The organism is Synechococcus sp. W55.1, from assembly GCF_047461655.1.
In the GTDB taxonomy this organism is placed as follows: Bacteria; Cyanobacteriota; Cyanobacteriia; order Thermostichales; family Thermostichaceae; genus Thermostichus.
Window position 1 is genome coordinate 1 of record NZ_JANSHN010000001.1, and the last position, 57,671, is coordinate 57,671.

The window sequence follows — 57,671 nt, forward strand, 5'->3', positions numbered from 1 at the left end:
ACAAGGGGAAATTGCAGCCGAAAACGAGACCCTGTCGATCTAGGCCCCTGGATCCCGCTCTGGGTAAGGGTTATAATGGGGGGTCGCTTCCCTTCGGGGAAGTGGAATTAATGGAAACATGATGTGATTGGGACTGTCGATAAAACGTCCAGGCAGTCGCTTCCCTTCGGGGAAGTGGAATTAATGGAAACCTCAGGTACCTTACAGACTACAGCCCCAGCGACAAGCGTCGCTTCCCTTCGGGGAAGTGGAATTAATGGAAACAAACGAGCATTTTGATATTGTCTGCGTCTATGGGCATGTCGCTTCCCTTCGGGGAAGTGGAATTAATGGAAACGTCCAGTCCCAGCCCTAGACAGGCTTCCTGCAGGGAGTCGCTTCCCTTCGGGGAAGTGGAATTAATGGAAACGAGGGATCCACGTCCACCGCCGCGCCCGCGTACAACGTCGCTTCCCTTCGGGGAAGTGGAATTAATGGAAACAAGGGGATCCACGGCTGGGTATGGCGGTGGCGATAGAAGTCGCTTCCCTTCGGGGAAGTGGAATTAATGGAAACAGATAAGTGGTCTAGGCGGAAGCGTAAGGATAATGGGTCGCTTCCCTTCGGGGAAGTGGAATTAATGGAAACAAGGAATCCCCCCCGCCGGTGCCACCTATAGAGGGAGTCGCTTCCCTTCGGGGAAGTGGAATTAATGGAAACATCCATTAAACTCACCTTTTCAATGCAATTCAACTAAGTCGCTTCCCTTCGGGGAAGTGGAATTAATGGAAACGACGATTACATGGCTCTACCAAAGGAGGATGCAAGGGTCGCTTCCCTTCGGGGAAGTGGAATTAATGGAAACCCCAAAGCTCTTCCCTTCCAGGGATTCTTGACCCGTAGTCGCTTCCCTTCGGGGAAGTGGAATTAATGGAAACGCTATCAAAAGGCTAGCGAAACAGAGGCGCTGTGAAATAGTCGCTTCCCTTCGGGGAAGTGGAATTAATGGAAACTCTCTATTGCCCTTATTTTGGCCTTTAAGGCCTTAGTCGCTTCCCTTCGGGGAAGTGGAATTAATGGAAACGTAAGTAATCCCCCTTATCTATTCTTGAGCTTCAAGTCGCTTCCCTTCGGGGAAGTGGAATTAATGGAAACTAGATGGGTTAGTTGACGTCCAGGTGGGAATTTGCTAGTCGCTTCCCTTCGGGGAAGTGGAATTAATGGAAACCTGCACTACCTACTGCACTAGAGAGAGAGAGTATCTACTGGTCGCTTCCCTTCGGGGAAGTGGAATTAATGGAAACGTGGCAGAATTGGAGACAGTCATGAACAGCTACCAGTCGCTTCCCTTCGGGGAAGTGGAATTAATGGAAACCTCGTCATTCTTGTTGACCCACCCCGTCATCCCTGAGTCGCTTCCCTTCGGGGAAGTGGAATTAATGGAAACTCCCTGCTATTTTGTACTTTGAGCTAGGGCCTACGTGCTTGGTCGCTTCCCTTCGGGGAAGTGGAATTAATGGAAACTGAGAAATGATTAAGTAGTTAGTTCTCATCTATTTATGTCGCTTCCCTTCGGGGAAGTGGAATTAATGGAAACTGGTTGTGACCGTCCCATTCGACTCCCAAAAAGTTGTCGCTTCCCTTCGGGGAAGTGGAATTAATGGAAACCACCCTGGGGCATACCAGTCCAGTAGCCTCGCTACGTAGTCGCTTCCCTTCGGGGAAGTGGAATTAATGGAAACCCGCACGATTGTAAATCATTTGTTCTTTTGTCAGCAGTCGCTTCCCTTCGGGGAAGTGGAATTAATGGAAACGGCGAGTCGGAGACCCGGGCGTACAACTGCTGTAAGTCGCTTCCCTTCGGGGAAGTGGAATTAATGGAAACTGATAACTGAGCAACTGAACCCCGCCCGATCCTCGTAGTCGCTTCCCTTCGGGGAAGTGGAATTAATGGAAACGATTAATAACTCGGTCAACCAATTTCAGGGTGTCGTGAGTCGCTTCCCTTCGGGGAAGTGGAATTAATGGAAACAGGATTGCTTTCTCCTGTTCCTTGTCCATGTCTTGGTCGCTTCCCTTCGGGGAAGTGGAATTAATGGAAACTGGAGATCTAGGGCCTCCACGACCCCGGAAACCTGGGTCGCTTCCCTTCGGGGAAGTGGAATTAATGGAAACTATCTAAGGTAGCCAGGGAAACTGGCGAAAGTTGGGGGGGCGCTTTTCCAAAAAGGCGCGTTTGCCCTCAGCAGCTTCCTCGGTCATGTAGAACAGCAACGTCGCATCTCCGGCCAGCTCCTGCAGCCCCATCTGCCCATCGCAATCGGCATTGAAGGCGGCTTTGAGGCAGCGGATGGCCAAGGGGCTGTGCTGGAGAATCTCTTGCGCCCAGCGGATCCCTTCAGCTTCCAGCTCTTCCACCGGCACCACCGCATTCACCAGACCCATCTCCAGGGCTTGGGCTGCGGTGTATTGGCGGCAGAGGAACCAAATCTCGCGGGCTTTTTTTTGCCCCACCACCCGCGCTAGGTAGGCGGCCCCAAAGCCTCCGTCGAAGCTGCCTACTCTGGGGCCGGTTTGCCCAAAGATGGCGTTGTCGGCGGCAATGGTCAGGTCGCAGATGAGGTGCAAAACATGGCCACCCCCGATGGCGTAGCCTGCCACCAGGGCAATCACCACCTTGGGCAAGGAGCGAATGATGCGCTGCAAATCCAACACGTTTAAGCGAGGGATCCCGGCCTCATCCAGATAGCCAGCCTCGCCCCGCACGCTTTGATCCCCACCGGCACAAAAGGCATACTTGCCGTCGCTGTGGGGCCCTGCCCCGGTCAACAACACCACCCCGATACGGGGATCCTCTCGCACATCGGCAAACGCATCGATCAGCTCGGCAACAGTTTTGGGGCGAAAGGCGTTGCGCTTGTGGGGACGGTTGATGGTGATCTTGGCAATGCCATCCGTTTTTTCGTAAAGGATGTCTTCGTAGAGCTTGGCCGTCTGCCACATGGTGTCTGGGTGTATCTGCTTGGGATGCCCGGCTGGCTGACGCGGGCGGCATGGGCGGGTTCATTATAGAGGAGCCCTTGGGTGCTGTGAACTGCTACCGCGAACGGCCTGAAAAGGCTGGGTGAAACGGTTGGTCGCTTGGATGAGGGCTTCCACCAATCCTTCCAGAGTATACTCCTGCGCTTCGATATCCACCCGACCGAATGCGGCTTTGCAGGTTTCGGCGGTTTTGGGGCCGATGGCGGCAATCTGCACCGGTGGATCCCACACCTCTGGGCCCAGCCCTGCCTGCCGGATCAAGTGGGCAAAATGCTGCACCGTCTTGGAGCTGGCAAAGGTGAGGATGTCCACCTGACGGGCCTTCAGAGCCTCCACCACCTGGGGATCCGCTGTCGCCGGACAGGCAGACTGATAGGCGGCCACCTCCACCACCTCTGCCCCTCGCTGCCGCAAACCCTGTACCACCTCCTCCCGGCCTCCCGACTCCACTCTGGGAAAGAGAATCCGCTGCCCTGAGATCGGCTCCGGCCAAACTTGAAGCAGGGCCTCGGCCACAAACTCTTGGGGCATGAGATCGGGATGGATGCCGTACTGGGCGAGCACGGAAGCGGTCTTGGATCCCACCACCGCCACTTGCAGGGAGTGGAGTGCTCGGCTATCTCGCCCCTGCCGCTGCAGCCGCTCAAAGAAAGCCTGCACTCCATTGGCAGAGGTCAGCAGCAGCCAGTCGAATTGTTCCAGGTTGGCAATGGCTGTATCCAAGGGATCCCAGCTCGTGGGCGGCTGGATCACCAGGGTCGGCATCTCCAGCACCCGCGCTCCCTGGGCCTGTAGCAGCTCCCGAAAAGCTGGTGATTGCCCCTCGGAACGGGTGACGAGAACCGTCTTGCCTGCCAGGGGAGCCGGCGGAGGCAAAGGAGGGATCCCCGGCAAAAAGTCCTGCCGCAACCGGATCACCTCCCCGACCACCAGCAGACCCGGCAACTTCGCCTGACCCGCCTCCTGCTGCAGCTCCGCCAAGGTGCCTACCCACACCTGTTGCTCTGCCTGCCCCGCTCCCCAGATCACAGCCACCGGTCGGTCTGCCGGGATCCCAGACTCCATCAGCCGTGCGCCAATGTGCTGTCGCTGCCGGGATCCCATCAAAATCACCAAAGTATCCAACTGGGCCAGGGCGCTCCAGGGCAAGGCCTCTAGATCGTGGGCAGTCAGCACGGCAAAAACGCGGCTTAAGTGCTTATCGGTCAGGGGGATCCCTGCCCAGAGGGGGCCAGCCAGGGCCGACGACAACCCCGGCCAAATCTCAAAGGGACAGCCCGCCTCCCTGAGGGCTTGGATCTCTTCGCGGGCGCGGCCAAAAATCAGCGGATCCCCCGACTTAAGGTGAACCACCTGTTTGCCTTCCCGACAGCGCTGAATTAACCAGAGGATGCCCTGCTGTAAGCTCGCTTCTCCTGAGCGCCGCCACACCTGCGCCTGAGAGGGTAACTCCGCCAGCAAACGCTCATCCACCAGCTCGTCGATCCAAACAGCCTCGGCCCGCTGCAGAATCTCGAGCGCCCCTTGCGTCAGGCCCGCCCGCCCGCCCAGCCCTGCCCCCACTAGATACACCTTGCCCATGCCCTACCCCTTGGAATGTCGATCTTGCCCCTTGTAAGAAGGGGATCCCGCTTGCTTTGCAAATATAAATCGAAGACGCCTCCCAACGGCTCCTCTTCCAAGGGGTGGCCAGCCTGAGGAAAAACTGGTCTACTTGCGAGATACTGAAAGCGTGGCCGCCTGAGGATCCCTGCCTATGTCCGGTGTAACTCCAGAGCCTTGGCCGCGGCGGCGTTTTTTGGCCAGTGGAGCTGCTCTGCTAGCAGTAGGAGCGGGCTCCCGCCCCTCTTCGGCCAGATCCCGGCCCCTGCGGTTGGTGACCAACTGGTACGCCCAGGCCGAACATGGCGGATTCTACCAAGCCTTAGCCACCGGTATTTACGCCGACTACGGTCTGCAAGTGGAAATCCGCATGGGGGGAACGGCGGTCAATGTGTTGCAACTGCTGGCGGGGGGGGCGGCAGATTTTGTTCTCGGCTCCAGCCCGGATGCCCTTTCTGCCCTGCAAGCCGGGATCCCGGTGGTAACAGTGGCCGCCTTTTTCCAGAAGGATCCCCAATGTTTGTTGGCCCATCCGGGGGTAGGCATCGAGCGGCTAGAGGATCTGCGGGGTAAACCCATCTGGGTGTCACCGGGAGCCAACCTCACCTACTGGCCTTTTCTGCGGGCCAAGTTTGGCTTCGGCGACGAGCAAAAACGCCCCTACAACCTTAGCCTCACGCCCTTCTTGCTGGACAAGTCTTCTGCCCAGCAGGGCTATGTGACCTCCGAGCCCTTCCGCGTGCGCCAGGAGGGGGGCTTTGATCCCGTCGTTTTTCTGCTGGCCGACTACGGCTATTCCCCCTACGCCACCACCCTGGAGACCACCCGCCCCTTTGCCGAACAGCACCCGGAGCAGGTGCGAAAATTTGTAGCTGCCTCCATCCAGGGCTGGCAGAGCTACCTAGAGGATCCCCGCCCCGGCAATCGCCTCATCCGCCAAGACAACCCCAACATGAGCGAGGCCCTCCTGGCCTACGCCCACCAAGCCCTAAAAGACTACGGCCTTCTCACCAGTGGAGATGCCGCCACGCTGGGAATCGGCGCCATGACCCACCAGCGCTGGCAAACCTACTTCCGGGAGATGGTTGCCCTGGGAACGGTGGAAGCCAACTTGGATGTGGGCCAAGCCTACACCCTCGACTTTCTCCCCAGCAGGAGCGCCTAAGGGATCCCCGACTCACATCACCGCCAGGCTGTGCAAAAGTGGGGATCCCTGTATCCCCAGCCCGTGGCGCCGGTTCATCCGATCCGTCAATAAGTAGGCCAAGGGGGGGTGGCCGCTTAGCCGTTGACGGGGTTGCGGCAGATGGTCGTTGCCGAAATGGTGGCGGTATTCCTCAGAGTCGATAAAGGCATTGACCATGGCCTGAAAGCCGTGATGCACCAGAATATCGTGGTAGGTGGCCACCTCAGCTTTGCTGGCCGGGGCCCGCCCCAAAAAGTGCTTGAAACCCTGCTCCACACAGCGGGTGTTGCAGCCGGCACTGAAAAACAGCCGCTGATAAAGACGGGATCCCCCGATTTGACGAACCAAACGTTTGATCCCAATCCGCCCGCGGAGAAAGTCCTGCTCGATTTTCTCCAGTTCTCCCGCTTTCTCGTGCTGGTAGGGCTGGCGTTCCAAAAGCTGCTGATAGGCGGCCCGCAACAGGTTTTGCAACGTTTGCGGATCCTGCCGGCGCTGGCGCGATTCCATAACCCTAGCTCCCAATCGACGAAGCCAACAAAAACAGAAAAGATCGATTTACAGACAAAATGGGGGACTACTTTAAAGAAATTATGAAGGGAATAGCAAATGGCTCGATACGCTTTTACGGCGGACTTCAGCACATCCCTCTGCAACAAAACTGCCAACAAAAGACTATGAAGAGCCTACTTGAGATTTACCTTGACGATAGAACAACCGACGTAGATCCGCGATAAATATTTACAAAAGGATTGTCGTTGGCTCTGATTTACGTGATTTCACTTTGTGGCTTTCTGGGCGATAAAAAGATTCCGTGTTTATCCGTAGTTAAGGATTATGACATTTTCATCCAAGATGACCTCATCCAAATCCAAAATAAAGTAAAGAATATAGCCTTCCCCAGAGTTGCTTGTGCGGGACTCATCATCTGAGGTGACCTACATTTAACTTTAATCGACTGGGAAATCAGGTGTTGCCGTAGACCTGCAGAAGGACTGCAGGGAAGGGAGTTAATTGTTGTGATTTGTTTGCGTTGCTTTTGCAGTAGATCTTGCCCGCCGGGGTTTCTTGCCTGCCCTTAGCGTTTGGATCCCATCTATGGTTAAACAAATCCGGCTAGAGCCTTTATCTCGCGTCTCAGAGGTCGATACCTACAGCAATCTTCTGTCGGCTATTTTGTCGGAGGAGCTGCATGTCTCGCGGGAATGTAGTGGTCGCGGCATCTGTGCCACCTGTCATGTTTACGTGAAAGAGGGGATGGATAGTCTCACCCCCATCACCCCCCGCGAAGCAAAAACTCTGGAAGTGATCACCAGCGCCCGCAGCAATTCTCGTCTGGCCTGCCAGGCCAGGGTGGTTTCCGATGGCGTGGTGGTGGAGCTGCCGCCGGGAATGTACGTGAACTCTCTGAAAGATATCGAAGTGCTCATCGGTCGGCGGGCTGAACAAGACCTGTTGCACCCGCGGACGGGGAGGGTTTTGGTGGAGCAGGGCAAGATCATCACTCGCTCTACCGTTAAGCAGCTAGAAAATGAAGATTTCCGCATCATCGGCAGTACACTTGCCCAAACTCGGGAAGTTTGATGGATTGTCGATGTTCAGGGATCCCTTGAGCTCGGCAGGTGTTGTTTTATAAACAATCAAACAAGAGTTGAACAATGTTGGATCCCTCGAATAGCCGACTAAGTTTATCAAATGTTTAGCTATTCATTTCATTGGCTCATTGGCCCATTTGCATCGTCTGACTCGATTATCGATCCCTTAAATCCCACCGAATCCTGTTGCATCGCGATCTAGACTCATCTGTTTTTTGTCAGGAGAGCACCATGGTCACCACTCCATCTCGACCGGATCCCCGTCCTGCAGTCACCCTGCCTGTGGGCCGTGACAAGCATGCTCACTACAGTTACCGCGATTTCTTCCGCTTCAACCGAGATCAGGGCACGATCATCGACTGGAACAACACGCAAAATCTCCTGCTCAGCGAAGACTTTATTGTGGGCTTGCAAACAGGCCTGGAACGGGAAGTGGGAGATGCTTCGGCGGCGGTGATGTACACGATTGGAATGGATTGGGGCATCCGCGATGCCAAGCACTTCTCCGAGTGGTACGAGCGGGAGTATGGGATTGGCGTAAAACAGTCCAACCTTTTGTTTTTGCTGGAGACTTGGTGGTGGCCTTTTACGGCTCAGGGCTGGGGCAAGTGGGAGGTGGAAACCGAATCCAAACAAAAAGGCTTCCTGTTTATCAACTTGTTTGACTCGATGGTGGCTCGCACCCTTGGGGATGTGGGCAAGCCGGTTTGTCATCTCTATGCCGGGCTATTTGCCGGGTTTTTCACCGCTATGACTTCCCGCGAGCTGGCCTGCATCGAGATCCAGTGCTACGCCATGGGGGAAACCTACTGCAAGTTCCTGTTGGGCGGGCAAGAACGCATTGATGCCGCCAATTTTTGGATCACCGAAGGGGCCAGCGCCCGCGAGATCGAGCAGCGTTTGCACCAGTTGTGAGGCTTGCTTGTGGCTTTTGAAGGCTCTCTGGGATCCCTCGACACTTTGGAGAAACGCCCATGGTCACCTTCAACTTAGACACCGATCTGGACTTAACCCAGCCGCTGGCGGTCTTTTTGCAGGGGTTGAACTGGGATAACCGACCCCCGGCCAAGGCTCCCTTTGCTCAAGAGCCGCCGCCGCAGTCCCCCATGCTCTTTGCCCAATCGGTGGGACAGTTTTTTGCCGGCTTCAATTGGTCGGGCATCTGCCCACACTCAGAGCCGCTGCCGGAATTGCCGGCAGAGGATCCCTTTACCCTTGAGGATTTTGCCGCCTTGTTTGGCGGAGCTTTGCTCTAGCTCTGGTTTGTTCAGGGCTCTCAGTTGTGCTCTCTCGATCCGTGCTCTAAGGAGACTTCACCCATGGATGACCTTCACTCTTGGCCAGAACGCATTGCCGAGCGAGAAGGGGATTACTTAACACCCGACGATCTGCAAGACCTGATTCGCTACTCTCTCTCTTTTCAAGAACGGCTGGAGCTTTACCAGGTCTTACAACAGCAGGAGCTGACCTGGATCCAAAGGGTCTTGCAACAGCAGGGGCACAGCGGTGGAACAGAGTCCCCTCTGACACCATCTCAGCGCCTCTTGGCTCGTCAATTGGCCTTTTGCTTGCGCTCCCTGGGCCTGAGCCTGTTGATAGGGGATCCCACCCCTGTGCAGCAGGTAACTCTTGGTGCGATGGAACAGTACCTAGGGTTGCCGCAAGCGCTCGCTCAGCTACGGGCAGTGGTTCAGGGATCCCTGCCAGCGGATCAGCAGGGTTTGCTTGCCCCCTACTGGCAAGAGCTACAAGCTGTCTGCGCCACTTCTCAGGCCCAGTTCCCTTCCTCCTCTTCTTCTAGGTCTGAGGCCGAGGTTGACCTGCCCACAGTTCCGCCGGAGAGGGCTCTCACCTTGGCGGAAATGTTTGTGTGAAGCCCACTGAAGGAGGCTCTATCTATGAATTCAAGGGTTGCCGAGCTGATGCAACAAAGCGAAGGCCGCTATCTGCGCCCGGACGAGTTGAAAACTCTACACGCCTACGTGGAAGGGATCCCGAAGCGGGTCCGCCTTTACCAGGTTCTGCAGGCCAAAGAACAAGAGCTGCTGGATCGGGTGATGGAGAAGTTTCAGCCGATGATGCCGAATTTAATCCGCCAGCATGGTCACCTGGCCTGGGAGCGCTGCCGCCGGGATCTGAGCATGGTGTGGCGCTACTGCTGCATGGCCATGCTGCTCAACGACGAAGACTACCTGAGGGATAAATTGCTCTACTGGCTGGAGACGATCCTGAAATCGTTCAAGATGCGCGACCAATGCCAGCCTGCCTACAAGTTAATGCTCGACTCCCTGACCTACATCTTTGGGGCAGAAGAGAGCGAGATGATCCGTCCTTATCTGCTTTTGGCCAAATCCATGCTGGTTAACTAGGTCCATTCGCCCTCAATCTATTCACCAAAGTTCCCTGCGCCCTCCGATAGCGACCTCCTTCTCCCGATTTACTGTATACAGCTTATACAGCTCACTCCTTAATCATTCATTCCCTCACGCCAAAAATTCCAGCCGCTCCCCAATCTATCCATCCCCGCCCTCTTGTCCACCTGACTGCGAGAATAGCCATGATCTCCCTGCAAGAGATTCTGCAAGACCAGATCTTGCCTGGGCACTGCTTTAGCCCTGCCTACTACATCCGCCCTGACATCCACACCGGACTGCTCTACAGCCGCGGAGGATACCGCTTGGCGGCCTTTCCCATGCCCCTGCTGGAAGCTCTCTACTCCGGCCTGCGCTACGAAACCGGCCAAGCCACCCGCGTCATTCTCTACAACTGTGGCCGCGATTGGGGAGAGGCGTTTTTCCGCCGTATTGAAGACGAGCTTTCCGGCTACTACCAGCAGCCGCTGCAGGAATTGCCGATGGGGATCTTCCTGGATGCCCTCAGCGACCTCTGGGCCACCCACGGTTGGGGACGCCTGGAGCTGGACTTTTCCGCTGCTGACCACGGCTTGGTTCAAGCCGGGATCCGCCATTCCGGGTTTGCCCTTGCCGCTCGCGCCAGCTTCAACCCGGAGGAACCTTCTGCACGGCGAGAGCCTGCCGGATATTTGGAGGCGGGAATGCTGGCCAGCCTCTTCTCCTTACTTTCGGGGCGGGATCTCATCTGCGTACAGACCACCTGCGAATCCCTGGGGGCCGATCTCAACCGCTTCCTCATCGGCACGGCTCAGCGGCTGCACCACTGCGAGGAATGGGTGCGCAAGGGCCTCTCCCACGACGAGATTTTGGATCGGCTCACGGCCAGTCCCTAGAAAGGGATCCCTGGCCAGAGCTGTTTTCAGAAGCTCGCTAGGGCAGGTAGGGCTGAAAATCTTGGGTGACCGTCAGAGTCAAGTTGGCATTGGCGTCGATCACCGCCACTTCCGGCGCCGTTACATTGCCGATGACAGCCCCTGCCGCCGCTCCACCCAGCACTTTCTCCGTCGAGATCACGCGGTCGCCGAACAAGCCTCCCAAGATGGCCCCCGCAGCTGCCCCGATCAAGGCATCTTGCACAATCGCTTCCCCGGAAGTGTGGCGGGGATCCTTACGCAGCGGGATAACCTGGCTCTGAGCGTAGAGGGGGTAGGATTGGCCGTTGAAAATCAAAGCCCGCGAGACAAACTGGGTGCCGCCGCTCACCGGCTGAAATTGGCCTTCCAAAACAGCCCCCGCCGGGACGACCGTGTTGCCGTAGATGTCCCGCAGAGGGGTATCCAAGCTAAGGCTGACGGCGCGGGTTTCCCCAGGGGCAATCAAGAGGGTTTCTGGGGAGCGATGCACCGCCTGGATCAGATCCCCAGAGCGCAATAGCAACGTGGTTTGCAGTTGAAAGGGCTGGCCAGGTTGCAGGGGTTGAGGGCCAGGGGGAAGGGGGCGAGGATTCACAGGACGCCATCCCTCACCGGCAGGCGGTGGTGGCAAGGGCCCCATTTGGGCCAAAACTGGGGCGGCCATCTGCGCTGAGAGCAATCCGCCAAGCAGAGGAGCCAACAGGCGGCTGGCTGGGTTGGTCATGGTCTTACCCCCATTCATCATTCCTACGCTAGCTGCAAACCGGACAAAACCGGGAGCCTTTCGGGCCTTACCTATCTTTTACCTATCTTGATCAAAGCCAACTGAATGGAAATGGGCTACCTCAGGTGAGCAGATTCCGCTGCTCTTCGCTCCAGATAGAAGTACGGAAAAACGCTAGGGTTGCCCACTCTGGGATCCCTGCTGTCCATGTTAGATTAGGCCCTAGGTTTCTCCCCCTGCGTGGGGCCGAAGTCTTGCAGCATCCCAACCCTCTTCTTGTAGCTATGAAGCGCAGAACATCCATGCCGGGCCAGCCCTCTCCCGGGTCAGAAGCTTCCGCCCAACCTGCTCAATCCTCTTTCCAGCCTTTTGCCATCTCCACTTGGAAGTCTCTTCTCTCGTCAGTGCTGCTGGTGCTGCTGGGCATTGGGCTGGGAGCGGCTCTGGTGGGGGGCAAGGGGGTATCTGCCCAGACGACGGCAACCCCGCCCCAACTGAACCTGAATTTCATCGCCGATGTGGCGCAAAAGGTGGGGCCGGCGGTGGTTCGCATCGATGCTGAGCGGACGGTGCGCGCCCCTGCCCCTTTTCCGGAGGAGTTTTTCAGCGATCCCTTTTTCCGGGATTTCTTTGGCCAAGCGATCCCTTCCATCCCTCGGCAGCGGCGACAGCAGGGAACCGGCTCTGGGTTCATCATCAGCCCAGACGGCCAGATCATCACCAATGCCCATGTGGTCGAGGGATCCGACAAGGTAACGGTGACGCTCAAGGATACCCGCAGCTTTGATGGGCAGGTAATCGGTTCGGATCCGGTTACGGACATCGCCGTGGTGAAGATCAACGCCCAGAACCTGCCGACCGTGAAGCTGGGGCGCTCGGAAACCCTGGAGCCGGGCCAGTGGGCCATTGCCATCGGCAACCCCCTGGGTTTGGATAACACCGTTACGGCTGGGATCATCAGCGCTTTGGGCCGTTCCAGCGGGGAGATTCGGGTGCCTGACAAGCGGGTATCTTTTATCCAAACGGATGCGGCCATTAACCCCGGCAACTCCGGCGGCCCGCTGCTCAACGCTCAAGGGGAGGTGATCGGGGTGAACACCGCCATCATCCAGGGAGCGCAAGGGTTGGGCTTCGCCATCCCCATTGAGACGGCCCAGCGGGTGGCCAATCAGTTGATCACTCGCGGCAAGGTGGATCACCCCTACCTGGGCATCCGCATGCTCACGCTGACTCCAGAGCTGAAGGAGCGCCTCAACCAGGATCCCAATAGCCGCATTTTGATAACGGTGGATCAGGGTGTACTGATTGGCGAAGTCATCCAGGGATCCCCAGCGGAACGGGCAGGGCTGCGGTCTGGGGATGTCATTCTCTCCATCAATGGTCGTGCCGTAACCACAGCCGATCAGGTGCAACAGGAGGTGGAGCGCACTGAGGTGGGCAGCACCTTGGAGCTGGAGATCGAGCGGGCCGGGCGACGACAGAAGATCCGGGCGGTAACGGGCTCTTTCCCGGTTCCGAGCGGAGGCTGATTGGGCATGGTTGACCGCCCCTCAAGTATCAACCAGACCCCAGCGACACAGCAGGGTTGTTGTCAATGGGGGTAAACCTCTCAACCTAGGTTGCGAACTCCCCTTTTCCCCTGGGAGAGGGGCTGGGGCGGTGCTGAACACTTGGGCTGTTTCAAACCAATTTGCAGTGACCAAGAAAACTGGGTTGCAAGCCCCGCCCTCAAGGGCGGCTTTTGCTTTATCGCTACGCGACGCTTTCGCGAACGCCTGCGGCGGTGCGGAGCGCTTTGGCATCTCCCATTGGGTTGCGGTACCAACCTCACGCCCGATGTAGCTCAGTCAGTGGGGGTTGTTCTGCTGGCTGAGAAAGAATCCCCCGGCTACTGCTTCGCAGAAGCAAGCTATAGCTGTGGGGAGAATGTCAATTGGGTTCGCTGTTGTCCCAAACCGGAAGCACCTTCAAAGCTGAGCAGGGCCGGTTCCCAGCCCCAGACCATACGGTTACAATCAGAAAGGTTAGCACCTAAATATTTCGGGCTGAGGGATCCGGCGAAGGTGGGCTTATCCTAGGGCGCGGTTCTGGGAGAACGCTTTGAGTTCCATTTTGCATAAGGAGTTGGCGTGAGGGTATTCGGGCAGCTGCAGCCGGCACAGCGGCGCAACTTGGGCATTTTGTTTGTGGCTGGGCTGCTCTTTTGGGCCAGTTTATCCTCGCTGCTGCCCACGTTACCGCTCTACGTCAGGGATGCCGGTGGCACCAGCCAGCAGGTGGGCTTGGTGATGGGGGCCTTCTCGATCGGGTTGCTGGCCTTTCGCCCTTGGTTGGGGCGCCTGGCGGATGGCCACAGCCGGCAGATCGTGCTGCTCATCGGCATGGGGGTGGTGGGAATCGCCCCCATAGGATACTGGCTCTCCGATGGGATCCTGTGGGTAGCGCTGGTGCGAGCCTTTCACGGGATCAGCATCGCCGCTTTTGCCACCGCCTACGTGACTTTAGTGGTGGATTTTGCCCCAGAAGAAAAACGGGGCGAGATCCTGGGCTACATGAGCTTGGTCAATCCGATTGGTGCGGCTATTGGCCCTGCTTTGGGCGGCCTTTTGCAGGAGTTTGCCGGCTATGGCCCTTCGTTTTTCTTCTCCGCTCTGCTGGGGTTGGTGGGCTTTCTCTGCACCCAATCGGTTCGAGAACAACGACGTGGGCATTGGGGATCCCTGCCGATGGACGGAGCCTTTTGGAGCCTTCTGGGCAGCCCGAAGGTGCGCTCCCTCACTTGGGTGATGTTTTTGGTGGGGTTGGCCTTCGGCACCCAGACCACCTTTGTGGCCCTGCTGATCCAAGAAGCCGGAGTTCCCCTGAATCCGGGTCTTTTCTATACGTCAGTGGCCTTTGCCAGCTTTGGGGTGCGCCTGCTCACCGGTCGCGCTTCCGATCGCTATGGGCGGGGGCCGTTTATCTCCCTCAGCTTGGTCACCTATGCCCTGGCGATGGGGATCCTGATTGTTGCCAATAGCAGCGGCGCTTTTCTGGCTGCTGGGGTCGCGGTAGGCTGCGGTTTTGGGACTTTGATCCCTCTCATTTCTGCCCTCGTGGCCGATCGCTCGGAGCCGGCGGAGCGGGGTCGCCTGTTTAGCTTGGTGATGTGTGGGTTCGATTTGGGCATCGGCCTGGCGGGGCCCCTCTTGGGCACCTTGGCGGCGGGAACCGGCTATCGGGCCATGTTTGGCTATGCGGCTCTTCTTTCCCTGGCTTCCTTAGGTTCTTTTCTCTTCTTCTCCAATGGACGACCGGGGGACTCGCTGCGCTTTGCCTTGGGCCTGGGGCCGGATAGCTCTTCGGTCCATCTAGAGGGCGGCCGCAATCGGCTTGGGTCGCAAGAACCCGACCCTCTGGAGCCGCCGGATCGGCCCGCTCCGCTGGAAACGGGATCCCGTTCATAGATAGTTCCATACTCAGATCCCCCACACCCCGTCAAGAACTGAGGCTCAAGCCCTCTGCAGTTGCTGCCAACCAACCGGCCCATTTCTGGAAACTTGCCTTATCCTAAGCTGGAGTTGGTGTACAAAAGGCAACTCTGGATACGGATTATGGAAGCGCGGCATTGGCTGGCCCTGCTGGGATCCCTGGTGGTCAGTGCCTTCTGGGGATGGGTGGAAGCCGTCTGGGGGGTGACGGTGCGAGTGCAATTGGCCCATACTACTGCCCCTCTGGTGGTGGGAGTTTCTCTCCCTGCCCACCTGATCAACGGTCGGGGAGAGGTGCTGGCGGAGTTGCCCCCTATGCAGGGGTTTTTGGCTCAGCCCGGCCCTCGAGGGGTGCATCTGCATGGAGTGGTTGACCCGGCGTTGTTCATCGAACCTCAGGAGGGTGGCCTGGTAGCGGTGAATGGCCGCTGGTATTCCGGCAAGGTGCTCTTGACCGGGTACAACCTGGTGATGGCCATCAACTACGTGGATCTGGAAGACTATGTGGCCAGTGTGGTGGATGCAGAAATGGGATCCCGTTTTCTCCCAGAGGCCCTAAAGGCCCAGGCGGTGGCGGCCCGCAGCTACGTTCTCTACCATCGCAACTCCCGCGGTTGGTTTGATGTGTTTAGCGATACTCGCTCCCAGGTGTATCGAGGGCTTTCCCAGCGGTCGGCAGCCGCCCTGGAAGCAACGCAAGCCACCCGTGGCGTGGTCATGGTGTATGGGGGACAGTTTGTCAATGCCATGTACAGCGCCAGCAGCGGCGGCCAAACCGTCGGGGTGAGTGGGATCCCTTATTTGATGAGCTTGCCGGATGTCAGCCTCTACCCCAAGTTTGGGCATGGCATTGGCATGAGCCAGTGGGGCGCTCAAGAATTGGCCCGCCGAGGCTGGACTTACCGCCAAATTTTGGCCTACTACTACCGAGGGGTCAGCTTTGCTCGTCTGCCGGAGTGAGACCTTCAGTGTCCTGGGTGTCTCATCCCATTCGCTCTGTCTTGTCTGCGTCGAGTTCCCTCTGGGCCGCCTCTTGCTGGTTGCTTCTGTATCGCTGCAACTGTTCCTCGGCCAGTTTGGCGTGCTGCTCAGCCAATTCTGGGGGAGTCAGGATCTGAACGTTGCCCATGAACCGGTTGACCCAGCGCATGAATTCCCCATGAGAACGGGGGGGAAGCCGGACTTGGTAGTCCAAGTACTGACCCTGTCTAGAGGGGGTCAAGATCTTCTGGCTGGGGTGACGGTAGCCTCCCTCGCGGATGAACGGAATGGTGTCGCCGTAGAAGCGGACGGTAATCTCCGTGAAGGGAAGTTGACCAGATAGCTCCTGGCGTTGTTCTTCTGGTTCGCCCAGGAAAAGACCCCAGCCCTGATTCAGGAGCTCATGGACTTGTTTAAGTCGTTTCAGTTGTTGAGAGCGGCTGCGGGGCGGGTGAGAGAGAACCTGGCACTGATCATCGAAGCGATCCAAGCGGCCGATCACCAAATGCTGGGTATCAGATTGCTCGTAGGCTAGATACCAGGCAATGTCGTAGTGAATCAATTGCAGAGGCCAGATGGATTTGGATCCCTGTTGACCCTGCTGGTAAGGATCTGAGGAACGGCAAATCTGAATCGCCTGCCCCTGGAGAATGGCAGCTTCTAGGGTGTCGAGGGCGCTGTAGAGGGTGCGGACAGCCGATCCCTTGCGGCTGACTCGGGTGGGATCTGTGGGGATGATGGAGCGGTTGAGCTGGGCTCTGACCGGGTAAAAACTCTCTGAACTGTGGCTTTTGCCCCAGCGGCGGCGGACAATAGCCTGAAAGGCCTCTTGGGCTTTGGGATCCCGTTGGTAGGTGGCCTGGGAGTGGAGGGCGCTAAGGGCGGTGTTGAACTCCAGTTCGGTCATGGCGCTGGAGCCGAGATAGTAGCCCCAACGATACGTCTGATCTCCGAGAATGCCGTAGTATCTCAGGGTTTGCAGATCTTTGTGCAGAGTGTGGGGAGAACAAGGAGGAAGAGCGATCTGTTGCTGGGCAGCGACAGCGTGCAGGTACGAGAGAAGTTCTTGCAGGCGGGGGGGAGCCTGCTCATCGCGACCTGGAAGATTTGACGCGTTGAGATGGCCGACGCCGGGATATTGAGCCAGGGTGGCGATCAGGCAGAGCAGACGATCAAAGCTTTGGGGATGGGCGTAGGCTTGCGAGGGGTGGAAAGTCATGGGGAGGGATCCTTTCGTCAGGAGCACACCGTCACGAACGGATCCCGTACCAGAAGCCTTGCTCTGCTTTTTCGCCATTCGCATCTTTCCTTACAGCATTCTTGGGCCTGACTTTTAACTTGAAGAAGGCTCCATCCTGCTTCCACTTCAGCTTCAATTTTAGGCTTCTGGGAGTGGCCTTATGGGCAGAACACTTTATGTGTCCCAACAAGATTGCTACCTCAGCCTCGACCAGGAACGACTGGTTGTCAAACGAGCTGGAGTTGTTCTTCAACAGGCTCAATTGCCCCACCTGGATCAGATCTTGATCTTCGGCCACGCCCAAGTCACAACCCAACTGATCCAGAGTTGCCTAGAGCGCAACATCCCCATCGCCTACCTTTCCCAGATGGGGTACTGTTATGGTCGCCTGCAGCCCGTTCAGCGGGGGAGTCGTTTTCTTCAGGAAAAACAGATTCTGCTGACCCCTTTTCAAAAATTGGAGGCCGCCAGACAGATCCTCAAAGCCAAGCTGCACAACTGCCGCGTACTTCTTCTGCGGCAACGCCGCCGCAAATCTCAGGTCAGCAGCGAGAAAATTGCTCAGCTCCAGCAACTCATTCAGGCTATGGATGAAGCTACAACTCCAGAGCAGCTCATGGGCCTTGAAGGAGCTGCCGCTGCCGTCTACTACCCAGCGCTGGGGGAGTGCCTCACCTCTCCTGGCTTTGAACTGGTGACGCGCACTCGTCGTCCCCCCCGGGATCCTGTCAATGCCATGCTCAGCTTTGGCTACCAGCTCTTGTGGAACCACATTCTGCTCCTGATTGAGCTGCAGGGCTTGGATCCCTACCAGGGATGTCTGCACACCGGTCACCACAATCACCCCTGCCTGGCCTCGGATTTGGTGGAAGAGTTTCGTGCCCCAGTGATTGATTCTCTCGTGCTGTGGCTGATCAACAGCGGCGTCATGGATCCGATTGAAGACTTCACAGATGAAATCGAGGGGTGCATGCTCACCCAAGAGGGCCGAACCAAAGTTCTGCGGGCCTTTATCCAGCGGATGGAGGACACGGTGCAGCCGGAAGATCCCGTCAAGGGTGCGCGGGAAGAAGAGATCCCTCGCTGGGCCGTCATCAACCGGCAGGTGCAGATCTACAAGCAGTTTGTAAATGATCAGATCCCTGTTTACTTGCCGTTCCTCATCCGCTGAAGAGATCTCACATGCAGCTCTACGTCATCACCTACGACATCCCCGACAACAAACGACGCAAGAAAGTCTCTGACTTGCTTGAAGGCTATGGCCGGCGGGTTCAGTACAGCGTCTTTGAATGCCGGCTGGAGCAGCATCAGTACCAAGACTTGAAACGCCGACTTCAACCTCGTCTCTATTTGCCGGAAGACCATATTCGTTTCTATCCCCTCACCGACCACACCCTGGCCAAGGCGGAAAGTTGGGGTGGGCCAGAGGTGCTCTCCCCGCCAGGATCCCTTGTTGTTTAGCAATATGAACTATTTTGCCGTTCGCGTTACCGGTGGCAGCAGGATATAGGTATCTGTTTATGCTGTTGTTCAAGTGTTCAGATTGCTTCTTTTGGAGGGAGTGGAACTCATGGAAAAAATGTTTTTCCGCCGCAAACTGTTTGCTCTGCTACATGATCCCCAGCTCAAGTCTTTGTATCAGTACAAAAACGGCAAAGGCCCTTGGCAGCAGGTGGCGGAGTTGTATCATCACGGGGCAGAGCTGGAGGAGTGGTGGCAGTCTCATCAGGGGGTGATTTCAGATCACATCGCTGCCGCCTCAGATCGATTAACCATCAGAAACGTCTATAAAGATGCGGAGCAACTGGGCAGGCTTACCCAAGTGGAAGTGCGTCACCCTCTGTCGGGAGAAAAGCAGGATATCCAGATTTGGAGTCAGCTAACGGAAGCGCAACTGGAGGAGATCCAAAATCGGATCATCCCCTATGAGCAGGTGCGCCATGCGGATCCGGAAAAAGCCTTCTGGTGGTTCTGGCGGTTTTATCCCCAATTGGTGGTTCAAGAAACTGGGATCAGCACTCCTGCTGCTCTTTTGTTGCCTGCCGACACCCGCATCCCAGACTGTCCCATCCACGATCACAACAGTATTGTCTCGGCGCTGGCCGGAGCCCTATTCCCGCGCGGGTGGAAACCCTCAAATTCGGTTTCTCATGCCGATCTCTTGTTGTTCACCTTCTCGCCGGTGCAGGAGTTTATCAAATCCTCTAGGAAGCTGTTGGATTTTTGGTCGGGATCCTATCTGCTGCACTACCTGAGTGCCCGCCTCTGCTGGTTCATTGCTGAGCGCTATGGGCCGGATGCGGTGATCACACCTTCTCTGTGGGGCCAGGAGATCATCGATGCCTGGATTCTGAAGAAGTTTCCGGAGTTTGAGTGCTATTTCCGAGAGATCGACCGGCTTGATACCCGCAATGGAGATGCCCAGGGATCCACTCCTATAAGTCGATTCAACGATTGCGTGTCCACCAGCCTGAGCACTGCCGGGTTTCCCAATGTGATCACAGCTCTGCTGCCCAGAAAAGAATCCAAAGCCTTTGCAGAGGAACTGGCCCAGGAGATGCGCAAGATCTGGAAAGAGATCGGAACTAAAGTCCGGGATCATATCCGCGAGAGATGTATCCAAACCCTCAATGATAGAGGCTCGGAGATCTGGAAAAAGATTGCCCCAACGATGGGTACGACTGAAGGCTCCCACATCAACTACCAGAGAGAATTCGAGAAGTGGAAGCACCCATCCAATTGGGAATGGAACAAGCTCTGGAATGCTCAACTGGATCACACTTGGGAAAGCTACTGGACTTCGGTCCCCCTAGGGGATCCCGACAAGCCGTTGCAGGCAAATACCAAAGATCCCGGCTACACGTTATGGAAAGAATCTCAGCAAACCCTAGCTCAAAGCCGATTTGAATTGCCGACCAACCCTGAAGAAAAAGCCTACGGAAATTTGAATGTGGGCACCTGGTGGGGCAGCTTGCAGGCGCGTCTGGGCCAGTCGATTCAGGCCATCAAAAATACCCGTACCTGGCAGGTCCCAGTGGCCCCTGGGGAGCGGTCTACCCTCTCAGGCATGTACAGTGCAGTTCACCCCAATCTGCTCTATCGGGATCGATTCTGTGAAGGGGCAGGGCTACCGGCGGGATCCCTGCGCATGTTCTGGAAACTGATGGCCGAAGTTTATCCGGGGCTTTTCAATGGCTCGGAGATGTTGAACGCGGTGGAACTGACCAAACGCATGGCCTGGAAGTACGGGGGCATTGCCGAGTCTCTGGGGGTGGCCAAAGAAGAGGACGATCTGGAGAACTTGATCCGGTTTCCCAACCTCAGCTCCATCGCAGCAGCCCGCTTTGCCCATGATGCTCCTGAAAAGGTGAAACTGTACTGGCAGGTGCTGGAGCAGCAGATCAGGTGGGATCTCCCTGAATATCGAGATCGGTTTGGATCCCTGACGCGCCGCCCCTTTCAGGTGCCGAAGACGGATGAGCGAATGATCCCTAATCCCCAACCCCTTTCCCAGAAGACGAGGGGAGAAGCACCCTACAACGGAGTGATGTTTTCCAGCAGGTGGCTGGTGGACGATCTGGGCCTTCAGGATCCTGAAGGTATTGCCCTATTGCGAGAAGCCGTGGATCAAGCCCATCGACAGGTGGGGCTATCCGGGGGCAGTCCCTCTGACTGGTGGGCAATTGTGTTGGCCGATGGAGATAGCATGAGCAAGTATGTCAGCGGCTCCAGGCTGCACCCCTACGAAACCTACCTGGCCGAAGGAGTTGCCGATCAATTGAAGAAAAATGGCTTGGAGTGGCAGCAGCTTTTGAAGAATGTCAAAAAGCGCATGGGGCCGGCCACCCACGTGGGCCTCAACCGAGCCTTGTTGGATTTCTCCAATCAGCTGGTTCCTTACTTAACGGAAAAACGCTTCTGCGGTCGGGTGGTCTACAGTGGCGGGGATGATGTCATGGCTTTGCTGCCCCTAGAAGATTTGCCCGAATATCTCCTCTCCCTGCGTGCAGCTTGGTGTGGGAAAGCGGATCCCAAAGGCGAGTTCAGATCGCAAGGAGGATTTTGGCATCCCCAGCCGGGTCGAGATCTCTCCGGCCTACCCAATCGTCCTCTTTTCACCATGGGCGAAGGAGCCACCATGAGCATCGGCGTGGTGATCGCCAACAAAGGGATCCCTCTTCCCACCGTTTTGGAAAACCTCTGGGAGGCTGAGAAGCATCGGGCCAAAAAGATCCCTGGCAAGGATGGTCTTTGCTTCCGAGTCATTTACCAATCCGGGAATACCTTGGAGGCCCTGATGAAAGGGGAACTGCTGGAGAAATGGTGGGCCTGGTTGCAGCAGGGGCCGGAACTGGATCTGGGGCCTGTACTGTATCGTTTGGCCGAAGAATTGCCGCTGCGCTGTGTGATCTCTGCAAATAACAAGCTGTTTGAGCTGGCCACCACCACCATTTTGGCGCGACGAGACCGAGCTGAGGAGCTGAAGTCCGTTCAGGATCCCTTGGTGAACTGGATCAATGCCTGGGAAAGCTGGGCATTCGAGTTGCAAAGCGAGTCAGAGGCTCTGGGCGCCACTCCGGTAGATTTGGCTAATCTCTTGAGATTCTCAGCCTTTTGGATAGACAAGAAAAAACAACGGGACGATTGGATCAAAAAGCCTCAGGAAATTGTTGAAGATTTATTTCCACAAGGCAGGTAATTCTCATGTCTGAAACCCAACTGCACTGGTATGCCCTAGAGCCTGTCGATGTGCTGCTCTTTCGCGAGAGCAAACCTTTTTCTCCTGGCGAGGGATCCTGGGCGAAAGGGTTATTTCCCCCTATGCCCATCACAATCTTTCAGGCCCTGCGCTCTGCCCTACCCTACGCTTCAGACAAGGCTCGAAATCTCAAGTTTCTGGGGCCGTTTCTCCTGGATGAGCGAGATACGCTCTGGCTACCGACTCCCAAAGATCTGTTGGCTACGGGTCAATCGGATCCCCATGCCGATCCAGACACGACCCCAGAAGACAACTTCGAAGAGAAAGTCCGGGGAGACCAATACTCTCGCCTACAGCCGGCTGAGGGGGATCCTTGGAAACCTATCGGCTGGGATGATCAAAAACTCCCGCCCCTGGTGCCCCCCTCTCTCAAAAAAGGGGAGTACATCAAAGGCCGTCCCCACCCCTGGATGCGGGCCTCGGCACTGAGTGCTTATCTCCAAGGATCCCTACCCCAGGCCGGCGACTTTCATGAGGATCCCTGGGATACCCAGGTGTTACCTCACATCGACATCAAACCCGATACCCGCCAGGTGAAAGATGAAGCTGGCTACTTCACCGAGGTGGCAACCCGACTGCGGTGGGGATGGCGATTGGCGGCAGCCATCAGTGCTCGGATCCCGACCACCACCGTTCGCCTGGGGGGAGAGGGGCATCGCGCCTTGGTCACGCCTCTGGAAGATTGGGATCCCGGCATCGATTGGGAGCGATTTCGGCAGGGGACGGGTCGGGTGGCTTATCTCCTCACTCCGGGCCTAGCGCAGCCTGAAGCGGATCCCCGTATCTATCAGGCTTACCCTTCCCAGTGGCAGCCTTATCTGGCAGGATGCGCTACGGATCGGGCCTTGCTTTGGGGTGGAATTTCTGCGGTTCGGCGGCAGGGCAGTGAGCGATTGGACTTTGCGCTGCTACCCCAACGGGCCTTCATTCCCGCCGGTACGGTGTATCACTTTAAGGGGGATCCGCCACCACCAAGGCAGCTTGTGGGTAACCCATGCGCCCAGTTGCAGACTTTTGCATCGTTGAATTACGGCACACTTTTGTGGGGAATTGTAAAATGATTCAACCTGACTTTCGCGTTGGCTATCTTTACAGCCTTGCCCCCATCCATTGCGGTGGAGAAGGCGACTTAGGCAATATCCTGGAAATTGCCCGTGAATCTCACACCAACTTTCCCTACATCCCAGGATCCTCTTTACGAGGAAGCCTGCGGAACGAGGTGACACTCCAAGATCCAGAAATCGCTGATACCCTCTTTGGACGGGAACTCCAAAAAGACGGCCAGATGGGGGTTCACCAAGTCTGGTTTGGAGATGCCCGTTTACTGTGGGTGCCGATGCGCACCATGTCTCTAGAGGGATCCGATTCCGTTTTCTGTTGGGTGAGCTGTCATTCCCTACTGCGAGATCACGCCTTGCTGTGCCGTCAGCCTCTTCCAGTTCTCCCCAGAACCCCTGTAGGAACAAAACCTGGTGTTTATGTTGTGGCAGACGCAGAAGTGCATGTTGAGAAACTCCCTGAAGGGCAAACCTTCTCACTGGTTGGGGAGTGGCCCGCTGTTTTACAGGGGGATACCCAAGCAACCTGGAAAAATAATCGGATCATTCTTCCCGATAGCGACTTCCAGATCCTCATGGAGCACTCCCTTTGGACACAGATCCGCAACAAGATCCAGGAAGATTCGGAAGGAGCCAACCAGGTAGGCTCAGCAGAGGTGTTCTGGACAGATGTGTGCATTCCTCGTGACACCATTCTCTACTTCGCCTGGGGATATAGCCCCCTGCCCAACCAGGAAAACCTCACCCAAGAGCATGAGATTTTGATCAATGTTCTCCAAGGTTTGTTCCAGGTGGGGGGGCAAGCCAATGTTGGGCGAGGCTGGGTTCAAGGATGGGTCTCCAATGCCTCTGATCCCACCCCACAAGCTAAATCTGAGAACACTGTTAGGAGTTAAGAATGTCGAAGAACAAGCACATGAAGAGCTTTTCTAAGCCTGTTACTCCAAACTCCAAATTGGAAAACAAAGCTGTGCCTTCTCACCAGCGGAGGGAGATCAACAGCTCTTCCGACTCTGCACCATCTGAGCAGCGATCAGCAAGCGTACGCCCAGAGCATACCAGCTTACTGGCCTATAAACACATTCAACAGTACATGAGATCCCAAGGGAAAGAGTTTCTTTCTCAGGAGGATCTTAATGCGGTACTCCGACTTTCTCAACACCTGAGAGTTTTCGGCCTGCTCTCGGCCATAGGATACGTTAACCAGTCCAATGCTCAAGAAGGTAAGGTGAGACAGAGAACAGTTCCTGTCTGGACTTCTTTATTGGGGCAACTGGTTACCGAAGATAATTCTCTAGAGCCCAAAGCATTAATGCAGAGGATCCAAGCTCTGGCAAGCGACCAACCTGTAGAATACCTCGCCCTTTGGAGACGATCTTTAATCTTGGCGAATCACTGGAACTTTTGGGCCAGAGCTTATCTTTCAGGAGACACGAATGGAGAAAACACTGATGTACACCGGGCCGCGTCTAATTAAGCTAATAGCTCAGCAACATCAAAAGCGATCCTCAAACCTTTTCCGTCAGGGAACTTTCACTTTGCGTTGGCGAGCAAAAGTGGGATCCTATCCCCATCCCGATGTGGAAACGCTTGTTTCAGCAGGGGAACCCTGTGGGCCATGGCAGCCCAAAAGAGGTCGGCCAGAGGATAAGCGCAATGTTGGCGAAAACTGGGAACTTATGCCCGACTTGCCTCTCAATGGGTACATCCCGGGTTCTTCAATCCGAGGGATCGTCCGGGCCTGGGCAAAACAACAACCGGAGCGGATCCCCAAGATGGAAGCCCTCCTTGGATTTCAAAAAGGGACTGTCATCTCGGCAGGAAAAATTCAATTTCTCGACGCTTGGCCCCTAGAGCCTACCCGTTTAAGCCTGGATATCGTCAATCCTCAACAGAACTTCCAGGTGTTTCACCAAGGTCAGGGCACTCCTTTATCGCTCTACACACTGGGTGATGGTCAGAGACCTGTTGATTTTCTCGTGGCCATCCAAGGCGTTCCCGGCACAACTGAAGAAGAAGTTGATGAAGTTTGGTCGTGGGTTCAGCAAGCCCTAAAAGTCCTGGGGATAGGCGGGCGCACTGCTTCTGGATATGGTCGGATTCTGGTTCCTGATCACAAGGGATCCAGACAGTTAAGTGAAGGCATATCAAGTATACTCTTTAGATTCCGTCTCTCCAGCCAGGGTAATGCAGGCCCTGACATGAAAACCCTGGAGCTGCGACCTTCTCACTGGCGAGGCTGGCTCCGCTCCTGGGCACTGCGATTTTTCTTGGGAGTTATGAGCCAAGAGAATGCAGAGAAGACAGCAAGCGAGCTTTTTGGAACCCTAGAACCTAAGTCTCAAAAAGGGTGCATAAGGCTGGAAATGATCCAAGGGGATCCCTGGGCACGCAAGTCAAAAAACTTCCCAACCTTCTACTCATGGCAGGGAGAACTTAGAATTGAAGCTCCCAAAGAGATCCTCATGGGAATCCTTCTCCCCATTGTGCGAGTTGCAGTGATGACCGGAGGAGTAGGGCGAGGTTGGAGAAGACCACTTCACATTTTCATGATGGAAAGAAGAGACAACTCTCCGGTTCCTGCAGCCCGAGGCAGTCACCTGACGCTTGATATCAAAATTAAGGGTGAGTACAGGGTGTTTGGAATACCTCTTGAACCAGAAAAATGGAGGCAAGTATACGAAGAGTGGTATCAAAAAGTTGGACAAATCTGGCCGGAACGTTTGCTCAGTGGATCCCAGAATCCCAACTGTGAGGCATTTTCACCCAGCAGTTGTGCCGTATTCGCCGTCCCTGGCCCTGAACAGGATCCGGTTAATGCTTCAGATTTAAGTTGGGTTGATCCCAATGATGCAGAAAGTACGCGAGGAGATGGTATGGGGCTGGTTTATCAACAAGATCAACGCAGAAACTACAAGCGAAACCCCGATCTTGGCGGAGATGCTGCGCGAGGCAGTGCCCATTGCTCTTGGGTGACGATTAGGAGACACAAGATTAAGCACAAACAAGCTGGTACTCAATGCCAGGAAGTGGTCTGCTTATTCATGGGAGGTGTCCAAGCTGGCTGCCAGCATGTCCGTTCCCAGTTTCTCGATGACTTATCTCGAATACAAGGCAGTCTCCATCTCTTTGGTCTGAAGCCTGAACAGCCTTGAAAAGATGATCTTTTTGCTCCTTCTAGACTGATCTCGAGGAGATGAAGTCTGATATGCTCATCATTCCCACTCGCTCACATCTTCCCGAACAACGGGTCATTTTCCATCACCTTACCTGGGATCGCTACCAGCAGATCCTTCAGGCACTAGGAGAGCACCGTTCTTCTCGCTTGATCTACGACCGGGGTACTCTGGAAATCACCATGCCACTCGAAGATCACGAGTTTTTGGTCAGGATGATTGATCTCTTCGTACGCATCCTGGCTACTGCATACTTAGGACAGATTAAAACTATGGGCTCTACAACTCTTAATTATCCCCATATAGAGCGAGGAGCAGAACCTGACAATGCCTACTACTTACAGAATCAACCTAAAGTCAAGGGACGCACTGTAGATTTTAGCCAAGATCCGCCTCCAGATCTGGTGGTGGAAGTTGACATAACCCACAGTACTATCAACAAGTTAGCCCTCTATGCTGCCATAGGGATCCCTGAGTTGTGGCGGTTCAATGGTGAGGAACTGCGAATCTATCAACTTACTGCGCAAGGCTACCAAGAGTTAGAAATCAGTCCTAGTTTTCCAGGGGTTCCCAAAGACAGACTCTACCAATTCTTATCAGAGGCTCGAGAGAATGAGATTCAGGCTGAACAGAATCTACGCAACTGGATCCAGGAGCAAAAGCTATGATTGCCCATTCTCGCTCCGAAGCTTCTGTCAACTTGCCCTGAAAGACATCTATGAGAAGGTGAACTTTGATCCTAAGTGAGGAACTATGGCTACTCTGATTGCTAACATTGGCACCTCTGATCTGACAGTAAAAATTCAAGGCTTTGAGTACTACATTCCTGTGGGCTTTGACCGAGATGAACCAAACGAAGTTGCCGAGGATCTAACAGAAGACGAAAAAGTGATATGGGAAAGAAATAGTCGAGAAGACTTTATTGCCAATGGACTCTGTAAAGAGCTGGGCGTAGAGGTTAGAGGTCAAGGCAGGAATGCCTACAGCTTCCGCGAACTAACAGAGAAACTTCTTGCTGCCTATCAACGGGAGCCCGATTTTTGGCAGGAGCGCATTCGACCTGGAAGAATCTGGGGGGTAATCCATACCGCCATTGAGGAGTTTTCAGTTAAAAAAATCAACATTTTTGTTACCAATCAAAATCCCCCTCAGCATCAGGATACTTGCTTCTTGTTCGAGATCATTAAAAGGTGGATTGAGAGACATTTACAGCGGGAGGATATTCTCTTTCTAAAGCGAGTGATCCCTCAGAACGTCAAACCTAACCAACAGGATCTTGTCCTCAACGAGTATTATCGCTTCTTTGTTGACGAGATTGATTCAAACGAGGTGGTTCTTGTCAGTACTAAAGGTGGAACCCCTCAAATGCAGACAGCCCTTCGTCTGCAATCAATCACTGCTGACATCCCCAAGCTGCTGTTTCTGGATCCGGTTCTTTCAAAGCAGAAGGTGCTTCGAGGGGAGCCCTCGCCTTGCACTCGGACTTCATATTGGCAATACCAGCGGACACAGAAATATCGCGTTGTCATGCAACTGCTAGAACGTTTTGACTTTGCGGGAGCTTGTCAAGTTCTCAAGAGCTGGCAATCCATTCTGTCTTTTCAAATTGAGCAGGGCGTAGTCAGCAAGTCACAGCTACGTTCCAGCAGGAGACTGGTTGATGAAGCAATCAAAGGGCTAGAAGTAGCAGACTCACTTATAAACTTAGACATTGAGGCTGCTAGAGCTTCCAAAAAAGAGATGAATCTGGATATGAGTTTGGATCTAGATGCTCAAATCAATCAGGCCATCGAGAACTACAGCGTTTTGCTTAACTTATATTCTCAATGCAGAATATATAAACAAAATTTGCAAGTTTCCCATTTTCTTTCAAGAATGTCCTCACTTTGTGAAGAGATTCTCGACGAGGCCATCAAAAAACTTGGCGGCAACAGATATCTGGAACCCGCTGCTGTGGGCTTCCGGGTTGAGATTCGTGAAATTAGGAAACTGCTGCCTCAAGATCAGCTCAGCTTGCTGGACTCCTTGGATTATGTCAGGAATGGCCAATACGCAAAGATTCTCTATCGTACGAGCAAGCTTAGCTTTTTAGATATCCTTCTTGCTATTCGCAAAAAAGACAGCGAGAGTGAATCTTTATCTCTCTTAAAAAGAGAAATTAACAGTTTAGAGTTTTGGATCTACAAGCGTAACGAGATGATTCATGACAGTCAAGGATTTTCCAGTAACCGTATCTCTGAGTTAAACAAGGAGGCAAAACGAATAGGAGCCTGTCTTTATGAAGAAATCTTAAAAGTTCTGGCTAATATTCTCTCATCTCCTCTTTTACAACTGCCCAATATTGATAAGCAGAATTTTACTAAAGGCGATGATCTCTATCTCTACACTAGTCTAAAGAAATGGGTAATGGAAAAACTTCTTCTGGATCTGCGTGCTTCCTAAAGGAGGGCAAATTGATAAGCATAAGCTCTTCCCACTACAACCACGTTCTTATCGGGATCCCCGCCAGCGGCAAGTCAACCCTGGCAAAAGTCTTGGCCGCAACTTGGCAAGGTTCTCAAGTTGTTAGCACCGATAATATTCGTCAAGAGTTGTACGGGGATCCCTCAATCCAAGGCAACTGGCTGGAAATTGAGAGCCTAGCCCTTGCCCAGATTCGTAAGGCTCATCAGCAGGGCCAAGTTATTGTCTACGATGCTACCAATGCCTACCGCCCCTGGCGGCTGGATCTGCTGCAAAAGTTGCCCGGCGCAAATTGGATTGGGTGGCATCTGACCACTCCTCTGGAAGTCTGCAAGCAAAGAAATCAGCAGCGGGATCGTCAAGTGCCAGTCTCTTCGATGGAAGCAATGGCTCAGGCATTAAAGACTTTTCCGCCCATACCCGCAGAGGGATTCCTGGATGTACTGACCTTAGATTTATCTGGATCCCTGCCTACCCAAGAACAAATTCTCGAGAAAGTCAGTGGTATTCCTCGCACCTTGATTAACCGTCAGAACGCCACTCGAAAGGCGACGCTACACGGCTACTCTCGGCTGCTTGACTTTGAGCGCTTGCTCCATCTTCTGGCTATTTTGATCCATCATCCCGGCAGTACTCTGGAGGAAATCACCCACCGAATAGCCTCTGAAAAGGGATCTGTGTACGCCGATCCTGAACTGCTGTCTGAAGATCTCATCTGGCTGAAGCAGAGTGGTTTGCTCTGTCACGCCGGCGAGAACAGTGCAGGGGAGCAGCACCAGCTCTTGGTTCAACCCGAAAACCGGCAGCCTCTGACCTTTGCCACCCACGCTTATTCTGACTGGGATAGCTTCAGCCGCTTGATTTATACCATTCGCCTGATTTTGACCCAACCCTTCCACTTTGATCCCGAGCTGGGCAGCTTGGAAAGCTTGAACCGCGAGCTACAGCAACGGGGCTGGGTGAGAGGGCAAAACAGAGATGCCATCCGCAAGGACATCGAAAAGGTCTTGAAGCCCTACCAGATTCTGCCATCCTTCCCGATGAAGCGGGGCTACTTCACTCACTCTGGGATCTTCACTCGCCATGAACTCAAGCAGATCTACCGGCTTTTGCAGGTAAGCACTCGTGCTCTGGAAAACCCCTGGGAGCAGGCGGTCTATGAAATGGTGGAGCAGCGTATGCGCCTCAGCCGCATTGATACTTCTGAGATCTACCCCACTCGTCGGCTGGGCAATCAACCCATTGTGGATCCCACCTTGGCTCCTTCCGGTACCTTGGCGGATCGTCGTGGCCTGCAGGTGGTCGAGGAAGCGATGGAGAGGGGGGAGTTACTGGAGGTGAAGCGTTTGCCGGGAGCCACCTTCCCCGGAGAGGCTGTGGAGAGCTTTCGCATCTGGCCCCTGCAACTGGTCTTTCATCAAATCGCGTGGTACCTGGGCTGCGAGTATCACAGCCCGAAGAGGCAGGGACTGATGCGGTTTGAGCGGATGGATCGGCTCTTTCTCAACCGGCGACATTGTGCAACGCGCTCCCGCCAAGAGCAGTTGGCTGCTCTGGAACGCCTGCACAAGCTCTACGATGTCAGTGCTGGGATCTTTTTGGGCAATGACCCGCATCTGCAGAAGCAGATCCTCAGTCGGGATCCCAATGAGCGCCGCCAAGCAGAAGTAACTCTGGAACTTTGGTTTAGCGACCGGATCTTCCCCTTCGTGAGCGAGGGCACCCGACGCTTTAAGCACCAGCGTATGTCCCCCCGTATTTCCGGATCTTCGCGGCCTAGATCTATCTTCAACTTGCCCCCCACGGGAGACAGTCGGTTTCCCCACCGGCTCAAGGTGGTCTTGCCCCTTTGGTCCCTAGAGGATGTCGACCTCAAGCGCTGGATCTTGGGCTTTGGGGGAGAGGTGTTGGTGGTCAGCCCAGAGCCCCTTCGGCAAATGATTCAGGACGCGGGGCAGGCGATCTCGGTTTTGTACAGGGATCCCTTAGCCGATCAGGAGCAAGAAAGCTCGTAAAAGAAAGTATTGGCCACTTTCTTCTCTAACGCCCAAAACATTTGTCCGGCAAAGGTTTTCCAGGTTTTAAGCAGAACTCTCCAATACTTTGTGTGGTTAGGGCTGAGCACGGGAGCCCAACTAAAGTAACAACAGGTCACCGGAGTAGGGCAGTGGTTGCTCAACTGGATGTGGAAGACATTCGAGGGATCCGATCGGTCGCCGAGGTGGCCGATCTCTTTGCATCCTTGGGGTACGCTCTGGTGGGGCAACCGTTGGATATAACGGTGCTGGAGCTGCCGGCTTATTTTGACAGACTTCGGGCTGCGTATGTCCTGGCGGAATATCGGCAGAGGTATTTCCGTCAGGTGGTGCTGTTGTTTGAGTTTGCAGTAAAGCCCGGCCCTGCAGAGTTGGGTGTGCTGATGCACAAGCTGGCCCGGCGTCTAGCTCAACGCCCAGAATCCTACCTGTTGCTGGCCACAGCCGACGGTTACCGCCGTCTGCACATCACCAGCGGCAGCCAAGCTGGGAAGGTCTATAGCTTTCAGATCAACTGCCAGGATCCTTCCTACCAAGAGCGCAACTGGATCCGCAACTTGGTCTTGCGGGGTCGATCGCTACGGGCCGCCCAACAGCACCAGCAGCAGGTGGTACGTCATGCCGCAACCCAACAAAAAGAGGCAGGGCGGATCAAACAGCGGGACCTGCAGGACAGCGTAAAGTCCTACTTGTGCCAGATTGGTCGCTATCCCCTCCTGAGCCAGGCCGAGGAAGTGAATCTATTCCGCCAGATGGCCACATTTCCCGGTACTCAGCAGGCTGCGCGGGCGCAGGAGAAGCTAATCATCCACAACTTGCGCCTCGTGGTGTCTATCGCCAAGCGCTATCAAGGGTCGGGGCTGGATCTCCTAGATCTGATCCAGGAAGGCAGCCTGGGCTTAATTCGTGCCATTGAGAAGTTTGACTATGCCCGTGGAACCCGGCTGTCCACCTATGCCACCTGGTGGATCCGACAGTCCATCACCCGGGCAATTGACAATCAGTGTCGTCTGATCCGGCTGCCCGACCATGTCTGGGCAGAGATCCGGCGCCTAAAGAAAGTGGCTCGCCAGTTGTCGCAAGATTTGGCGCGCACTCCCTCTGTGGCGGATCTGGCTTCGGTCTGCGACCTTTCTCCTGAAAAAATCCAACAATTGCTGGATTGGAATCGTGGGATCGGCTTTCTGGATGCGCCTCTATCTGGGGATATTTTGCTGATGGACAGCCTCGCCGATCGGTCTCGGATCCCAGAATCTATTTGGGAGGAGACGGAACGTCGAGAAATAGTAGAGAGAGCCTTCGCCTTGCTTACGCCAAGAGAGCGACAGGTGCTCGCCCTTCGCTTTGGATTAGAGGGCAATAAACCTCATTCTCTGGCCGAGATTGGTCGGCTTTGGAACCTCAGTCGCGAGCGGGTGCGGCAGATCGAGAGAAAGGCACTTCAGTCTCTGCGTACTTGTTGCAGAAATTGGCCTAAATAAGCATTGAAAGGAGGGTGATCTATATGTCGCTACCGGCGTATATTGATAACCAGAGACATAAGTTAACAAATGTTATCCAGAGGCTGATCCTTCTGGAAAAGCAGACCGAGTTGGATATTGCTACCGGCTTCTTCCGTATCGAGGCTTGGATCAAATTGGAGCGAGCTTTTAATAAGCTCACCCGCCTGCGTTTGCTAATTGGCCGGGATCCCACCATCAAACCGGCAGAACCCCATCGAATTGATCTCCAAGATTATCTTCGCCGTGAGCTGCAGGGGCAGCTAGAGAATTCTAATTTCGGGTTGGAATACAAGAAATGTATTGATCGCCTGATTGCCTTTCTCAAGCAAGATCATGTGGAAGTTCGGTTATATGGGGCCATTGGGGAACGCACGCCCTTCCTGCATGCCAAAGCTTATCTATTCCCCAACTACAGCATTGTGGGATCTAGTAATTTTACCGTTCCCGGTTTGGAAGGCAACACCGAGTTAAACGTGTTGCTCGATAATGCTCAGGCAGCTCAGGAGATGCGCAAGACTTGGTTTACAGAGTTTTGGGAGCATCCCAGTGTGGACAAAGATTACAAATCTAAGCTCATTGCTGAGCTGGATCGCTCCAAATTTGGCAGCCGTGCCTACACTCCTCATCAAATCTTGATGCGCTGCCTCTACACCCTGTTTCAGCCGAAGCAGGATCCGGTGGTCAAGGGGCAAGCCACAACCCTAGAATTGGCTGATTTCCAGCAGGAAGGGTTTGAACGAGCCCTAGAATTGCTGGAGCGCCATGGGGGGGTCATCGTTGCAGATGCGGTAGGCTTGGGCAAAACCTATATCGGACTGCGGCTGATCGACCATCTTCTAGCGGAGCGACGAAAACCGGGGTACCTGCCTCGGGCCTTGGTGATCAGCCCGGCTCAAGTTCGCAATCTCGTCTGGGAGCCGAAGCTGAGAGAGTTCGGTTTGGTGGCCGATTTGTTGTCTCAAGAGGAGCTAGGGCGATCTGACTTCAACAGCCGACGCTACAGCCACTGCGACATTGTCCTTGTGGACGAATCCCACAATTTCCGGAATAACTTAACCGCTCGATATGCCAACTTGCAACGCCTGATCTGTGGGGGACGCCGCAACAAATGGGTGGTGCTGCTCACGGCTACTCCCATCAACAACACAATTTTTGACCTCTATCATCAGGTGCTGCTGCTCACCCGCAACGATGATCACTACTACAGTAGCTGGGGGATCCCTAATCTATCCGCGCTGTTTAAGAAGCTGGACAAAGGTGAGGGGCAGATCACCGAGTTGTTGTTTCAGACCATGGTGCGTCGATCCCGCCTGGATGTGCTGAAACGTCAACAGGCAGGAGAGAAGATTATCATCGGTGGCCAAGAGATCCGCTTTCCGCGCAGGATTTTGAAGCAATTTACCTATAACTTCGAGAGTAGCTTCCAAGGTCTCTATAGCCGTTGGGTTGCCTACATTGAGAATCTGAACCTGGCTCCCTATAACCTGGAAAACTATGTGCGCCAGAAGAATGATAAGCTAACCGACCGTCAGTTACGCAATGAAGTGATCGGCAGCTTGATGAAAACCCTCTATCTCAAGCGGCTAGAGAGTTCAATCAAGGCTTTTGAGGTCAGCATCTGCTGGCAATCTGACTTCCAGGGACGATTTTTGGACTTGCTGCAGCAGGGTCACTTGTTAGATGGATCCAGCTATCGACGCCTGATGGCTCTGGAAGCTGAGGAGCAAGAGGATTCAGTGGAGCAGGTGCTGGTATCTCTGCCTGAGGTCAACCCTGAAGACTATGATTTGGACAAGCTGACCCAGGCAATCCAGGCCGATCAAAAAACACTGGCTCAGATTATTCAAGATCTCACCCGTATCCAGGCAAGGGTGCAGGCAGGAGAAGACTCTGATCTTAAGCTGATGGCTTTTAAACGAATGATGCTCAGCTTGGAACAGGACAAGGTGCTTGTCTTCACCTACTTTAAAGACACAGCCGAATACTTATACCAGCAGTTGCTGGAAGATAAACAATGGCTTGAGGCAATGGCTGAGAAGCGGAGCAGATATCGCAATTTCTCCTCAGGTTTGCGGGTGGGGTTATTAACCGGAAAAACCCCAAGCCGGGAACGGGAAATGCTGGTGAGAAGATTCGCGCCACGGGTCAATCGGCCATTTAGTAATCCTTCGGGTTGTGGAGAGGATTATCAGGAAGTCGGGTGTTCGCCTGAAGAGCAAATCGATCTGCTTATCTGCACCGATGTGTTGTCTGAAGGACAAAATCTTCAAGAAGCAGCAGTCCTTGTGAATTACGATCTGCATTGGAATCCGGTGCGAATGATCCAACGGGCAGGCCGCATCGATCGACTGGGATCCCCATTCGAGGAGTTGACGATCATCAATGGTTTTCCTGAACAAGGGCTGGAACTGTTGTTGGGATTGGTGCGCAAGTTGCAACAACGGATCGCCTTGATCGATCAGCAGGTGGGTCTGGATGCCAGTGTGCTGGGAGAGGTGATCTCAGAGCGTTCCTTAGAAGAGATCCGACTCTTGAAGGAAGCTCAAACTCCCAGCGCCCAGAGTGAGATACTGCAGGCTCTGGAGAAGAAAGTCGATTTGGTCTCCATGGATGAAATGCGGTTGCCGCTGTTGGAGTTTATTCAGCAATCGGGGTTGCAAGCGGTCGAGGAGATCCCACTTGGGATCCACAGCACACGCTACCAGGCTTCGCAGGATGGACTGTTTTTAGCTTTTCAAGTCAAAGATCGGCACTTCTGGCATTTCTACCCTCGAATAGGAGGCCGAATTTCTGTAGATGTCAATCATCTCCAAAGCGATTGGGGATCGATCTTTCAGCTTCTCTATTGCCGGCCAGAGGATTTTCCAAAGCCCGATGATCTACCGCCTGCGCCTTTTGATGGCGAGATCTTCGAGGTGCTACAACCTGCGATCCAAAACCTCTTGAATCTGCTGAATCAGCGTCAGAGCAGTTCTCTTGTAAGACCTCGTCTGCCTAAATGTTTAAGGCAAATCTATCACGTTCTCACAGAGGCAGAGGACAGTATTGAGATTGATCCGATGACTGAAGAAGCTCGGCAAAGGGTTCTTGATTTGCTTACACACGCCAAAAGCATTTTCACCTACGAGAGAGACTGTAGTGCGTTTTGGAAAACTTATTGTAAGGATCGGAATGTTGCCAATCTAATTCACTCGTTGGATGAGTTGTTCATTGATGAGGGATTGTATAAGGAATCCACTTCCCGCCACCAGAACCCGACATTTTTCACTCAAGAGGATGTGCAGCTCATTTGCTACCAGTGGTTTAGGTCAGACCCTGAGGCCCCGACGGATCCCTACCTCCTTAGGCGAAGGCGAAAGGATCCCTACGAGGCCCTACATTGACGGTTGCTTCCTTTCGGGGCAGTGGAATTAATGAAAACTCAATGGAAAATTAATCGAGCCAAGCGAATAACTATTAAAATGAAGATTATCAAATAGCAAACAAATGTAGCGATACTCGTGGTTAAAAATAGAACTCCGCCCCATTTCCGGAGGAGAGGCTCCAGAAAGTTCGTGCATGGGAGGAGACGAATAGTCCACTTTACACTGGTATCATCGCCATCGAATTGAAATAACCAGGCCCAAAGATAGAAAAAATGAGTCGCGAGGTAGAGCGCAATATCGCTCTTTCTTGATTCAAAAACGCTAATGAATGTGATCATCAAAGCTATATGCACAAATGCCCATAAAGTAAGCAGCAAAATAAGCAGCGCTCCAAACATCATTAGAAGCCAACCGGCGACTCCAAGACGCATGAGAAACAGGGCACAGACAAAAAGGATCTCCACTCCAACTAGGAGAAGTTTGGTTGGTGTATTCAGGCTTTCATGTTCTACCATATTACTTCCTTTTTTCGCGTTGTTCGTAATATGTGTCTCAGACAAGCTTAATAACTGCAGGCGTGATGATCTAGATCTGATCTGGCACTTTTGGCAGGGGTAGTTGAAACGGATGATGGTCGAAGCGAATACGCTGTACTCGGTAATTTCCTGTTAATGGAACCGATCCTGAGCCGCAAGCAACTTCCACGCCACCCGGATCAACCGTTGTTCCGAATGCGATACCTTATTTTATGTAGGTTTGCGTAGCAAAAACCCTATACCTGATAAGTCACTTCCCTTTGGGGAAGCGGGATTCATGGAAACACTCAAAGCAGACGGCCCAGGCGTTGTCGCAATTCGCTGGCAGCCAGTTCCAGGTGTTCGGGGGTATAGCCGGTGGTCTCTACCCTGACAGCGAGGTGGGTGTCTTGGCTCTCGTGGAGATGGAGCCACAAAATGTGGCGGCCATCTTCGGTTTTGCGGTTTGAGGCTTTGACGCTGTTTTTGGGGGCAGCGTAGGCGTGGGGATCGTAGCGAACCCGATCCACCCAGGGAATGTCTCGCAGGAGTCTTTCCACTTTGGCCCAACTGCGGGGTCGGTGATGGCTGGTGTCGCTTTGGATTTGGATGATCTGGGAGCGATCGCGGCCTGAATCGGGAAGATCTGCCCTTGGGATCTGCGGCTGAACTTCCGGCTGCAGGTAGGGCAAGTAGACCAAGGATTTGTATTGCTCATGGATGTAGCAAACCGGGATCCCCAATTGGCTGCCCACCACGGCCATGATCATGGCCTGGGCTTTGAAACCGCCGGTGGCAGCAAAGGTGACGAGCCCCTTGGCGCTCTCTGCCAACTGTTTCAACAGCTCGGCCATCCGCTCCAGTGAGGATCCCTCTAGCTCGTAGTTGATGCCGGGAAGGGGAACCAAAGAGACCTGCTGCTGACCCAGCTCTTGCTCAAAAAAGAGCTTCAAAATCTGGGCACACTCCAATCCGTCGGGGGTTTCTGAGTGCAGCAAAATCAAGGCATCATTCGAGGTGGGATCCAGCCGCAAGTAGGTGTTGGTTTCGGCGCTGATCAATTCCAGGTCTGCTTCTTTCATCCAGGCCAGAGCACGCTGGGGATCCCCAATGGTTTTTTGTCCCAGCCAGGGGCGCTGCGGCTCTAGGTTCTTGTCGGGATTGGTGAGCAAGGAAGTGCCCACCGTCATGATGATGGTCTGCATGGATGGCCGGTTAACTCAAACTTTTCGAGGGCTCTGTTCCGCTTTGTGCTCAGAGCAGCTTGGCCTTGCGGATTCTGCCATCTTCCTTTAGATCCAGAACTTCCACCTGCACCTCTTGCCCCACCGAGAGGGATCCCGCCTGTTTGGGCTTCTTCTGGGTGAGCTTGGTGTCTGTGTCCAGAATCTGGAAGGTGACTTCGTTGCCCTTGATGTTGGTGATGGTGGCCTTCAGCTTTTGCCCGGTCTGGAAGCGGGCTTTGCGGGCCTGATGCTGGGCCTGGTCTTGTTGGTGTTGATGGTTTTGTTGTTGTCTGTCGTCCTGGGATTTGTTTCCCGCCCCTTGGGGAACGGAGTCCTTGCGACCGGAGTTGTCGTTGGGTCGGGATCCCTGAGGTGATGAAATCTCGCCAATGGGCATTCCCCCATCTTTGTAGTAGCGGGCCAGCCGGGCTGCCCAGCCCAGGATCTGCAGCATCTCTGCCGGCCTGTCCTGCAGAGGTTGCAAGTACCTTTTGCAGGTTTCGTCAATAAGCTGATAGTATCTTCTGGTTTGTTGGGTACGGCATAGGCCAGTTTCCCGCACCAGCTCGCCGGTGAATCGGAAAAAGCGGGATCCCGCGTCGGGGTGGTGGGCGACCGAGCGCAGATAGGCGATGCACTTGCTCAACTCGTTGACATCCACCCTTTCTTTGGCCAAGGTCATGGCGATGCCGTGGGCGAGATCCCAAGATTGGGGGCTGAGATCGACAGAGTCTGACAGCATAGGGGAACCCTCAATACACGCCGGGGGGCGGCTCGCGCAGAGCAGTGGGACTTAGGATGGCGGCCAGTTGTCTGAGTTGTTCGGGCAAGATGTAGCCTTGGGCAGCTTGAATTTGCTCTTGCACAAAGGCTTGGAGGCGTTCTCCTTCCAGAGTATCGGCTTCTGCAGGATCATAGCGGCTGTAGCGATCTTTTAGGTTGCCGGGCCGCTCGATCTTGTCGAGGGTCACCTGCAGGGATCCCAGGCCCACGGGCTTGCCGCCCCCCACCTTCAGCAGCATGGAATGCTTGGGATCCTGCCCCAAGACCGTGAGCAAGGTGCCCAGCTCAGCAGGGGTGAGGTTTTTGAAATGGATTTGGGTTTTGAAAACCGTGTTTTGCATCGCTTGCTGGGTGGGTGTTCCCCTTGAACTGCCCTGCAAAGCTTTTTTGTGGGTGTAGTAGAACTTGCGTCCAATGACTTTGCCGTTTTCCTTTTTAAAGTAAGCTTTGCACTGATCCGGGCGAGGACGGTACAGCGGGGGCAAGGATCCGCCACCCGATCCGGTGCCGGTGGCAATGGCATCCCTGAACTCCACCAATCCCTGCCAGTTGAGAGCACCAAAAACGCGGCTGGCCGGACAAAGCTGCTCTTTGTTGCGGCAGGGGTGCCGCTCTGGGGGGATCCGATTTCGGTACTGGCTCATCATCACCGCCAGGGTGCTGTTGGTGATCGCCTCATACATGGCCCGGATGGCCCCCTTGAGGGAGCTGCCCTGGATTTTGAGCCTTCCATTGGGGGTGGTGGTCATGGTTTTGAGCACCGGGATCCCTTTGACTCCAACATCGCTGCCCAAGGCCAAGTGGCCGGTGGAGATGTGGACGGCAGTCTGCACCGTCAGGGTGAGAAAGAGGGTGCCGTGCAGCTTATCGGCGTGGAACTTGGCGTGGCCGGCGGGCCGCTCCAGCTTGGGGGGCTGGGTGGGAAACGGGATCAGCTCATAGGGTTTGGGAGACACGGTTGGGTTACCTCCACCTCGACTGCTGTCGCCGGCAGAGGATCTTGCAGAGGCAGCCTGGTTGGGCAGTGGGCGAGGGCCTTGGGGGGTCATGGTCACCTCGGGATCAGGGCAATAAAGTGAACACGGGCAGTTCGCTCATCTCGGAAGTAGCGCTGGCCTACCCTGAGATCTTTGGGATGGCTGAGGAGCTTGGGGAAGCGGGTTTCTTGACTTTGGGATCCGTACAGATCGGCTGGGTGGTCTTCCCACCGCCACTCTCCCGGCAGAGGGATAAAGGAGTCCGGGGGAGCTTGGATCCCCAGATACAGCAGATCCCAGCCGTGGGGGGTGCTTTTCCAGCGCAGTTCCCCTTGTTGGGAGAAAACTTGCCCCTCGGAACAGACGGGATCCGCCGGGATCCCCACCTGAATGCCGCTGACTTGGTGGGGCCAGCGCAAAAAGGAGTAGGTTTTTTCAGAAGTGGAAAAACAGGCCGAGAGCACTTGGGAAAGCGAGGGCTCCCCCCCGTCTCGAATCCTGAGCGAGGCGACGTAGGCTGGTTTCATACGGCTTTGGCCTCCGCTTGCAGAAGTTTGGCCCAACTGTTGACGGCGGCAGCGAGCAGGTGCTCCACCTTGGCCTCGGATCCCTGCTCCCAGGTCAGCCGCGCCCCAAATCCCAAAGGCATCGGCTCTGCTCCCACCGGCACCGCTTGGCTATCGGGTTGGGGAAAGCCGTATTTGCCCGCCTCTTCGGGGGTTAAGAATTCGCCCGCCCCCAACAGAGATCCCCGGGGCCAGACCAGGGGGGATCCCAGTAGCCGAATCTGCTTGTTCGCCTCATCCACCAGGCAACCCGGATAGTCCACCACCGCCCACTCGTACTCCACCCGAACGGTGCCCATGCCGCGGGACTTGGCGAAGCCGATGCCAAACCAGCCTTCATCCAGATCCCGCAGCACCAGCCCCAGCAGGCCCAGTTGGGCCAGGGTAAAGTTTTTCAGGTGGATCTTGGTTTGAAAGGATCCCTCTACGCACACTTGATAGTTGAACGGCCCCACTGCCACCGAGCCAAAGACGCGGTCGATGGCCACCCCATTGCGTTCTTCCAGGCGCAGGGGGGTTCCCGGCTTGGGATAGGCATCTTCAATGCGAACCCGGCTGGCAATGGCCGTGTTGCCGAACATCTGATCCGTAAAAGAAGAAAGGGCGTAAACCCGGTGGGGCTCTTCAATTTTTTCCAGCCATTGATTGGCTTTCTGGTCGAGGGGATCGCTGGCCCAGAGTTTGCAGCCTTCCTTCTCAGGACGTCTGTCGCCGCCCACCGTTCGGACGATGCGCTCCGCATGGGCGCGGATTGCCCCTTTGAGGGAGCTGCCGGGAAAATAGACCGTTCGCCCGCCGCGGTGATAGGTTTCGACGAACTCCATATCCGGCTTCGTCGGGTCGGCCCCTTCCTTGCCCGATTTGATGAGAACAGGGCCGTCGGGTTTGAGGGTAAGGCAGAGGGTGCAATGGTTGACATAGCGTTTGTGCATGGCCTGGGATCCTTCACAGGAGAACAAAAGTGCCTTAATTGCGGGGGCTGACCGATTGCCGTTGAGAGGCCGTTGTTAACTTGGCAACCAGGGCTTCCACCCAGTCTTGGCGCAAGGCGGCAGCCTGTTCCGGGCTGAGCGGCTGCCGGGATCCGGCCACCAGCTCTTGCAGATAGGCCAGCAGCCGTCTTGGATCCCCTTCCGAGTCGAACCAATAGATTGCCGAGATCTGCAAGCGGACGACTCCCAAGCCGCGGGAGCGGCCTCCACCCAGGGGGATCTGTTCCGTTTCCAGTTGGTGCAAGCCGATGGCCAAGAGGCCCAGTTCCCATTCCTCGGCATTTTCGACGACGGCATGAAACCGAAAAGGGGTGTTGGCGGGCACCACTTGAAAGTCATACAGCTTGCCATCTGCCGCCGTTTCCGTATCCCGATCGATGGCCACGCCATCCCGTTCTTGGTATTGGCCAAACCAGGCCTCCGGCACCACGGGCAAGTCCCGGATCTGCACCTTGCCGGCCAACCAAGGGGATCCAAACACCTGCGAGACCCAGTCGGTGGCCTCGATGAGCTTTTGGGTCAGGGCTGCGTCGTCTCCTTTGTAATCATTTTTAATTTGGTTGATGACCCGAAATTGCTCGCTGCTGGTCAATTCGCTGGGATCCCTGGCCAGCTCTGGGTTGATGCCCTGCAAGAAACTTTCCAGGCGAGAGCGCATCGCCCCCTTCAAACTGGAGCCGGGAATGAGCGGACGGCCCAGCGCATCCTTGAGAACCGGCAAATCCGAGCCGATGGGTTCGGTGGAGCGGCCCACCCCGATGTGCAGAGCGGTCACGGTGGTGAGGGTGCCGGTGATTTCCAAGCGGTTTTTGAAAACGTCGAACATTGTTCCCTCAAATGGCTGCTCAAGTTAAGGCTTGTACTGCAGAGGTTTGCCATTCCCGAAGCGAGACGGAGCCCTTAATAAAACTCAAGAGGATCCCTAGGATCTGAGCAATTTCTGAGATAAAGTACTCCCTGTCATCGATAAAGAGTTGGTCACCCTCGAGTTTTGCAAATCGCCAGTTGGTTCCTGAGGTTACTGCTCCATAGACACTGTCTACTTGAGAATTGGAGTTCTTGTTAAAGACCTGTGCCCCCACCATACCGGCAACGCACTGGCCCAGACCCCCGATCAAGTCTTCTTTTTTGGCCTCAACGATAATCACCACCGGATCTTGAATGTAGAGTTGGAGAGGGGATAGGCAAATGATGTAGTCGCATAGGCCCACCAACCCCCTCTCGGGATCCACGTTGAATTCCTTGCCGGAAAACAGCGAGATTTGATCCCGACATAGGTACTTCACCTCTCCCAGCACAGGGGCGATGATAAACTCGGAGCGGGCTTTTTCGCTGTTGACCGAGGTGGCCAAGCCGAGATAGCGATCTAGGGTTATTTTCAAGTAATCGGAGCACTCAGTCGGTGGAACCTCTGCAAACAGGCCATGGATGATTCTTGACCTGAGCTGAAAGGTCGAAATGGCTCTCTCAAGGGTAAAACTGCTGTAGGTCACGGTCTAGGATCCTCCTCCCTCTCGCTTGTACTTGAGGTAGCGGGCCCCATAGCCCAGGTAGCGCCGAATCAAGTCAATTTTGATCTCGTTGACTTTGGGGGATGCTCTTTCAATTCCGGCTTCCCTGGCGATGGCTATAGCCCTTTGATGAATCCAGTTGTCGATGTCTTTGATGATGGCTTCTGCCAAAGAGTCTTTGCCCCGCCCCCACTTGTCATCGCGCCCCACCTGGTAGCGCAAAAAGTTCTTGATCACCTCTGAGCTTTCGGTGGAAGCTGCCACGTGCAATAGGTTGCGATATTGGGCCTCTTCCAATCTGTTGAGACCTCTGAAGTTATCCAAGGCGGCTTGAATTCTGGCGACCAGATCATCTTCGGCCAGCCGGATTTGCCGTTGGATCTTGAGCTCTTGTTCCGATGTGATCTCGCTGGTGGCGAAGGTCATAGCGGGTTCTCCCAGAAATGATGATGGAACGGACTGCAAACTTCGATTTGGCCGAATCCTTCAGCAGTGCGTTCGCCAATCCCCCAGTATTCCATCTCCGCCAAAATCGGGATCCAACGCTCCAGTTGCGTGGTGCTCAGCAGAAAGACGCTGCCCTGCGTGGTTACCAATTCTACATCTTTGAACAGACCCCAGGCAGCGTTCCAGCCGGAGACATAGGCGTAGCTGCTGAAGGCCAGCTCCAAAGCCAGGGATCCATCTTCGCAGTTGGCCTCTTCCTGGAGCATCTGGGGGGTGAGCACGGTGGTGCGTTGCCAGCGCTCTTTGAGAATGGCCCCCGACTGCAGCCCAATGGAGAAATACTGCCGCTCCGGCGGAAGGGGCTGCCAGGGATCCCCGAACACCTGCCATTGTTGCCAGCGCTGCCGCAGCTTTTGGTTGAAGGCTTCCACCCGCTGGGCCAGGGAAGGCCGGGGAGCAGCCAGACGCCGAGCCGTGACGTTGACCCGGCCCAATCCCCGCGACACCCCTCCTCCCAAGCGCAGCAGGTGGGCGTGGGCGTTGAGGTAGCGGGTGAGGGTCTCGGCCAGCTCGGGATCCCGCAGGTAGATGTAGCCGCTGAAAAGGGAGCGCTCCAGATGCCCATTGGGGCGGGCTTTGCCCTCGTTCATCACCTCTAGGCTGTAGAGGATTTGGTCGGCAGCAGTGGCGCGGCGACGGTTGATCCCCACCCGCGTGAGCAGGCGTTTGGACACAGCAGCTCGTTCGTAGCGGGGCCCCAGGTCAGACTCCTGCTGGCTGTAGAACCCCCCGAAGGGCTCCACTCTTCCCCCGGAACCGTCCGGCTCTGTGGGATCGAACGGGATCCCCAGCCGCTGTGAGCAGAAGCGATCCAGGAGCGTGTCGAACACCCCCGTTTTGCCCGCCTCTGAGCGGAAGCCGGGATTGTTTTTCGAGCTGAAGGCCGTGGCCGGCAAGACCTTGCTGCCGGATCCCGGATAGGCGTGGGTAAACACAGCAGGCCGAGCTGCCGTAAACAGGGCGGCCAAATCTCCTTCCAGCGCCTCGGCAGGGCGATGTTGGGTTTGGCTGAGCATGAGGTCGGCCAGAGCACCGCGAATCACGCTGCCGGGAATGTAATCCTGGGCCTCGCTGATGGAGCCGCCCGGCTTTTGCCGACCGATGGCCAAGGGAGACTGAGCCGTTAGGGTGAGTTGAATGGCTTCCATCAGCTCCCTCCCTGGGCCAAGAAAGCCCAATCGGCTGCGGTGGGCTGGAGAGCCTGCAGGGATCCAGGATCCCAGTGCAGCCAGCCCAAACCTGCGGATTTGCTGCCCCCCAGCGCGATCAGGTGGTGCAGGGCCGCCAACAGGAGAGTTTTGCCCCAGGAAGGGCAATCGGGCAAAAGCTGCAGGGATCCGGAAAAAGTCAGCTCAGCCGCGGGAGAGGTCTCAATGAGGTAGAGCCGCTGATCCTCGGCGGTGCGGCGGCGGCGGTTGAGGGTGACCCCAGGGCGAAGGGTTGGTTCCAGAGCTGCTGGCGGCACCTCGCAGACGAGATCCTCCACCCACAGGCGGGCAGGCAGGGCCGGATTGCCGAATATCTGGCAGACCAGACAATGGGATCCGGCGTAGCCCTCCACCTGGTATTCGGGGCGGTGGAAATTTCCTGCGCTGCCCTCCCGCTGCGGACACATGCGCTCTGGGTCGGGAGAGCGGCAAATGGCCCAGCCCAGGCCACGGGCCAGTTTCTCGCACTCGTGGCGCAGCCGCCCCTTCAGTTGGGAGCCGGGAATGATCAGCCTGCCAAAGGCATCTTTGAGCAGGGGCTTATCCGCCAGGGAGCCGCTGGAGCCGCCGGCTCCCACCGCCAGGGCAGAGGCGAGGGTGGCCCTCAAAGGGATAGAGGTGATCGTTCGCCCCGCTTGGGGCAGCTCTGCCAGTCTCACCATCACTCCACCTCCGCCAGAACGGGCCGACCCTCGGCCTGGGGCTGTTTTTGCACAAAGGCGTACAAATCCACCAGATCCCGCCAGATGGTTTCATAGGTTGGCGTTGACGAGGATACCTGTGGCTCAACATACATCCAGGGGGGAAGGTGGCCGTCGTTGGTTTTGGCCTTGCACCAGGTGCGCTCAAAAGCCTCCATCAGCGGCTGCCCCTTTTTGCCCAGGCGGCTGCGGAAATAGAGATAGTTGAGGGTGGCGGTGCGTTTGCCTTTTTCCAAGAAGCTGCGAATCTGATAAAGCTGGGAGCGAGGAAAATTGGCCTCCTGCAGGGCTTGTACCGTTCTCAGCAACCCGTGGATTTCCGGGACGGTATAGGGGCCGGCGTAGAGCTTGAGGGTGTGGCTGTTCTGGCGGATCTCCAGAGCTTCCCGACGAAAATCCTGGATGCTGGAGGCAACCAGGGCGACCGACTTCAACGAGAGAAAGTCGATGGTGGCCACAGAGCAGTCCTTGTCTTTGGGCTTCAGCTTTTTCGCGTAGCTCTTGGCGGATTTCAACAGTTGTTCGGTGAGCTTTTCGGCGTAGTAAATGGGGGTGTCTTCCGAGGCGATCAGCACCCCCACCGAGGCGGAGAGCCGACAGAGCTTCCGATCTGCCGCCGGGTAGCGGTGAGGCACCTTGCCGGAAGATTGAGCTGCATAGGTTGCCGAGGTGTCCAGCAGGAGCTGCTCAAACTGCTCACAGAAGGTGGCGGCAATTTCCAGGGCTTTGTGGGCAGGCACCACCACCAACACATCGTCTCCGCCGATGGTCAGGATCTCGAAGGGGTGGATCCACTCGCCGTTGCGGTCTCTGCCGGTTTCCGGATCTGGGGATAGGCCGTGCAGCCGATGGGCCTGCAGGTGCTGGGCGAGGGCGTGGTAAACGGCTTTTTCCGTTGCCTCGGAAACATCCCGGCTAAATTGTCGGTAGGCTTCTGGGGTTTGGATCTGCTGCACATAGCCCCCCATGTCGTTGCCATCGGCGTAAAGGTAAGCCACAAAGCCCTGGCTGCCCAGGCTGGCGTTGGCCACTTCCCGTAGAGATTGGGCCTCGCCGATCCCCTGGACAGATCCCTGATGGGGCTGCAAATAGCGCTCCCGGTAGGGCTCGCCGGCGGGAGAGTTGAGAAAGCGGGCAAATCGCGTTACCCAGCTTTCCACAAAGCCGGGATCCCAGGTGGGGAACTTGCGGAACCACCCTTGCTTGCCTGTTTCAATGCGCTTGGCCTGGCGACCCACCAGGGCTTTGCGAGCGGTGGCTTCCGAGAGCCAGGGCTGATCGACCAGGTCGGCTTTGGCGATGGCAGGGCGACGGTCGATGCTGTCGCGGCGCAGGTAGGGATGGGTTTCAAAAAAGGCGGGATGGGCGCGGCTGGGGCGACCGGGATCCGGATTGCCGTTGCGGCGGTGGTTGAAGCGGGCGGCCAGGTAACCCACCAACTCGTTGAAACTTTTGCGGTCTTGAAATCTGGCTTCGCTGCCATCCCCAAAATAGGCTCTCACCAGGGGATGGGTTTTGTGTTGCGCCAGCCAATCCAGCCAGGGGGTGCGTTCGATGGGATCCCGCAACAGGCCGTAGCGCAGTTCCAGCAGCCGAAAGGCGGATCCCACGGCGCAGGCGTTAGCGGTGAGGGTTTCTTCGGTGTAGCGCCGCTCGATGGCCTCACAGAGATCGTCCACATGGGCCGCCGGGCAAAAGGCCAGGAGATTGCCCCCGGTGGAGTAGATGATGAGCTCCGGGATCAGGGCTTGCGCCAAAGCCGGGTAGTGCTGCTGCAGCCAAGGCCGGATCTGCTCGGCCACATAGGCCCTCAGCTCTGCTTGAGACTCTTTCCCCAAACCTTCCCATCCCAGGTAGGTTTGCTCGGGATCCCCGAAAAAGGCGGGCAGATCCACCAGGTTAATGCGATCCAACAAAGCGGAGGCCCCGCGGATTTCCGGCAGCTTGGCCGACTCGAAGACATAGCTCTTGATCTTGGTGGCCCCCCCGTAAACCAAGCCGATGCGGGTTGTCTGCTGCCACAGCTCCGGGTAGCGGGATTGCAGCTCCGCCGGGGTTCTGGGAAAGGTCTTCGCCGCCATGCTCTCCTGAAATTGGCGCACCTGAGCCAAAATGGGCCGTAGCTCTTCTGGGATCCCGGCCTCGTTGTCGGCGCGAACGGCGGCCCGCATCTGCTGCAAGGTCTCCAGGGCAAACTGGGGATCCCGCTGTTCTCCCCACGCCAGGCACCAGGCCAAGGCAACAGGAACGGGAGAGGGAGCAGAAGTAGGGGTCATGAGCAGCACCTGCGAAATGCGAAAAAGGAAGACAAGTCTTGGACAGGGCTTCCATCGGCTGCGACGGACAGATCCCTAAAGGCTGGGGGCAATTGGCCTCGATTTTTAATCCTTCGCGGAAGACCAGAGCCCTTCAAAAAAGGGTTTGCCGGTTGGGTGGGTAACCAATCGAATCAAGCCGAGAGATGCCATTGAGGTTACCGATTGTTTCAGCCATATCCGATAAACGCTCTCGCCTCATGGTTTTCAGTCCTCTAGCTTGCTAGCAGTATAGATCGAGTGCGATGGGTTGCAGACGATTTCAAGGCTTTCTTCAGATTGTGAGATTTTTTCTGCCTGTACAACGGGCAATTCGAGAGTAAACCCAATAAGAAGGGATCCCTTCTAAAATTTTCTCAATGGAAAGTTGGGTTTTGTGTTGATTGTTGCTGTGGACTGGGAATGGGCTGTGCCTATGCTGAGTTTCTCAGAGCCATCTGCTGATAGAGAAGCGAACGGCAAGTGGCCGACGGGATCCGAGTTGGTGGGGATCACCTTGGAAGTTCAGGCTCCTCGGTCTTACCTGCTGGATCCCCACTATGCCAAAGGGCTGCACGCCTGGTTCTTGAGCCAGGTGCAAGAGACAGACCCGCAGCTATCGGCCTATTTGCACGATGGAGAATCGGAGAAACCTTTTACCCTCTCCCGGCTGATGGGGCCGTTCCGCGAGCAGGGGGGGCGACCGCTGATCCCGCCTCATCTCCCCTTCCGCTGGTGGATCACCGGCCTCAACCCGCCGGTGGTGGAGTGGCTGCGAGGGTGGTGCCAACGGCTGCCCACCTGGCTGGAATTGCGGGGATCCCCGCTGCAGATCCTGGGATGGCAGATCTCGATCCCCCCGCGCACCTATCGTCAACTGTTGGAGCAGCCTCTTTCCCCCCGCTCCTGGAGCCTTTCCTTCGTCTCGCCCACCAGCTTTCGCCACCGGGGCCACCATCTGCCGCTGCCGATCCCTCGCAACCTGTTCCACAGCTATCTGCGCCGTTGGAACGATTTTTCCGGTCTGCCCATCGAGGCGGAGCCTTTTCTGGATTGGGTGGATGGGGAAGTGATCATCCAGCGGCACCGTCTGGAATCGGTCAAAACCACCGCAGGTCGCCAGGGATCCGTGACGGGATTCATCGGCTGTGTGCAGTTGGCTGTCTCCTCCCGTGCGCCTGAGCTGTTGCAGCAGCAGCTCCAAGCCCTGATCCACCTTGCCCCCTACTGCGGCACCGGCCACAAAACCCCCTTTGGGCTAGGGCAAACCCGCCTGGGTTGGTTGGCCGAAGAGCTACCCGCCTCCCCTGTCCCTTCCCGGGAAGAGCAGGTGGCCCAGCGGATCGAGGAGCTGAGCGCCCTCTTTCTCAGCCAGCGGCAACGACAAGGGGGATCCCGCGCCGAAAAAACTGCCCAACTGTGGGCGACGATCCTGGCCCGCCGCGAAGGTGGAGAGAGCTTACAACAGATCGCCGCTGATTTGGAGATGCCCTACGAGACGGTGAAGACCTATGCCAAGCTGGCCCGCCGCTCTCTCCAGTCTGGATCCCAGGACTACTCGTCGAGCAGTCTTCCCTAGATGACTTGAGGTACTTTGTTGAGCCTCTTGCAGGGAGAAGGTAGAGATCAACCTCACTTCTCTTTGCTCATTACTCGCTTCTCTCTAGTTTCCGTCCCCTTGCGGGGAAAAGGTAGGGATCAACAGTGGCCTCGGGCCCAGAGTCGTTTGCCCAGATCTACCGTTTCCGTCCCCTTGCGGGGAAAAGGTAGGGATCAACCGATGACTACACTGTTGTTTCTGATGACTACACCCAGTTTCCGTCCCCTTGCGGGGAAAAGGTAGGGATCAACACCCCGAATCAATAAGTCGAATACTACACGAGCGCATAGCCGTTTCCGTCCCCTTGCGGGGAAAAGGTAGGGATCAACACCTTCCTCACCGGATTAGGAACGGGGGATAAGGCCTTGTTTCCGTCCCCTTGCGGGGAAAAGGTAGGGATCAACCGTCAAGCAAGTGAGTGCTTCCATATCTTAAAGGAAGAGGTTTCCGTCCCCTTGCGGGGAAAAGGTAGGGATCAACAGGGAGGAGGATAGTAAAATGCGAATCAAGTTATTGGGCCCTGTTTCCGTCCCCTTGCGGGGAAAAGGTAGGGATCAACTCGCAACATTGCAAAGTTGTTAGCAGAAAAGAGTCGGTTGGAGTTTCCGTCCCCTTGCGGGGAAAAGGTAGGGATCAACACTTAGTGTCCTTTCGTAGGGGAGCAGGTAAGAAGGTTTCCGTCCCCTTGCGGGGAAAAGGTAGGGATCAACTACCTGGACGCCCTCCGATTTATTCGGGGACGTTTGGTAACTAGTTTCCGTCCCCTTGCGGGGAAAAGGTAGGGATCAACGTGATGAAGTTTCCGAGGTGGACAACACCTGGGGATTCAACGTTTCCGTCCCCTTGCGGGGAAAAGGTAGGGATCAACATCGGAAAGGAGCTGAGTTCTTTGAAGCTGTGGTGCGACGCCGGGTTTCCGTCCCCTTGCGGGGAAAAGGTAGGGATCAACGCCTGGCACAGCCTTCTGGAGGCTTGCTTAGAGGTAAAGTTTCCGTCCCCTTGCGGGGAAAAGGTAGGGATCAACGTCAGCTTTGGCCCGCAGATCCAAGAAGTGCATAAGGGTTTCCGTCCCCTTGCGGGGAAAAGGTAGGGATCAACACTTTCGGCGGCAAGGTAGTGACTTTGGAACATCCTCGTTTCCGTCCCCTTGCGGGGAAAAGGTAGGGATCAACACAGGAATATCAGATAACAATTGGCAGAATATAAATTTTAGTTTCCGTCCCCTTGCGGGGAAAAGGTAGGGATCAACTAGCACTAATGGGCTACTCGTATATCTTCCCTGGTCGTGGGCTTGTTTCCGTCCCCTTGCGGGGAAAAGGTAGGGATCAACTACGGTGATTGAATACCTATACGTTCCGTACTTCCCGAAGGTTTCCGTCCCCTTGCGGGGAAAAGGTAGGGATCAACCACGAGACAGGTGGGCTGCGCTGGCTGGAAGAGATCTGGTTTCCGTCCCCTTGCGGGGAAAAGGTAGGGATCAACCCACCGACTGACAGTCGAGTGCTGTCCAAGGGGTTGGGGAGGTTTCCGTCCCCTTGCGGGGAAAAGGTAGGGATCAACGTCGAGGAGAGCAACGGTAGCGAGGTTATCGAGTATGTGGTTTCCGTCCCCTTGCGGGGAAAAGGTAGGGATCAACGAAGTACATTCCGAGCTGGTGTACAATGGGCAGTACCGTTTCCGTCCCCTTGCGGGGAAAAGGTAGGGATCAACTTCCTTAGATGAGGAGGAAATCTTCGAGGGGCTGCCGTGCGTTTCCGTCCCCTTGCGGGGAAAAGGTAGGGATCAACAGTCTTCAGTATACGTGGAACCTGGTACATATTCCAAGATGGGTTGTTTCCGTCCCCTTGCGGGGAAAAGGTAGGGATCAACTTAGAGGCTGAGGCAGATCTGCCTCTGGAATCTCTCACGTGTTTCCGTCCCCTTGCGGGGAAAAGGTAGGGATCAACTGCCCAGATTGGGCGGTGGCCTGTGAACTTCCACCTGATGTTTCCGTCCCCTTGCGGGGAAAAGGTAGGGATCAACGAGAATTAAAAACATTCTCTCTACGGGCGTTTATTTGGCTTGTTTCCGTCCCCTTGCGGGGAAAAGGTAGGGATCAACGCCCGTGGCACTGGGGCCCTGCAGGGACAGCTGCAGCCCTGGTTTCCGTCCCCTTGCGGGGAAAAGGTAGGGATCAACATCAGCCTCTGGTCGATTTAGCAGATACTTAATCCGCGTTTCCGTCCCCTTGCGGGGAAAAGGTAGGGATCAACCTTCAGAATTTGTTCCTTCGTGTAACGCATAACGTCCTCCCTTGTTTCCGTCCCCTTGCGGGGAAAAGGTAGGGATCAACCCTACCCTCGGAAAAGCCTGAATTCATGAGGTTTTCAAGGTGCGTTCGCGAGGGAGTACGGAGATTCCTCGACACAGATATTAACATTGTCCTCGCGGCCAAGCGCAAGCGGGGAAATTGAGCTTGCTACGGCCATTATGTCACGTTTTTGGGCCAATCGGGGCAAAAGATCTAAAGTTTCCCTTAAAATCTTGTGCCGGCAGAGTCAGGCTGGTGATGGCTCGCCCCGACAGATCGCGCACAAAACTTTACAATTTCGGCCCGGTGGAGAGCCTCAGAAGATCAGGTAGTCCGGCGGCTCATAGGGGGGAGGCCCCCCGAAGACTTTGGCCTGCTTCTTGGCCGCGGCATCCAAAGGGTAGGCCCGCAGACTGTCTTCCTTGAGATTCAGCAGGGGCAACCACGACTGTTCCAGCTTGTTTTCCAACTCTGCAGTGTCCAGTGGGCATTCGAACACGGAGTATTGCACCCGCTGGCAACACTGTTCCAACTGCTTGGCCAACTGTTGTCGCCGCTTATCGTCCACCACGTCGTAGCAAACCAACCACAGCATCAGCGCAGCTCTATGGGCTCATAGTCTAGGTCACCGCTCACCAGGCAACGGCTCAGCCGGCGGGCTTGCTCCAGCACAATTTGACTGAGGGGCAGGCGGCGAGATTGGGGAGGATAGAGCAATGGCTCGCGGAAGCGGCGTTCCAGCTCTCCCAAAAACAGTTTTTTGGCCAGGGATCCCAGCCATATGCCTGTCCCATCCGGCGACGGCTCAAAGTCTTCCGGCGTGAGCAGGCCAGCCTTGACAAGCTGGAGCACAGCCCAATCCACCACCAAGGGTCGAAACTCCTCCATCATGTCCAGCACCAGGTTGGGGCGGTAGGGCAAGTTGGCGTGGAAAAAGCCGAGATAGGGATCCAACCCGGCCATCACCACTGCCGAGAACACGCGGGCCAGCAGCACCCCGTAGCCCCAACTGAGCAGAGCGTTGATCGGGTCGAGCGGCGGCTGTCGGTTGCGGCCAGTGAAGTTCCACTCAGGCGGAAAGCAATGTTGCAGGGATTGGTAGTAGGTGCGGGCGCAAATGCCCTCCAGGCCCATCAGCGCTTCTCGATCCGGAGGAGTGGTGGAGCGATCCAACTGTTGCAGGTAGGCGGCGATAACATCAATACCCTCCTGTAAGGGGGCAATTTGGCCGCGGGTAGCCCGGTTGTGCAGTTGTAGAATTGCCCGTTGGTTGCGAATCTTGCCGCGCACAATCACCTTGGCCCACCTCAGCCCCCAGGGGGAGTAGGCCCGCTGATACTGGGCCAGACGGATCTCAGAGTTGGTGGAGAAGGATCCCTGCAGGCGACCGCGAAAACCGCCATCCGCACGCAAAAAAATGGTTTCGATGCCTCGATCCAGCAGTTGGGCCAAAGCTGCGCTGGTCAATTGGATCCCGGGCAACACCACCACCAGCTCCACCTCCGCAAGGCGGCAAAGCTGCTCTTGACCACGGCGGCGAATGAGCAGGGTTTGGTTTTGGCAGTGAACCACAGTCCCCGGCTCGGTTAGGTAGAGGGTGGTCATGGGCAGGAAGGTCAAGAAAGCTTCAGGTCGGGGCGATAAAACTGCAGCTCTGCCTGGGCTTCCCGAGCCATCTGTTCCCGGTAGGCCAGTGGCGCGATCACCTCGCCGTTGGGCCGCCAGTCGCGCAAACGCATGGTGAAATTGGTATCTCCCACCCGCACCCAGGCCCGAAAATAGCGGTCGCTGGCCGGCCTTTGCCGGAGAATGTTCAAAATCTGTTGGCGTTCCTGCACATCCGCCACTGCCTGCTGCACCAAAGCCGGGATCCGCTCGTAGGCAATGGGCTGGAAGGTGGGATGTCGCACTGTGCTTTCCACATAGCGACGGGCAAACTCCGGGGAAAATCGGAGAATCAACAAAGCCTTGGGCAAGTAAAAATCGGATCCCCAGGCTTCTTCCCATGCTGCTTGGACTTCCTCTGGGCTGGGCAGCTTCCTCTGCCGTTTGCGGGTTGCCAGCTCTGGCGGAATGGAAGGAGCGTCCCAGGGAATCACCGCCAGGCGCTCAGACTGGATCCGATCTAAGCGGAAATTGTGCCAGCCCAGGGATCCCTCGGGGGTGGGGAGCTGGCCAAAGGCTGCCAGATACTTGGCGCGGCGGGCATAAAACAGGCAGACCGGATAGGTGAGAATACGCCGGATCCCATGTTGGCGGGTGGCGTAGTCAAAACCGATCACCCCTGCTTCTGGGTTGGCCCAAAGGGCTTCTAGCTGGCTTTGATATTCATCCACCCGTTCTTGCTGTTCGTCTGAGAGGATGTACTCAAACCACACAAACAGCCGCCGCTGGGAGTGCTGATGATTTTCCCAGATTTCATCCAGCAAAACCTGCACATCTGGATGTACAAAGGCCACATCGCTGAGGATGTGATAGATCTGTTCCAGTTGATGGCCCGATAAGGTCAAAGCCGATGAAGATACGGGCAGTTGGGGACGATCCCCCGGCGCACGGCAGCGAAAATTATCTCTCCGCCTAGAGTTGGCCTGAATTTGTTGCAGCCAACCCCGGGCAGCCAGGTAATCCAGCTCTTTGCGCAGTGTGCGATGGGTCTTGTGAAAGGGTTGAGCAGATAGCAGCGCTTCCAGATCCGGAACTTCTGCTTTTAAGGCGGCCAATAGGTTGGGATCCTTCAGCCAAAACCTCAAGGGTTTCCAGCAAATGCAGTCAACATCAGGACAGGGTGAAGGGATCCCTTTTGCCAGATCCTGCTTGGGATGCCACGGCGAGAGCAAGCGATCCCGAATGTGGGTATAGCCAAACGTTTCCGGCAGATCCCGCCATCCCTCCTCGCCATACAAGCAATCGAGCAACACCCACAGGCGCACGGCCCGCTCCAGGCGCTCGGCCAACTGACCGCCCGCTAACCAACGCAACACTTCCACCGTCAAAGGCAGCTCAAATCCGCTCATCCGACAGTTCCCTCGGTTCTTAGGTCAACCAGTTGATGGCACTCCAGGCCAGGGGTTTTCTTGGAGCAAGGCGCAAGTGAGAGCCTGACCACTCTGACATGAGTTGGAACCTTCCACTTCCAATCTCTTCCATACTGAAGTCAACCTGTCTCGTCAAATCTGCCCATGGCTGCTGTGGCACTGCATTTGCTTTCCGGCTGTCTGGCCGAGGACCCTCGAAGATCCCATTCTTCGGAACTGTCTTTTCAGGTCATCGAAATTGAGCTGACCCGACCGGATCGCCTGGTTTTCCCAGAGGATCTGGCTCAGCTTCGGCTGCCTGCAGGGATCGATGCCCGGCTGGGTGTGGTTCTGACGGGGCGGGCCCCCATTTGGCTGTATGGCTGGCTGGTGCATGAGTGCCACTTTACCCGTTGGGTGGCCTGTTATGACCCACGCTTGGGCGCGGTGGTGGTCTCCAGCCATACCCCCGAAGTGCGGGTGGGCCAGGTCATCCCCTGGGTGCAGGGAAGGCCGGGTTCAGAATTGGCAGCGGCGGTGATGGTGGTGGGCCCCCCCGACAGTGGCAAAAGCCGTCTTGCCCGCGCCCTCTTCGAAGCTCTGCTGCCGGAGCATCCCGATATTTATCTGCAACGGGCCCATTGGGATGGGGAAGGCAATTGGACTCTGGACTTACCCCTAGAACAGGCCGAAGCCCTCAAGCAGCGGTACCGGGGCCGTTCAACCCCTGAGTTTTTTGGCTTCCATGCCCAGGCCATTCTGGCTTTGCGTCGGCAAAAGAGCTTGGTGATTGTGGATGTGGGCGGCAAGGTGGATCCGCAAAAGCAGCCGATCCTGGAAGCCTGCTCCCACTACCTGGTGGTCAGCCGGGATCCCGAGGCTATCCCTCTCTGGCACGAGTTTTGTCGAGACCGGGGCAATTTGCGCTGTGTGGCCATCCTGCACACCTCGCCCGGCCCTCCTCAAGTGCTCAAAGACTCACCTGAGTTGGAAATTCGCTGGGATCCCAACTCTCCTCCCCCCGCGGAGCTGCTTCGGGCGGTGCGCCGCTTGATTGCCTAGGGGTGCGGATTCAGAATTGGATGGGCGGGCGAGCCTTTTCGGAAACGGCGAGATTGAGAACCGGGAGATTGAGAACTGGGAAAAGAAAAAGGAGAGGGTACTGATGCTGGGAGCCATTGCCGGGGATGTTATCGGCTCTGTCCATGAGCACTCGGGCACCAAAACGGAGAACTTTCCGCTGTTCGTCGAGGCCAGCCAATTTACCGATGACACGGTTCTGACGGTCGCTGTGGCCGAGCGGCTGCTGCGGGGCGGTAGCTACGTCGATTGGTACCATGAGTACTTCCACGCCTACCCAGAGGCTGGGTACGGGAGCAGCTTCATCCACTGGGCCGAGCATCGCTGCCGTGAGCCGTACTACAGTTGGGGCAACGGAGCCGCCATGCGGGTTAGCCCCATTGGCATCGCCTGCAACACGCTGGAAGAAGTGCTGGCCCAGGCGCGGGCCAGTGCCGAGGTAACCCACAACCACCCGGAGGGCATCCGCGGCGCTCAGGCTACGGCAGCCGCCGTGTTTCTCGCCCGGTCAGGGTACACCAAGGCCGACATCAAGACGTACATCGAGCAAGAGTTCGGATACTGCCTATCCGAGCGGCTGGACGATATCCGGGAGCACTACTGCTTCGATGTCTCCTGTCAGGGCTCGGTGCCCCAGTCGATCATCGCGTTCCTAGAGGCAGACGGTTTTGAAGACGCGGTGCGCAACGCCATCTCCCTTGGTGGAGACGCAGACACCATGGCCTGCATTGCCGGGGGCATTGCGGAGGCGTTTTTCGGCGGCGTGCCGGACGAGATCGCATCCCAGACGCTGGCCGTTTTGGACGAGCGGTTGCGCAATGTTGTGGGCGAGTTCCAAGAGAGGTTTGCGGATCGCCTGCCCAAGCGCTGCCCCTGACGGCCAAGGGGTTCCGGCTGCCCGGTCACCCTCTCGCTCCGCCAACTGCTCTAGGTTTGATTTATCGGCTCATCGGCAAGCCGCCTCTGGGTTGGCTTCATGGCCGTAGAGATAGCTGAGAACCGAGTTGCGCAGGCGGTAGTACTGCGGATCTTCAAGAATCCGCTCGCGATCCCGAGGGCGCGGGAAGGGGATGGTCACGATCTGCCCGATGGTGGCTGCAGGGCCATTGGTCATCAGCACCAGGCGGTCGGCCAAAAACAGCGCCTCATCAATGTCGTGGGTAATCATCAAAACCGTGCAGCGATGTTCATCCCAAATGCGCAACAGCTCCTCTTGAAGCTCCTCTTTGGTAATGGCATCCAAGGCCCCGAAGGGTTCATCCAAAATCAGCACTTCTGGACGGATGGCCAACGCACGAGCAATGGCTACCCGCTGTTTCATCCCTCCCGAAATTTGCGAGGGATATTTCTGAGCGGCTTCCCCCAGCCCCACCAAATCCAAATGTTCTTCCACAATTCGATGCTTTTCCGACTGGCTCTTTTGGGGAAATACCGACCGAACGGCCAAATAGACGTTTTCATAAACTGTGAGCCAGGGCAACAGGGCATACCCTTGAAACACCACCATGCGCTCCGGGCCAGGAGCTGTAATCGGCTGCCCTTTCAGCTTTACCGAGCCGCTGGTGGGCCGGGCAAAGCCGGAAACCATATTCAGCAGGGTGGTTTTGCCACAGCCGGAATGCCCAACCAGGCAGACAAACTCTCCCTCGTTCACGCTGAGATTAATATCTCGCAAGACGGGATAATCCCCCTTGGGAGTTGAGTAGGTCTTGCTGACGTTCTCAAGGCTTAGGTAGGGTTCTGCGGCTACGTTCACCGGGGTAGAGGTTGTCAAGAGGGCAGTCATCGGGGGGTGCTCCAATTCATCATTTTCTCACAACAGGGAATGTGCTTTTGCAAGGGTGCCCAAGTGGGTATCTAGAGCAACACAGGACGACGATCCAAAGCAACCTCGGCTACATAAATATCGTGCTTAATCGCCAAGCTGTTGAGGTAGGCCAGGGGATCCTCGCCATTAAAAGGGATCCCGTCGAACAACTGAATGGGCTGCCGCTGGTAAGACACATCCAGCCCCAGCTCGCGGGCTGCCGTACTGAATACCCCCACCTGACACACCCGCTCCACGATCTCCACCCAGTTGCGAGGGAAGGGCAGATCCCCCCAGCGGGCCATTTGGCTCATCATCCACAGATGCTCGGTGCGGCTGGGACGGTTGCCGGCGCCCAGAAAGAAGCGGTGGTGGGCATATTCCCGCATCGGCCTGTCCAAGTCACAGATTAGGCGCTGGGGATCCCCCAGATGAATGTAGGAGGGGTCGGTGCTCAGGTAGGCGCGGCGGCTGAGCAGCTCGCGAATCTCGTCGTGATGGGCCGGATCTTCGCAGTAGCGACAGGCTTCCAACAGCGCTTTCACCAAGGCAATGTGGGTGTTGGGGTAGGCCCTGGCCCAATCTTCTCGCACCCCCAACACTTTGCCGGGATGGCCCAGCCAAATCTCCAGATCTGTAGCCACCGTAAAGCCACTGCCCTCCAGGGCTGCCCGCAAATTCCAGGGCTCTCCCACACAGTAGCCATCGATGTTGCCGGCTGTTAGGTTGGCCACCATCTGAGCCGGGGGCAGCGTTTTCAGCACCACGTCATGATCCGGGTGGATCCCACCGGCTGCCAGCCAGTAGCGCAACAGCAAATTGTGCATAGAGCTGGGATGCACCACTCCAAAGGTGAGCCGACGGCTGGGACTATCCAGGATGTAAGCCTTCAACTGGCTGAGGGTGTGGATCCCTTGCTCGTAGAACCGCTTATGCAAGGTGATGGCATTGCCGTTGCGGGTCAAGGTGAGGGCCGTAACCACCGGCTGAGGCGGGTTATCCCCTCCGCCCAAAGACATCCACACCGGCATACCGGCGGGCATTTGGGCCGCATCCAGATAACCTCCCTGAATGCCGTCTTGGATCCCTCGCCAACTGGTTTCCCGCACCAAATTCACTTCTTCCAAGCCGTGTTTGGCAAAAAACCCTTTTTC

At 55.9% G+C, this 57,671-nt stretch carries 46 protein-coding genes and 2 CRISPR repeat arrays (1 of these 48 running past the window's edge); of the genes, 25 read left to right on the forward strand and 21 right to left on the reverse strand.

Annotated features, from left to right (window positions below; genetic code table 11):
- Window positions 1-82 precede the first annotated feature (82 nt).
- Window positions 83-2,154: direct repeats of the CRISPR family, unit length 36 nt; unit sequence GTCGCTTCCCTTCGGGGAAGTGGAATTAATGGAAAC.
- Window positions 2,155-2,157: 3 nt separating this feature from the next.
- Together menB and cobA are read right to left on the reverse strand one after the other, a co-directional pair.
- Complete coding sequence (gene menB / locus NW816_RS00005; protein ID WP_414407797.1) at window positions 2,158-2,982, reverse strand: 1,4-dihydroxy-2-naphthoyl-CoA synthase; 825 nt, start codon at window positions 2,980-2,982, stop codon at window positions 2,158-2,160.
- Window positions 2,983-3,045: 63 nt separating this feature from the next.
- Complete coding sequence (gene cobA / locus NW816_RS00010) at window positions 3,046-4,602, reverse strand: uroporphyrinogen-III C-methyltransferase (protein WP_414407798.1); 1,557 nt, start codon at window positions 4,600-4,602, stop codon at window positions 3,046-3,048.
- Window positions 4,603-4,777: 175 nt separating this feature from the next.
- On the opposite strand from cobA, the gene NW816_RS00015 reads away from it, so the two are divergent.
- Window positions 4,778-5,788, forward strand: a complete 1,011-nt coding sequence (locus NW816_RS00015; protein WP_414407799.1) for an ABC transporter substrate-binding protein — start codon at window positions 4,778-4,780, stop codon at window positions 5,786-5,788.
- A 12-nt stretch (window positions 5,789-5,800) separates the two neighbouring features.
- Here NW816_RS00015 and NW816_RS00020 read toward each other — a convergent pair whose 3' ends face one another.
- Window positions 5,801-6,319, reverse strand: a complete 519-nt coding sequence (locus NW816_RS00020; RefSeq protein WP_414407800.1) for a phycobilisome rod-core linker polypeptide — start codon at window positions 6,317-6,319, stop codon at window positions 5,801-5,803.
- 588 nt (window positions 6,320-6,907) lie between these two features.
- On the opposite strand from NW816_RS00020, the gene NW816_RS00025 reads away from it, so the two are divergent.
- From NW816_RS00025 to NW816_RS00050, 6 genes are all read left to right on the forward strand, one after another.
- Entirely contained in the window at window positions 6,908-7,393 is a 486-nt protein-coding gene (locus NW816_RS00025; RefSeq protein WP_414407801.1) for a 2Fe-2S iron-sulfur cluster-binding protein, read from the forward strand.
- A 242-nt stretch (window positions 7,394-7,635) separates the two neighbouring features.
- The gene (locus NW816_RS00030; RefSeq protein WP_414407802.1) at window positions 7,636-8,319 is read left to right on the forward strand and encodes a V4R domain-containing protein; all 684 of its coding nucleotides are present in this window, start codon (window positions 7,636-7,638) and stop codon (window positions 8,317-8,319) included.
- Window positions 8,320-8,378: 59 nt separating this feature from the next.
- Window positions 8,379-8,660: a hypothetical protein gene (locus NW816_RS00035; protein WP_414407803.1), complete on the forward strand. Its 282-nt coding sequence runs from the start codon at window positions 8,379-8,381 to the stop codon at window positions 8,658-8,660.
- 63 nt (window positions 8,661-8,723) lie between these two features.
- The gene (locus tag NW816_RS00040; RefSeq protein ID WP_414407804.1) at window positions 8,724-9,278 is read left to right on the forward strand and encodes a hypothetical protein; all 555 of its coding nucleotides are present in this window, start codon (window positions 8,724-8,726) and stop codon (window positions 9,276-9,278) included.
- Window positions 9,279-9,302: 24 nt separating this feature from the next.
- The gene (locus NW816_RS00045; protein ID WP_414344046.1) at window positions 9,303-9,773 is read left to right on the forward strand and encodes a phycobilisome protein; all 471 of its coding nucleotides are present in this window, start codon (window positions 9,303-9,305) and stop codon (window positions 9,771-9,773) included.
- A 188-nt stretch (window positions 9,774-9,961) separates the two neighbouring features.
- Complete coding sequence (locus tag NW816_RS00050; protein WP_414407805.1) at window positions 9,962-10,651, forward strand: V4R domain-containing protein; 690 nt, start codon at window positions 9,962-9,964, stop codon at window positions 10,649-10,651.
- A 37-nt stretch (window positions 10,652-10,688) separates the two neighbouring features.
- Here the strand turns inward: NW816_RS00050 and NW816_RS00055 are convergent, their stop codons facing one another.
- The gene (locus NW816_RS00055; RefSeq protein ID WP_414407806.1) at window positions 10,689-11,396 is read right to left on the reverse strand and encodes a hypothetical protein; all 708 of its coding nucleotides are present in this window, start codon (window positions 11,394-11,396) and stop codon (window positions 10,689-10,691) included.
- A gap of 284 nt (window positions 11,397-11,680) precedes the next feature.
- On the opposite strand from NW816_RS00055, the gene NW816_RS00060 reads away from it, so the two are divergent.
- The 3 genes from NW816_RS00060 to NW816_RS00070 all read left to right on the forward strand — a co-directional run bounded on the left by NW816_RS00060 (window position 11,681) and on the right by NW816_RS00070 (window position 15,826).
- Complete coding sequence (locus NW816_RS00060) at window positions 11,681-12,925, forward strand: HhoA/HhoB/HtrA family serine endopeptidase (RefSeq protein WP_414407807.1); 1,245 nt, start codon at window positions 11,681-11,683, stop codon at window positions 12,923-12,925.
- A gap of 600 nt (window positions 12,926-13,525) precedes the next feature.
- Complete coding sequence (locus NW816_RS00065) at window positions 13,526-14,842, forward strand: MFS transporter (protein WP_414407808.1); 1,317 nt, start codon at window positions 13,526-13,528, stop codon at window positions 14,840-14,842.
- Window positions 14,843-14,989: 147 nt separating this feature from the next.
- On the forward strand, window positions 14,990-15,826 hold the full coding sequence (locus NW816_RS00070) for a SpoIID/LytB domain-containing protein (RefSeq protein ID WP_414407809.1): 837 nt from the start codon (window positions 14,990-14,992) through the stop codon (window positions 15,824-15,826).
- Window positions 15,827-15,848: 22 nt separating this feature from the next.
- Here the strand turns inward: NW816_RS00070 and NW816_RS00075 are convergent, their stop codons facing one another.
- Window positions 15,849-17,066 (reverse strand): helix-turn-helix transcriptional regulator, encoded by a 1,218-nt coding sequence (locus tag NW816_RS00075; RefSeq protein ID WP_414398453.1) that lies wholly within the window; start codon window positions 17,064-17,066, stop codon window positions 15,849-15,851.
- A 181-nt stretch (window positions 17,067-17,247) separates the two neighbouring features.
- On the opposite strand from NW816_RS00075, the gene cas1 (NW816_RS00080) reads away from it, so the two are divergent.
- The 12 genes from cas1 (NW816_RS00080) to NW816_RS00135 all read left to right on the forward strand — a co-directional run bounded on the left by cas1 (NW816_RS00080) (window position 17,248) and on the right by NW816_RS00135 (window position 35,464).
- Window positions 17,248-18,258, forward strand: coding sequence for a CRISPR-associated endonuclease Cas1 (gene cas1 / locus NW816_RS00080; protein ID WP_414407810.1), 1,011 nt, complete (start codon window positions 17,248-17,250; stop codon window positions 18,256-18,258).
- A gap of 11 nt (window positions 18,259-18,269) precedes the next feature.
- The gene (gene cas2, locus NW816_RS00085) at window positions 18,270-18,548 is read left to right on the forward strand and encodes a CRISPR-associated endonuclease Cas2 (protein WP_414356002.1); all 279 of its coding nucleotides are present in this window, start codon (window positions 18,270-18,272) and stop codon (window positions 18,546-18,548) included.
- A gap of 109 nt (window positions 18,549-18,657) precedes the next feature.
- Entirely contained in the window at window positions 18,658-21,786 is a 3,129-nt protein-coding gene (gene cas10, locus NW816_RS00090) for a type III-B CRISPR-associated protein Cas10/Cmr2 (protein ID WP_414407811.1), read from the forward strand.
- Window positions 21,787-21,791: 5 nt separating this feature from the next.
- Window positions 21,792-22,907, forward strand: coding sequence for a type III-B CRISPR module-associated Cmr3 family protein (locus NW816_RS00095; protein ID WP_414356006.1), 1,116 nt, complete (start codon window positions 21,792-21,794; stop codon window positions 22,905-22,907).
- Window positions 22,904-23,800, forward strand: a complete 897-nt coding sequence (locus NW816_RS00100) for an RAMP superfamily CRISPR-associated protein (protein WP_414407812.1) — start codon at window positions 22,904-22,906, stop codon at window positions 23,798-23,800. The genes NW816_RS00095 and NW816_RS00100 overlap by 4 nt, the downstream gene beginning before the upstream one ends.
- 2 nt (window positions 23,801-23,802) lie before the next feature.
- Window positions 23,803-24,381 carry a hypothetical protein gene (locus NW816_RS00105; RefSeq protein ID WP_414407813.1) on the forward strand — a complete coding sequence of 193 codons (579 nt, stop codon included), beginning with the start codon at window positions 23,803-23,805 and terminating at the stop codon, window positions 24,379-24,381.
- A gap of 202 nt (window positions 24,382-24,583) precedes the next feature.
- Window positions 24,584-26,059 (forward strand): RAMP superfamily CRISPR-associated protein, encoded by a 1,476-nt coding sequence (locus tag NW816_RS00110; protein ID WP_414407954.1) that lies wholly within the window; start codon window positions 24,584-24,586, stop codon window positions 26,057-26,059.
- A 53-nt stretch (window positions 26,060-26,112) separates the two neighbouring features.
- Window positions 26,113-26,748, forward strand: a complete 636-nt coding sequence (locus NW816_RS00115) for a Uma2 family endonuclease (RefSeq protein WP_414356012.1) — start codon at window positions 26,113-26,115, stop codon at window positions 26,746-26,748.
- 85 nt (window positions 26,749-26,833) lie between these two features.
- Complete coding sequence (locus NW816_RS00120; RefSeq protein ID WP_414407814.1) at window positions 26,834-28,522, forward strand: hypothetical protein; 1,689 nt, start codon at window positions 26,834-26,836, stop codon at window positions 28,520-28,522.
- A gap of 11 nt (window positions 28,523-28,533) precedes the next feature.
- A complete protein-coding gene (locus tag NW816_RS00125) occupies window positions 28,534-30,558 on the forward strand; it encodes an AAA family ATPase (protein WP_414407815.1) in 2,025 nt (674 codons plus the stop codon).
- Window positions 30,559-30,710: 152 nt separating this feature from the next.
- Entirely contained in the window at window positions 30,711-32,060 is a 1,350-nt protein-coding gene (locus NW816_RS00130) for an RNA polymerase sigma factor RpoD/SigA (RefSeq protein WP_414407816.1), read from the forward strand.
- A 110-nt stretch (window positions 32,061-32,170) separates the two neighbouring features.
- Window positions 32,171-35,464, forward strand: coding sequence for a helicase-related protein (locus tag NW816_RS00135; protein WP_414407817.1), 3,294 nt, complete (start codon window positions 32,171-32,173; stop codon window positions 35,462-35,464).
- 805 nt (window positions 35,465-36,269) lie between these two features.
- On the opposite strand, the gene NW816_RS00140 is transcribed toward NW816_RS00135, so the two are convergent.
- The 11 genes from NW816_RS00140 to cas10 (NW816_RS00190) are packed head-to-tail and all read right to left on the reverse strand — an operon-like array spanning window position 36,270 to window position 46,708.
- The gene (locus NW816_RS00140) at window positions 36,270-37,166 is read right to left on the reverse strand and encodes a putative CRISPR-associated protein (protein WP_414407818.1); all 897 of its coding nucleotides are present in this window, start codon (window positions 37,164-37,166) and stop codon (window positions 36,270-36,272) included.
- Window positions 37,167-37,215: 49 nt separating this feature from the next.
- Entirely contained in the window at window positions 37,216-37,929 is a 714-nt protein-coding gene (locus tag NW816_RS00145; RefSeq protein WP_414407819.1) for a hypothetical protein, read from the reverse strand.
- A gap of 10 nt (window positions 37,930-37,939) precedes the next feature.
- Window positions 37,940-39,019 carry an RAMP superfamily CRISPR-associated protein gene (locus tag NW816_RS00150; protein ID WP_414407820.1) on the reverse strand — a complete coding sequence of 360 codons (1,080 nt, stop codon included), beginning with the start codon at window positions 39,017-39,019 and terminating at the stop codon, window positions 37,940-37,942.
- Between the two features lie 2 nt (window positions 39,020-39,021).
- Entirely contained in the window at window positions 39,022-39,474 is a 453-nt protein-coding gene (locus NW816_RS00155) for a hypothetical protein (protein WP_414407821.1), read from the reverse strand.
- The gene (locus NW816_RS00160; protein WP_414407822.1) at window positions 39,471-40,445 is read right to left on the reverse strand and encodes an RAMP superfamily CRISPR-associated protein; all 975 of its coding nucleotides are present in this window, start codon (window positions 40,443-40,445) and stop codon (window positions 39,471-39,473) included. Before NW816_RS00160 ends, NW816_RS00155 begins: the two co-directional genes overlap by 4 nt.
- 34 nt (window positions 40,446-40,479) lie before the next feature.
- A complete protein-coding gene (gene csx7, locus NW816_RS00165) occupies window positions 40,480-41,331 on the reverse strand; it encodes a CRISPR-associated RAMP protein Csx7 (protein ID WP_414407823.1) in 852 nt (283 codons plus the stop codon).
- A 19-nt stretch (window positions 41,332-41,350) separates the two neighbouring features.
- Window positions 41,351-41,998 (reverse strand): hypothetical protein, encoded by a 648-nt coding sequence (locus NW816_RS00170; RefSeq protein WP_414329367.1) that lies wholly within the window; start codon window positions 41,996-41,998, stop codon window positions 41,351-41,353.
- Between the two features lie 3 nt (window positions 41,999-42,001).
- Window positions 42,002-42,442 (reverse strand): hypothetical protein, encoded by a 441-nt coding sequence (locus tag NW816_RS00175; RefSeq protein ID WP_414344023.1) that lies wholly within the window; start codon window positions 42,440-42,442, stop codon window positions 42,002-42,004.
- Window positions 42,439-43,671: a CRISPR-associated RAMP protein Csx10 gene (csx10, locus tag NW816_RS00180; protein ID WP_414344022.1), complete on the reverse strand. Its 1,233-nt coding sequence runs from the start codon at window positions 43,669-43,671 to the stop codon at window positions 42,439-42,441. The genes NW816_RS00175 and csx10 overlap by 4 nt, the downstream gene beginning before the upstream one ends.
- The gene (locus NW816_RS00185) at window positions 43,671-44,393 is read right to left on the reverse strand and encodes an RAMP superfamily CRISPR-associated protein (protein ID WP_011432243.1); all 723 of its coding nucleotides are present in this window, start codon (window positions 44,391-44,393) and stop codon (window positions 43,671-43,673) included. Before NW816_RS00185 ends, csx10 begins: the two co-directional genes overlap by 1 nt.
- A complete protein-coding gene (cas10, locus tag NW816_RS00190) occupies window positions 44,393-46,708 on the reverse strand; it encodes a type III-B CRISPR-associated protein Cas10/Cmr2 (protein ID WP_414407824.1) in 2,316 nt (771 codons plus the stop codon). The genes NW816_RS00185 and cas10 (NW816_RS00190) overlap by 1 nt, the downstream gene beginning before the upstream one ends.
- Window positions 46,709-47,123: 415 nt before the next feature.
- Here cas10 (NW816_RS00190) and cas6 point away from each other — a divergent pair, with 415 nt between their 5' ends.
- Window positions 47,124-48,305 (forward strand): CRISPR-associated endoribonuclease Cas6, encoded by a 1,182-nt coding sequence (cas6, locus tag NW816_RS00195; RefSeq protein ID WP_011432245.1) that lies wholly within the window; start codon window positions 47,124-47,126, stop codon window positions 48,303-48,305.
- Window positions 48,306-48,392: 87 nt separating this feature from the next.
- Window positions 48,393-50,658: a CRISPR direct-repeat array (repeat unit 37 nt; unit sequence GTTTCCGTCCCCTTGCGGGGAAAAGGTAGGGATCAAC).
- 274 nt (window positions 50,659-50,932) lie between these two features.
- Here cas6 and cas2 (NW816_RS00200) read toward each other — a convergent pair.
- Genes cas2 (NW816_RS00200) through NW816_RS00210 form a run of 3 tightly spaced genes read right to left on the reverse strand, consistent with a single transcriptional unit; the run spans window position 50,933 to window position 53,630 of the window.
- Window positions 50,933-51,211, reverse strand: a complete 279-nt coding sequence (cas2, locus tag NW816_RS00200; protein WP_414331218.1) for a CRISPR-associated endonuclease Cas2 — start codon at window positions 51,209-51,211, stop codon at window positions 50,933-50,935.
- Window positions 51,211-52,236 (reverse strand): CRISPR-associated endonuclease Cas1, encoded by a 1,026-nt coding sequence (gene cas1, locus NW816_RS00205; protein ID WP_414344134.1) that lies wholly within the window; start codon window positions 52,234-52,236, stop codon window positions 51,211-51,213. Before cas1 (NW816_RS00205) ends, cas2 (NW816_RS00200) begins: the two co-directional genes overlap by 1 nt.
- On the reverse strand, window positions 52,233-53,630 hold the full coding sequence (locus NW816_RS00210) for a TIGR03985 family CRISPR-associated protein (protein WP_414407825.1): 1,398 nt from the start codon (window positions 53,628-53,630) through the stop codon (window positions 52,233-52,235). The genes cas1 (NW816_RS00205) and NW816_RS00210 overlap by 4 nt, the downstream gene beginning before the upstream one ends.
- 165 nt (window positions 53,631-53,795) lie before the next feature.
- On the opposite strand from NW816_RS00210, the gene crn3 reads away from it, so the two are divergent.
- Both crn3 and NW816_RS00220 read left to right on the forward strand, forming a co-directional pair.
- Window positions 53,796-54,692 carry a CRISPR-associated ring nuclease Crn3/Csx3 gene (gene crn3, locus NW816_RS00215; RefSeq protein WP_414407826.1) on the forward strand — a complete coding sequence of 299 codons (897 nt, stop codon included), beginning with the start codon at window positions 53,796-53,798 and terminating at the stop codon, window positions 54,690-54,692.
- A gap of 103 nt (window positions 54,693-54,795) precedes the next feature.
- The gene (locus tag NW816_RS00220) at window positions 54,796-55,587 is read left to right on the forward strand and encodes an ADP-ribosylglycohydrolase family protein (RefSeq protein ID WP_414407827.1); all 792 of its coding nucleotides are present in this window, start codon (window positions 54,796-54,798) and stop codon (window positions 55,585-55,587) included.
- A gap of 69 nt (window positions 55,588-55,656) precedes the next feature.
- On the opposite strand, the gene NW816_RS00225 is transcribed toward NW816_RS00220, so the two are convergent.
- Both NW816_RS00225 and NW816_RS00230 read right to left on the reverse strand, forming a co-directional pair.
- Window positions 55,657-56,496 (reverse strand): ABC transporter ATP-binding protein, encoded by an 840-nt coding sequence (locus tag NW816_RS00225; protein WP_414407828.1) that lies wholly within the window; start codon window positions 56,494-56,496, stop codon window positions 55,657-55,659.
- Window positions 56,497-56,567: 71 nt separating this feature from the next.
- Window positions 56,568-57,671, reverse strand: partial view of a nitrate ABC transporter ATP-binding protein gene (locus NW816_RS00230; RefSeq protein WP_414407829.1) — the 3' portion only. 894 nt of this gene lie beyond the right edge of the window; 1,104 of the gene's 1,998 nt are visible here — the last part of the coding sequence; its start codon lies beyond the right edge, outside the window; it ends in the stop codon at window positions 56,568-56,570.

Bases quoted from the DNA above. Each gene is read 5' to 3' on its own strand.
- NW816_RS00120 (WP_414407814.1), top strand. From the start codon at position 26,834: ATGGCTACTCTGATTGCTAACATTGGCACCTCTGATCTGACAGTAAAA.
- cas2 (WP_414331218.1), bottom strand. From the start codon at position 51,211: ATGCTGTGGTTGGTTTGCTACGACGTGGTGGACGATAAGCGGCGACAA.
- NW816_RS00015 (WP_414407799.1), top strand. From the start codon at position 4,778: ATGTCCGGTGTAACTCCAGAGCCTTGGCCGCGGCGGCGTTTTTTGGCC.
- cas10 (WP_414407811.1), top strand. From the start codon at position 18,658: ATGGAAAAAATGTTTTTCCGCCGCAAACTGTTTGCTCTGCTACATGAT.
- NW816_RS00020 (WP_414407800.1), bottom strand. From the start codon at position 6,319: ATGGAATCGCGCCAGCGCCGGCAGGATCCGCAAACGTTGCAAAACCTG.
- cobA (WP_414407798.1), bottom strand. From the start codon at position 4,602: ATGGGCAAGGTGTATCTAGTGGGGGCAGGGCTGGGCGGGCGGGCGGGC.
- cas1 (WP_414407810.1), top strand. From the start codon at position 17,248: ATGGGCAGAACACTTTATGTGTCCCAACAAGATTGCTACCTCAGCCTC.
- NW816_RS00160 (WP_414407822.1), bottom strand. From the start codon at position 40,445: ATGCACAAACGCTATGTCAACCATTGCACCCTCTGCCTTACCCTCAAA.
- NW816_RS00155 (WP_414407821.1), bottom strand. From the start codon at position 39,474: ATGAAACCAGCCTACGTCGCCTCGCTCAGGATTCGAGACGGGGGGGAG.
- NW816_RS00025 (WP_414407801.1), top strand. From the start codon at position 6,908: ATGGTTAAACAAATCCGGCTAGAGCCTTTATCTCGCGTCTCAGAGGTC.
- NW816_RS00150 (WP_414407820.1), bottom strand. From the start codon at position 39,019: ATGACCCCCCAAGGCCCTCGCCCACTGCCCAACCAGGCTGCCTCTGCA.
- NW816_RS00105 (WP_414407813.1), top strand. From the start codon at position 23,803: ATGTCGAAGAACAAGCACATGAAGAGCTTTTCTAAGCCTGTTACTCCA.
- cas2 (WP_414356002.1), top strand. From the start codon at position 18,270: ATGCAGCTCTACGTCATCACCTACGACATCCCCGACAACAAACGACGC.
- NW816_RS00100 (WP_414407812.1), top strand. From the start codon at position 22,904: ATGATTCAACCTGACTTTCGCGTTGGCTATCTTTACAGCCTTGCCCCC.
- NW816_RS00060 (WP_414407807.1), top strand. From the start codon at position 11,681: ATGAAGCGCAGAACATCCATGCCGGGCCAGCCCTCTCCCGGGTCAGAA.
- NW816_RS00045 (WP_414344046.1), top strand. From the start codon at position 9,303: ATGAATTCAAGGGTTGCCGAGCTGATGCAACAAAGCGAAGGCCGCTAT.
- NW816_RS00210 (WP_414407825.1), bottom strand. From the start codon at position 53,630: ATGAGCGGATTTGAGCTGCCTTTGACGGTGGAAGTGTTGCGTTGGTTA.
- NW816_RS00145 (WP_414407819.1), bottom strand. From the start codon at position 37,929: ATGCTGTCAGACTCTGTCGATCTCAGCCCCCAATCTTGGGATCTCGCC.
- NW816_RS00035 (WP_414407803.1), top strand. From the start codon at position 8,379: ATGGTCACCTTCAACTTAGACACCGATCTGGACTTAACCCAGCCGCTG.
- NW816_RS00175 (WP_414344023.1), bottom strand. From the start codon at position 42,442: ATGACCTTCGCCACCAGCGAGATCACATCGGAACAAGAGCTCAAGATC.
- NW816_RS00095 (WP_414356006.1), top strand. From the start codon at position 21,792: ATGTCTGAAACCCAACTGCACTGGTATGCCCTAGAGCCTGTCGATGTG.
- NW816_RS00030 (WP_414407802.1), top strand. From the start codon at position 7,636: ATGGTCACCACTCCATCTCGACCGGATCCCCGTCCTGCAGTCACCCTG.
- menB (WP_414407797.1), bottom strand. From the start codon at position 2,982: ATGTGGCAGACGGCCAAGCTCTACGAAGACATCCTTTACGAAAAAACG.
- NW816_RS00040 (WP_414407804.1), top strand. From the start codon at position 8,724: ATGGATGACCTTCACTCTTGGCCAGAACGCATTGCCGAGCGAGAAGGG.
- NW816_RS00220 (WP_414407827.1), top strand. From the start codon at position 54,796: ATGCTGGGAGCCATTGCCGGGGATGTTATCGGCTCTGTCCATGAGCAC.
- NW816_RS00185 (WP_011432243.1), bottom strand. From the start codon at position 44,393: ATGGTGAGACTGGCAGAGCTGCCCCAAGCGGGGCGAACGATCACCTCT.
- NW816_RS00115 (WP_414356012.1), top strand. From the start codon at position 26,113: ATGCTCATCATTCCCACTCGCTCACATCTTCCCGAACAACGGGTCATT.
- NW816_RS00075 (WP_414398453.1), bottom strand. From the start codon at position 17,066: ATGACTTTCCACCCCTCGCAAGCCTACGCCCATCCCCAAAGCTTTGAT.
- NW816_RS00110 (WP_414407954.1), top strand. From the start codon at position 24,584: ATGCCCGACTTGCCTCTCAATGGGTACATCCCGGGTTCTTCAATCCGA.
- NW816_RS00225 (WP_414407828.1), bottom strand. From the start codon at position 56,496: ATGACTGCCCTCTTGACAACCTCTACCCCGGTGAACGTAGCCGCAGAA.
- NW816_RS00070 (WP_414407809.1), top strand. From the start codon at position 14,990: ATGGAAGCGCGGCATTGGCTGGCCCTGCTGGGATCCCTGGTGGTCAGT.
- NW816_RS00140 (WP_414407818.1), bottom strand. From the start codon at position 37,166: ATGCAGACCATCATCATGACGGTGGGCACTTCCTTGCTCACCAATCCC.
- crn3 (WP_414407826.1), top strand. From the start codon at position 53,796: ATGGCTGCTGTGGCACTGCATTTGCTTTCCGGCTGTCTGGCCGAGGAC.
- csx10 (WP_414344022.1), bottom strand. From the start codon at position 43,671: ATGGAAGCCATTCAACTCACCCTAACGGCTCAGTCTCCCTTGGCCATC.
- csx7 (WP_414407823.1), bottom strand. From the start codon at position 41,331: ATGTTCGACGTTTTCAAAAACCGCTTGGAAATCACCGGCACCCTCACC.
- cas10 (WP_414407824.1), bottom strand. From the start codon at position 46,708: ATGACCCCTACTTCTGCTCCCTCTCCCGTTCCTGTTGCCTTGGCCTGG.
- NW816_RS00050 (WP_414407805.1), top strand. From the start codon at position 9,962: ATGATCTCCCTGCAAGAGATTCTGCAAGACCAGATCTTGCCTGGGCAC.
- NW816_RS00055 (WP_414407806.1), bottom strand. From the start codon at position 11,396: ATGACCAACCCAGCCAGCCGCCTGTTGGCTCCTCTGCTTGGCGGATTG.